The organism is Bacillus stratosphericus (assembly GCF_020524495.1).
GTDB classification, from domain to species: Bacteria; Bacillota; Bacilli; order Bacillales; family Bacillaceae; genus Bacillus; species Bacillus stratosphericus_B.
In genome coordinates, this window is sequence record NZ_JAIVLB010000027.1 from 1 (window position 1) to 44,308 (window position 44,308).

Sequence of the window (44,308 nt, forward strand, 5' to 3'; positions counted from 1 at the left end):
TGGATAACTCACTCTTGTCCCCATAGAAAAAACACCTCCATGTTTTATTTCGGATCACAACGGTCCGTGTTCAAACTTGAAGGTGTTTTTTATTTGTCTCATCTTAGGGGGTCAGTCCCCTTTATGTTGTGGATTTTTTTTCAGATTTCTCATATTTGATCGCATAAATCCCTTCATTTTCAATCCATTCACAGAATAGGACGTCTTTATAGGAAGAAATATGCTGCTTTCTTAATTGCTTTCGCAGCCATGCATCGTCAAATCCTGCTTCCTGTAAGTCTTTTCTTAAGATTTCCCCGTCAATAATAAACGTTCTAGGCAATTTGACTTCTTTTCCTTTCACGTTCACATCCTCTGCTGTAGCTGGTGTGTATTTCATTTTTGGAAGGACACTGACAGAGCCATCCGTTTCTAAAATCGCAAATTCTATTTCATTAAGAGCAAAATGACCTTTTGCTCGAATGAGCGTCTGCAATTGATTCAGATCAAGCTTATTCTTTTTCAAACGATTGTAGCGAATATTCCCCTTATCAATGATAAGTGTAGGTCTTCCTTCTAAAAAGGCACGTAATGATTTAAATTTTTGTGAAAGCCATTCAATTGTGTAAATTAAAACGCCCCAAACCCCAACGGCAAAGAGAATATGTAAGATGCTGACTTCTTGATCAAAGATCGCATTCCCGACCATTTCACCTAAAATCAGTGCAGAAATAAAATCAAACGGAGTGATTTGTGCAAATTGTGTTTTACCTAAAAGTTTTATAATAAAAAACAAGGCTAAAAATCCGATCATTAGTTCAATAAAAATATTAAAAAATGACACAGAGGTCCCTTCCTTTCTTACTGCATTTATCTACATACAGTATGTACATGAAAGGAAGGTTCTAAAACATGTACGAAGGTAGTAAATTATTAGATACAAGTTGAATGTTTAGCCACATGCCAGTAAATCATGACACCTCTACCCCCTATACCGAAACAATCTCAGCAATAGCATTACGCAAATTATCTTTATCAATATATTTTCGCCGTATGTATAATAGTACTTTGTATTTTTCTCCATGTTCTCCGTATGAAATTCGCTTTAACCCAGCATTTGTCCCCAAACCGTATAAGCATAAGATATTCTTCTGTAACAAATCTTTACTAATGACCTCTCTCGATGCAGCTGTTTTAAAAAGTTCTGTAAAGTCTACACGCAAATCATCTTCCTTGAGGATATCTAGTAAACTCGTCATAGGCCAGCGTTTCATAATTTCACCTTTGAGTCGTGACAGGTTTATCGGCTCCGGCACAGGGTCAAAAGGAGAAATGGATATTCGGCCGTTACTGTTTCCCTTTCCTTTTGTTAAAATACGAACCTTTGTATTTTTAGGGATTCCTTGTTCTAATTTATTTAATGCCTTTGTCAATCAGCTCTTGTTCAACAGGCATGAGGATGAAATGATCAATTAGCTCATCTAATTCCCAATTCCTTTTCAACTGTTATCCTCCTTTTGTAGCATACGATATAGAGTTATACGGGAAATACCAACCTTTTCAGCAGCATCTGTCCGGCTCATCCCCTGATCTATGAGGGGTGATCTTTTCCTCATCTGCTTTTGGCCTTCCGGGAAACTTTCCTCGTTGGCAGCTAAGATGCCTTCCTTTGTACTCTGAAGTAAGATCTCTCTCAAATTGTGCAATTCCCAGCATAGTATACAACATTTTTCAGTGAGCTGTTGTTGTATCCAGTCAAGACCCCTTTAAACTTTTTAAATGCGCCCCTTATTGGGCAATGAGTTCTGTAATCTCAATCAGATCATTGGTCTAGAAAAATTCCCAAGCTGTATCTCTTCTGGGATCCGAGTGAATTTCGATGGATTAATTGAAATATGTAGTTCATCCTCTGTTCATATTCATTTCCTATAATGGTTCAAGATAAAATATTGGGGGTTGATATGATGCTTAAACCATTTCGTAGACTAGCCAGATTCTCCAGCAGTTCAATGGGAGCAAAAATTGTTTTAATTGCATGGATTGTCGTGGTAGCTGTATTCAGCTTCGTTGCGCCATCATCTAAGGATTATTCCAAAAACAGTACGGAAGGCAGTGTAAAAGGAAACACAGCTTCCGAAATTGCGGAGCAAGTACTAAATAAAGAATTCCCCACCGACAACGGGCTAACCGCCTTGCTTGTATTTCATCATGAAGGAAAAATAACCGACCAAGATCGGGAAAGGATTACGGAACTCAGTGAATGGTTTGCTTCGGCTAATAAACCAAAACATATAGCAAGTGCACTTCCGTATCATAAGTTTCCGAAAAAGGTTCAAGATCAAATGTTTTCTGATGATGGAACGACATTAATTTTTAACTTGGCGTTAAAAGATGGGATTGACTCGGATGAAGCTAATGCAACATTAGATGCTATCAGGGATAAGGTAACTGCTATCGGTTTGGATGATCTCCAATTCGAAATTACGGGTCCTGCCGGCATATCGGCTGATACCATTGCTTTATTCAAAAACGCTGATCTCGTCTTAATGTTAGCTACAGTAGCTTTAATCTTTGTTATTTTAATTATCATCTATCGTTCACCAATACTTGCCATTACACCATTGATTATTGCTGGGATTGTATATGGCCTTGTAGATCGAATCATAGGTTTGGCTGGAAAGAATGATTGGTTTCCTGTTGATAGCTCTGCCGTTTCAATTATGCTTGTCCTGTTATTCGCGGTTATAACCGATTACAGTTTGTTTGTGTTCTCACGGTACCGTGAGGAATTAAGAAAAAAGGAATCGAAATATGATTCAATGAGCGAAGCGATGTACCATGTTTCTGAGCCAATTTTTTTTAGTGGCGGGACGGTATTCCTAGCAATGCTGACACTGTTTACAACAGTTTTTGAGCCTTATAACCATTTTGCTCCTGTGTTTTCAGTAGCCGTTGTCGTTATATTATTAGCAGGGTTAACACTTATCCCAAGTATATTTGCACTAATGGGCCGGAAAGCATTTTGGCCGTTTATTCCAAAGTTTAATCCACAACATAAAGATAAAGAAAGCATTTGGTCAAAGGTAAGTAAACTTGTGTTAAAACGTCCTGCGTTATATGCGGGTATCTTGTTGATCATTCTGCTTTCCGGTGTTTTCAATGCGACACAAATGAAGTTCTCTTTTAATTTAATGAATTCATTTCCGGAGGATATTTCTTCCCGTCAAGGATTTGAACTTCTTGCGGACCATTATCCGGCAGGGCAATTGGCCCCTGTAACAGTGATATTACTGGCGGATAAGAAAATTGATGTTAATGAAGAATTTTTACAAAAGGTGAAAGGACTTAAAGAGGAACTAGCCAATCAAAAAGGAATTAGTTCAGTTAGTCCCGATATTACTGATGAGGTAATAAAAGGTAACGCAGATTTGCCTCCGAACTTTTTAGCTGATAATGGGAAGGCCGTGAAATTACAGCTTGTTTTGAAGAATAACCCTTACGACATTGAGGCACTAAATACCGTTGAACAGCTTCGAGATCATACGGAAACCTTCCTTAAAGATAATGGATTTACCAAGAATGAATATCAACTGCATTATGCAGGACAAACAGCTGGGCAGCTTGATGTGAAGCAAATGAATGTACGTGACATGATTATCCTATTTTCACTTGTGACGGTGTTGCTGACCCTTGTAATAGGATTTCAAACAAAATCAGTTCTGATGCCAATTTTAATGATGGCAACCATTCTTTTATCCTATTTCGCAACGCTCGGATTTGGCTGGTGGATATTCAAACACTTTATGGGTTATGAAGCAATCAGTTACCGTTTGCCGGTGTACACATTTGTTTTCATGGTTGCATTAGGGATTGATTACAATATCATGCTCGTTTCACGGATTAAGGAAAAAGCAAAGGAACTTCCATGGAAAAAGGCGGTTGGCGAAGGAATTGCATTAACCGGTGGCGTTATTTCTTCAGCAGGGATTATTTTGGCTGCAACTTTTGCCGTCTTAATGACACAGCCGTTGCAAGAACTTTTCTTATTCGGCTTTACAATGGCGATGGGAATTTTAATAGACACGTTTTTAATAAGAGCCATTTTACTTCCCTCCCTTTTGATATTGACACATAAAAAATAAAGAAGTTGTTTATGTTTATATAAGTTTGATTTACTGCTCTACTAAGGTTTCATTCACTTCAATGGCGGCCATAAGATAGATTGTTTCATACGCATTATGGGGTAGTACCGACAAATGCGGATATACGCTAAGGAAATTTAAAAATAAAGTAGCCGTTTTCACCTCTATTTTTAAGGAATCGGCTGTTGTATATGAAGAAGTACAATCAGAAATGGTGTATTTTTAATTTAATTCCTTATCGAGGGTAGTGATAGCTTCGCTAATACTACCCCTATACGAGAAAAATTACTTGATGAGGAAATCAGAGAAGAGCTTTGTGAGCAATTTAACCAAAGCAGACGACCAAAGGGTGTGGAAAAAAAGTGATCATCTACCACTCGATCTCTGAATCATAAAAAGCCATGACCAAAAGAGTGGTCATGGCTTTTCTCTATATTTGATAAACATCCTTTGTTTGACCTACCTTGGCAGAACCGAACTCCCCATTAAATAACGGTCTACCTCGTGTGCCACTTGTCTGCCTTCGTTAATCGCCCAGACAATCAAGCTTTGGCCGCGTCTTGCATCTCCCGCTGCAAATACGCCTTCTACATTTGTTGTATACTCCCCATACTTTGCGTCAATTCGATTGTTTTTGCTGTCCACGCCAAAGTGCTTCACTAGTGGCTGTTCAGTTCCCTCAAAACCAATCGCAATCAAGACTAACTGAGCAGGCCATACCTTCTCTGTTCCTGGAATTTCATGAAATTCAAACTTCCCATGCTCGTTTTTCACCTTTTCCATTTGAATGGTATGAAGCTCTTTTAATTTTCCGTTTTTATCTGCCACAAACTTTGTGGTTTGTATCGAATATTGACGTGGATCTTCTCCCAATTTTGCTTGTGCTTCTTCATAAGCATAATCTAATGAGTAGATATAGGGCTGTTCTGGCCACATGTTATCCCCTATACGTGTATCTGGAAGCTTTGGATGCTTTCCGAATTGAACAACACTTTTTGCTTTTTGACGAAGTGCAGTTGCTACGCAGTCAGCACCTGTATCTCCTCCGCCAATGACGATCACGTCTGTTTCTTTTGCATCAATGAAATTTTTGTCTTTAAATTCTGAATCGAGCATGCTTTTTGTTGCGAGCGTTAAATAATCCATTGCTAAGTAAATCCCTTTTGCTTCCCGACCTTCAATTAATAGGTCACGCTGTTTTTGTGCACCTGTGCAAAGGATGACCGCATCAAATTGCTCTTTCAGTTCATCGGCAGTGATATCAACACCGATTTCTGTGTTCGTCACAAAGTCAATGCCTTCTTGTCTCAGAAGTTTGACTCTGCGCTCAACGATTTCTTTATCTAGCTTCATATTTGGAATACCATAGGTGAGCAGGCCGCCGAGACGATCAGATCGTTCGAACACTGTGACTGCGTGCCCTGCTTGGTTTAATTGATCAGCACTGGCAAGTCCTGCTGGCCCTGAACCGACAATGGCGATTTTTTTCCCTGTACGACTTGAAGGAATTCTTGGTGTAATCCATCCATTTTCAAATCCTTTGTCAATGATCGTGCGTTCAATATTTTTAATCGATACAGCTGAATCATTGATCGCAACTGTACATGAGCCTTCGCAAGGTGCTGGGCATACTCTGCCAGTAAATTCAGGAAAATTGTTCGTTTTTTGCAGTCTTTCGAGCGCATCTTTCCATCTCCCACGATAGACAAGGTCATTCCACTCTGGAATTAAATTGTATATCGGGCAGCCAGAAACGTCGCCCCTGATTTCCATCCCCATTTGACAAAACGGTGTTCCGCAATCCATACATCTAGCGCCCTGCTTCTTCAATACCTCATCTGTATAAAGAGCTGAATATTCTTTCCAGTCATTTTGACGAGTGAGAGGGTCACGTTCATTTGGCTTTTCTCTTTTATATTCCATAAAACCTGTTGCTTTGCCCATTGTCCTCTCCCCTTTCTTAATGAGCGAGGGCTGCTTTTTGCCCGTTTGCCGTTTCTTTATTTTTCGGTTTTGTGTTTGCTTCAAAGGCGAACATGACAGCTTCTTCATGACTGAGGCCCGCTTGTTTTTGTTCTTCAATGCATTGAAGCATCATTTTGTAATTTCTCGGAATGATCTTAATGAATTGATCCTTTTCTTGCGCCCAGTTTTTTAGAAGTGCTACTGCTTTTGAGCTATTTGTATAATCAAGATGCTCTTTGATCATTTGTTTCACTTCTTGTTCTTCTTCATGATCTGTGAGCTTTTCAAACATGATCATTTCCATGTTACACATTCTTTTGAACTGCTTCGCATCAGATGTATGCACGTAAGCCACACCGCCAGACATGCCTGCGCCAAAGTTTTTCCCGACGCCCCCTAAAATAACGACACGTCCACCAGTCATGTACTCACAGCCGTGATCACCGATTCCTTCAACGACCACATTAACACCTGAATTACGAACAGCAAATCGTTCACCTGCACGCCCGTTAACATAAGCTCTCCCGCTTGTCGCACCGTAAAATGCGACGTTTCCGACAATCACGTTTTGATGTCCATTTTGCACAAAGTGATCAGATGTCTTGACAGCAATTTTGCCTCCAGAGAGTCCTTTGCCGATATAGTCATTTGCATCACCTGTTAAATATAAAGACATGCCTTTTGGAACGAATGCGCCGAAGCTTTGTCCAGCTGAACCAGTGAAACGAAGTGTGATCGTATCCTCTGGCAATCCTTCTTCTCCGTAGCGCTTAGACACTTCACTACCAGTAATCGTTCCGGCCACACGGTTGACGTTGCGAATGTTCAGTGATAGATCAACCGGTGTTTGGTGATTCAACGCTTCCTGTACATAAGGAAGGATCTCATTTATATCTAGTGATTCATCCGTTTTATGATGTTGCGGCGTTCTGAATGTGCGCACCCCTTCTGGCTGATAAAGCAATGTTTCAAGATCCAGCTGCCCTGCTTTCCAGTGTGCTTTTGCTCTTTCACTAACTGATAGAACGTCTGTGCGTCCAATCAATTCATCCATTGATGTAAAGCCAAGTTCAGCTAGGATTTCTCTTACTTCCTCGGCAATAAACATCATGAAGTTCACAATGTGATCAGGATCACCCATGAATTTTTTCCGAAGCTCTGGATTTTGTGTCGCAACACCGACTGGACAAGTATCTAAATGACATGCTCTCATCATCACGCAGCCTAAAACGACAAGTGGAGCTGTCGCAAAACCGTATTCTTCTGCTCCTAAAATCGCAGCCATGACAACGTCGCGCCCTGTCATTAACTTTCCATCTGTTTCAAGAACTACTCGCTCACGAAGTCCGTTTAAAACAAGAGTTTGATGTGCCTCTGCCAAACCGAGCTCCCAAGGAAGTCCTGTATGTTTAATACTTGTTTTCGGAGAAGCCCCAGTGCCACCGTCATACCCGCTGATGACAATGACATCCGCCGTCCCTTTCGCTACACCTGCTGCAATCGTTCCAACGCCAGCTTTAGACACAAGCTTGACACTGATGCGCGCATCACGGTTAGCGTTTTTCAAATCATGGATCAACTGAGCCAAATCCTCGATTGAATAAATATCATGATGAGGTGGTGGTGAAATGAGGCCTACACCTGGTGTGGAACCACGTACATCTGCTACCCAAGGATACACTTTATTTCCTGGCAGTTGGCCGCCTTCGCCAGGCTTTGCGCCTTGCGCCATTTTAATTTGCAATTCATCGGCATTGACCAAGTAATGACTCTTGACGCCAAAGCGGCCCGAAGCAATCTGTTTAATCGCACTTCTGCGATCATCACCGCGCTCATCTACTGTAAAGCGTGCAGGATCTTCCCCGCCTTCTCCGCTGTTGCTTTTGCCGCCAATTCGGTTCATGGCAATAGCAAGTACCTCATGCGCTTCTTTACTTAAAGATCCAAATGACATCGCACCTGTCTTAAATCGGCGCACAATCGATTCAGCAGATTCAACCTCTTCAAGACGAACTGGCTTTTGTTTTGGATGAAAAGCAAATAGATTTCTAAGGAAGCCGATTCTTTCTTCGTTCGCTGCCTTTGTGTATTGCTTAAATAGGTCATAATCTTCGTTGCGGCATGCCCACTGAAGGGTATGAATTGTTTTTGGATTAAAGGCATGATGCTCTCCATTTTTTCTCCACTGGAACTCACTGCCTGATTCTAGCGTTTGATCAGTAGATGCCTGATACCCTGCTTGATGACGAAGCTTCGCCTCACTTGCAATGGTGTCAAGATCAATTCCGCCAAGCTGCGAAGCTGTTCCTGTGAAATACGCCTGAATGACGTCTTCACTAATGCCAACTGCTTCAAAGATTTGCGCCCCTCTATAACTTTGCACAGTGGAAATACCCACTTTTGACATGACTTTGACAACACCCTCGGTCACGCTTTTGCCAAACTTCGTAACAGCTTCATCAAAGCCAATGGAGATCGCTTCTTCAGCAATAAGCTGTTTGTATGTTTCGTAGACGAGATAAGGGTGGATTGCATCTGCTCCGTAGCCAATCAGTGCTGCAAAATGATGGACTTCTCTTACTTCGCCAGATTCGACAATCAAGCTCACCTTTGTTCGTAAGCCTTGGCGTACAAGGTGATGATGAAGTGCACTTAGTGCAAGAAGTGGTGGAATCGGCACTTTTTCTTCCGTCATTTCTCGATCTGAAAGGATTAATAAAGATACACCTTGGCGAATGGCTTTTTCCGCCTCTTCAAACATTGCATCTAGCCCGCGTTTTAGATCATCTGAGAAAAGTGTATGAATCGTTTTGCTTTTAAAGGCATTGTGAACAATCGTTTTCAAGCCGTTAAATTGCCCGCTTGTTAAGACCGGTGTATATAGTTTAATTCTTCGGCATGAATATTCATTTGGATGTAAAATATCTCCTTCAGCACCTAACCAAGTCATGGTCGATGTGACGAGCTGCTCACGAATGGCATCAATCGGCGGATTCGTGACTTGTGCAAACAGCTGCTTGAAATAAGAAAACAGAGACTGTGCACGATCTGATAACACAGCAAGCGGTGTGTCACTACCCATTGAACCGATCGGGTCCTTGCCTTCCTCTAGTAAAGGAATTAAATACTTTTGAATGTCTTCGTACGTATAATGGAAAGCACGCTGACGGGTTAATAAGTCACTCATTATACTAGAATTTTCTGAATTTTCTTCAGAGCGATTGACATGAACCATTTCTTCATCGAGCCATTTTTGATAAGGAAGTTCATTCGCAATTGAAGACTTCACTTCTTTATCAGAAATAATTCTTCCTTCTTCTAAATCGATTAACAGCATTTTACCTGGTTCAAGGCGATCTTTATACTTCACATCTTCTTCATTTGTGTCGATCACACCGACTTCAGATGAGAAAATAATATGATCGTCATTTGTGACGTAGTATCTCGCCGGTCTAAGTCCGTTTCGATCTAAAATGGCACCGACTTGTTTACCGTCCGTAAAGGAAATGGCTGTTGGTCCATCCCATGGCTCCATTAAAGAACTATGGTATTCATAAAATGCCCGTTTCTCTTTCGACATGTGTGTATTCTCAGTCCAAGGCTCAGGAATGAGCATCATAGCTGTATGAGCAGGTGTACGGCCTGCAAGCACGAAAAATTCAAAGGCATTGTCTAAAATGGATGAATCACTTCCGTCTGCATTCAGCACTGGCAAAATCTTGTCTAGATCTTCTCCGAAGGCTTCAGACACGAATTGTTGTTCTCTTGCTCTCATCCAATTGATGTTTCCTCTTAATGTGTTGATTTCTCCGTTGTGAATTAAGTAACGGTTTGGATGAGCTCTTTCCCATGTAGGGAATGTATTTGTACTAAATCTTGAATGAACAAGTGAAAATGCAGAAACAAATGTTTCATCCTGCAAGTCAAGGTAAAAAGAATCAACTTGATCTGAGGTTAAAAGTCCCTTATATACAATGGATTGACTTGATAGGCTGACAAAGTAAAATTGTTTTTCCTCTTCTGCTCCCCAATTTTCAGCCTGCTTACGAATGACATATAATTTTCTTTCAAATGACAAACGATCTGTTATGTTTTCGTTCGCGCCAATAAAAACTTGCCTGACAACCGGACAGCTCTTGGCCGCGACAGTACCAATTTTCCCAGCATCAACAGGCACCGTTCTCCAGCCAATTAATGTTTGACCTTCTTGTTTAATGAACCCATTGATTTTCTGTTCGATGGCTTGACGCGTTTTGTCATCATCATCTTTTGAAAAGAAGACCATTCCTACCCCGTAACGGCCCTTTTCAGGAAGTGCAAATTCTTTGCAGTTCTTTCTAAAAAAAGCGTCTGGCAGTTGTACCATTAAGCCGGCACCATCACCTGTATACGGATCACTGCCTTGCCCGCCGCGATGATCAAGCTGGCACAGCATTTGTAATCCCTTTTTGACGATGCTATGTGTCGCCTCCCCTTTTAAATGGGCGTACAGTCCGATTCCACATGCATCATGTTCAAATTCAGGACGGTAGAGACCTTGTGGTTGTGGTAGTTGATTATAAGTCATCGTTTCTTTCCCCCGTTTAAAAGATCCGTTTTTCACAGTAATAAAATCTCACAAACTCTGTAACTTATTTTAAGTTTTCAAATTAATATAAACAATATATAATTTAGATTAAAACAATCTCTTTTTGAGATAGATGGGTGTGAGTGCAAAAATGGAGCTTCGTCAGTTACGTTATTTTGTAGAAGTTGCTGGCCGTGAACACGTGTCAGAGGCGGCAGAAAACTTACATGTTGCCCAATCTGCCATCAGCCGGCAGATTGCAAATTTAGAAGAAGAACTTGGAGTAGCCTTATTCGAACGAGAAGGACGAAATATTAAATTAACAAAGATCGGCAGACAATTTTTAGATCATGTCAGAACTGCACTAAAGGCCATTGATTATGCGAAAGAGCAAATTGATGAATACTTAGATCCGCACAAAGGAACGGTGACCATTGGATTTCCTACAAGTCTCGCAAGCCAAGTGCTCCCTTCTGTCATTTCTGCCTTTAAGCAGGAATATCCAGAGGTTGATTTTTTACTTCGTCAAGGATCTTATAAATTTCTCATTGACACTGTTAAAAATCGTGATATTGATCTTGCCTTTTTAGGACCCTTACCGACAAATGATCCTCAAATAGAAGGGAATATTTTGTTTTCAGAAAGCATTTATGCCCTTTTGCCTATTAGTCACCCTTTTAGTGGTCAAAGAAGTATTCATTTAAGTGATTTGAGAAAGGATCATTTCGTTTTATTTCCAGAAGGATATGTGCTCAGACAAATTGCGGTTGATGCTTGCAAGCAGGCAGGCTATGAGCCAACCATTTCATCTGAAGGAGAAGATTTGGATGCCATTAAAGGTCTCGTGTCAGCGGGTATGGGCGTCACCTTATTACCAGAAAGTGCCTTTTATGAAACGACACCTCGATTTACAGTGAAAATTCCAATTGATTTCCCGCAAGTCCGAAGAACCGTCGGAATAATTGCGTCTAAGTCAAGAGAGATGTCTCCTTCTGCACATGATTTTTATGCGTTTGTAAAGGATTTCTTCTCAAAAATTGAACAATATAAATAATTCATTAAAACAAGACCTTTCATTTGTAGAAATAATCCCTCTTTGTATATGATAGATTACAGAACAACAGATTATATGGAAGAAAGGTATTCGTATGAAATCAATTTTATGGTTTTTAAAGCCATATCGGCTATCCGTTGTGTCCATTGTCATTCTGACCTTTTTAAGCAGTATGCTCCAGCTGTACTTACCGACTCTAACGGCAGATATCGTAGACGTTGGAATCGTTCAAGGAGATATCGCTTATATATGGAAGGTTGGTGGCTGGATGGTCGCTTGTTCTTTACTGGCCATCCTGCTCACGATCTGGAAGTCCTACCTGTCTTCAAAGACTGCACTTGGCTTCGGGCGTGATATGAGAAGACAACTGTTTGTGCATATCGAACAATTTTCACTAGAAGAATTTCAAAAGATCGGGACGTCTTCATTTATTACAAGGTCAACAAATGATGTGAAGCAAGTTCAAGATGTAACAATCATGATCTTACAAATGATGACGAGGGCCCCTCTCATGCTCGTGGGTGGAATTATTTTGGCTGTCTCTAGAGATGCTCTGTTATCTCTTATCTTTTTAGCAGCTCTTCCCCTTCTTGGCGGGTTTATCTATTTGGTTTCAAGAAAAGCCATCCCTCTATTCGGCCAGCTTCAGAAAAAAACAGACCGGCTGAATTTAATTATGAGAGAGTCTCTTTCAGGCATCCGGGTGATTCGTGCATTTAACCGCGTTGATGATGAAAAGATGCGCTTTCAAGAAGCCAACACATCCTATAAGGATACGGGCCTCAAGGTGAATCGATTAATGGCATATTTATTTCCATTTATGCTCATCATTATGAACTTCACGAATATTGGCATTGTCTGGATTGGTGCTAACCGGATTGATGCAGGACAGATGGAAGTTGGGAATCTCATCGCCTTCATTCAATACGCCATGATGATTTTAATGGCACTGATTATGCTATCGATGAGCTTTATTATGGTCCCAAGAGCACAGGCATCAGCTAAACGGATGAATGAAGTGTTAAACCTCCAACCAAAGATAAAAGACAAAGATGAACCGCTCTCTGAGCTTCAGCAGCCCGCAAAATCAATTCGCTTTGATGATGTGACACTCTATTACTCAAATGCTGAAAAACCAGTGGTACAAGACATTACATTTGAAGCCAAAACTGGCGAGACGACTGCGATTATTGGCAGTACGGGTTCAGGGAAAACGACCCTCCTTCAGCTAATGATGCGCTTTTACGAAGCGACAGAAGGACGGATTACACTAGATGGTGTAGATATTAGAGAGCTTCCTCAGGAGAAACTGAGAAGTCAAATGGGCTATGTCCCACAAAAAGCTGTTTTATTCAGCGGAACCATTGCAGATAATGTGCGTTTTGGTCGGCAGGATGCGAGCGATGAAGACATTTGGCAGGCGCTTCGAACAGCGCAGGCTGAGGAACTTGTTTTGCAAAAACATGGCGGGATCGATGCAGAGATTGATCAAGGTGGATCGAATCTCTCTGGTGGCCAAAAGCAGCGGCTTTCCATTGCAAGAGCACTAGTCAGAAAGCCCGCCTTTTACCTGTTTGACGATAGCTTCTCTGCACTTGATTACAAAACAGATGCGAAGCTCCGGGCATCATTAGAAGTTGAAAAAGAGCATGCAGCTCTCATCATTGTGGCCCAAAGAATTAACACAGTGAAGCATAGTGATAAAATCATTTTACTAGATGAAGGGAAAATCGCAGGCATTGGAACGCATGAACAATTACTTGAAGACAATCTTGTATATCAAGAAATTGTCGCATCACAGGAAGGTCAGGAGGTGGAACAAGGATGAGTAAGAAAATGTCTTCTGGAATGGGCCATAAAGGCGGTCACCCAAGAGGGCCGGTTGCAAAACCGAAGGAATTCAAAAAAACACTTCTTCGTTTGACTGGCTATTTAAAACCGAGGAAGTTTCAGTTGATCATTGTACTGATCTCAGCAATCGGTTCAACCGTCTTTAACGTGATTAGTCCAAAACTACTCGGAGATGCCACCTCTTCCCTATTTGAAAGCTTTACACAAGGAACAGGCGTTCAATTTGACGTCATTTCACGCATTTTATTGCTGCTCGTCCTATTATATGTCGTTGCCTCTCTTTTTTCATTTGTTCAGCAATACGTGATGGCGGGTGTCTCCCAGCAGACCATTGCTGAATTACGCCAAGAAGCAAATGACAAACTCACACGTCTCCCCCTTCGGTATTTTGATAAAACAACACATGGGGACACGCTGAGCCGTGTGATGAACGATATCGACAATATTAATACATCGCTTCAGCAGGCACTCACCCAGGTGATCACCTCTGTGATTACGGTCATTGGAATTGTCGTTATGATGCTATTCATCAGTCCGTTATTAACTTTGCTTGTTTGTTTGACGCTGCCTCTCAGTCTGTTTTCCATACGAGGTATTACGTCATTTTCTCAAAAGCATTTTAAGGCGCAGCAAAAAGAGCTCGGTATGATGAATGGACATATTAATGAAATGTTCACAGGACATCAGACGGTTCGCGCGTATGGCTATGAAAAGAAAGCGATCGATACATTTGATCAATTAAACGAACAGCTATATGAATCATCAAGAAAGGCTCAGTTTATTTCCAGTTTAATGATGCCAATGATGACCTTTATTGGGAACCTTGGTTATGTTGCAGTAAGTGTAGCCGGCGGCATTCTTGTTATTAACGGGAATATTCGTGTTGGGGATGTACAGGCATTTATCCAATACACGCAGCAAATGTCTCAGCCGCTTATACAAGCATCCAGTGTCGCAAACTTAGTTCAATCTGCGATCGCTTCTGCTGAAAGGGTCTTTGAAATCCTGGATGAGGAAGAAGAAAGTACCGAAGAGGATGCGGCGGTTGATCTTGAATCACTTTCAGGGGATGTGACCTTTGAACAAGTTCAATTCGGATATGAGAAAGATCATCCGATTATTAAAGATTTGGATTTACAAGTAAAAGAAGGACAAACGGTTGCTATTGTCGGGCCAACAGGCGCTGGAAAAACAACGATCATTAATCTGTTAATGCGCTTTTATGAACTAGATCAAGGCTCCATTCGCATTGGCGGCGTAAAAACGACCGATCTCAGCCGAAAAGAAGTACGTGACTTATTTGCGATGGTCCTTCAGGATACGTGGCTTTTTGAAGGCACAATATATGACAACATTGCATATGGCAGGCAGCATGTTTCAAAAGAGGATGTCATGAAAGCTGCCAAACATGCCTATGCCGACGATTTCATCCGCACGCTTCCAGACGGATATGACACTCTCTTAACAGAAGATGCCGGCAACCTTTCGCAAGGCCAGCGTCAACTGTTAACGATCGCCCGTGCGATTTTATCTGATCCAAAAATGTTGATATTAGATGAAGCGACGAGCAGTGTCGATACGCGGACAGAGATGCATATTCAAAAAGCGATGAATGAATTAATGAAAGGCAGAACAAGCTTCGTCATTGCACACAGACTTTCGACGATTAAAGATGCCGACCTCATTTTAGTCATGAAAAATGGCACCATTATTGAAAAAGGAACTCACAGTAAACTTTTGAAAGAAAAGGGCTTTTATGCTGACCTCTATATGAGTCAATTTGCTGAGCATCAAGTTGGTTAAAAACAAAAAGAGGATAGACACGCATTTTTCCATGCTGTTTATTCTCTTTTATCATTTCTTGATCTGACCTCTTTCTCACCTTTACACTGAGTTTTGTCATGTATTCTGCTTCATTTTTAGAGACCAGCGAATGGAGCACATACTCCTCAAATACATCTCCATCCAGCACCATTTCCCCTGCCTCAATCTCATCTAATCACCGTGAATAGGCTGATTCAACTTCTTTATAACGAGAGAGTTTTTATCTTGATATGACACTTGGTCGTTCATCATTGGAAAGAATGGCAAACAAATAATGATCTTTCCACTCTCCATTGATCTTTACATTTTGTCTAGACAGACCCTCTTTTTGAAATCCAGCTTTTTCAAGAACTCGTATCGACCCGAGATTGTGAGGCTGAACACCTGCCTCAATTCTGTGAAGATCCAGCACTTGAAATCCTTCATTCAGCATGAGTGCAATTGCTTCAGTCGTGTAGCCTTTTCCATTTTGTTTTTGAGATCAAGGCCGTATCCGAGCCAGGCACTTTGAAGGACGTCTCTGACAACACCAGACAGAAGCAGCTTTGTTGGAAGAAATAGCGGAGGAACCGCCTTTTAAAATCACTGAGTTGCTGCCTTTAGGGCAAGTCCTGCTGCATCGACAGTGACATTCGGTCTCGCTTCATAGATCATACCGATTACTCCGAGCGGTACTCTTCGGCTTTTCACATGTAAGCCGTTTTCAAGAGTCCATTCATCCAATATTTCTCCAACAGGATCTGTTAATCTCTTCACAAGCCGTAAACTTTCAGAGAACTCATGAATTCGCTCTTCATTTAACATAAAACGATCCATAAGGCATCTGAGAAGCCCTTTTCTTTTCCTGAATCTAAATCTTTTTGATATTCCTGTAAAATGAAGCTACTTCTTTGTTCTAAAGCTTCTGTTATTTTAAGCAGCGCCTCATTCTTTTCCTCTGTTTGAAGTAAACCTCGTTTTTTTGATACGTGCTTTGCTTTTTTCGCTTTTTCTTTGACCGATGTAATAACTTCAACTGTCAGTGTCATGTCCCTTATGGTTAGCAAACTGGTATTGATAAATCTAAATGACAAACAAATGCTTCAAGATCGACGACATGAACGACTTCACCGTGCGAGTTCGTCAGACGCAAAATTGACAATGCCGAGCCCTATTTCTCTTCCATCTGGATCTAAAATACAAGACAACATCGCCTTTTTTAAACGAACCCTTTACATCTACAATGCCATCAGAATAAAGACTTTTCTCACGATGCATGAGGTGCTCCTTTGTTTTCTCTTGCACAACGATCTCACCTTTTGATCCAGAAAGAAAAGCAATCCACTGCTTCTTATAATTCAGCGGAGCCAAGTTTTCATCAGCTGTAAAATAAGTGCCGTCCTCTGTGCCGCTGCTTCAATCTCTTTTGTGATATCTGTGACTTCGCAGATTCTCTTTGCGTCCGGGTTGGTATGCGGGTTATCCTTCATACAAACCATCAATATCAGATAAGTTCGCAAGGAAATCAGCATCTATCAATCCATCTACTTTTGCAGAAAATGTATCATTATCTCAGAACTTCAAGCGATTAATTGTCACTGTATCATTTTCATTAATAATTGGGATAATGCCTCGATCTAATAACACATTCATGGTATTTCGAACATTTTGATAGCGTGTTTCATCTGAAAAATCACTTCGTTTCCTTCACCTTTAAGTTTCACAATTTGATTGACGAGGTTTTCTAGTTTTTTTAAACTAATCTCACCTTGAAAGCTAGTAAGAGAGCTGCTGCCGATTTTGACAACAATTCGTTTTCTCTCTTTATCTGCGAACACCTTATCACTCCTGTATTAAGGCTCTATTTATATAGATACTTTTTGTTTTTGCTCGTCGCTAATCTCTTTTGATCGATTGGCGGCATGTTTGACGGCTTGCTTCATCGCTTCTCCCCCACCAAAATCATCTAATGCATTCAGCCCTGCAGCAGTTGTTCCATTCGGTGACGTGATTTTTTCTCTTAGGACAGAAGGGTTTTCAGCTGTTTCTTGAAGCATTTTGGCTGCACCAAGAAGGGTCTGTGTACCAATTTGGCGAGACAGTTCTTTTGATAAACCTGCTTCTTCTCCTGCTTCTTCAATTCTTTCTATTAAGAAATAAAAATAGGCTGGCCCACTTCCAGCAATTCCTGTGAAAATGTCCATTTGCTCTTCCTGAATGGTATAGACTTCTCCCATTTCAGATAGAAGGGCCTGACTCATGCTCACGTCTTCGGTTTTTACATAACGTCCAGCAGATAGAGCCGTTGCTGATGCCCCGATGGTACTTGACGTATTTGGCATCACCCTTATGACGGGCTGCCCTTCATGCAGCATGTCTTCAATATACGATGCTTTCACACCTGCAAGTACAGACAGGATGAGATGATCTCTCTGAATATGAGGTTTTAATGATTCAAGTGCTGTTTCAGCATCCTTTGGTTTCATTGCCAAGATCAAGATATCCATTTCTTCAAAAGGAAATGAATCCATTGCTGTTGTTTGTATTCCGTATCGCTTCGTTAGTTCATTTAATCGCTGCCTATTTTGCCTGTTTGTTGCGTAAATATGGTTGAGCGGCACCTGTCCTGATCGCACAATACCTGCAATCATTCCTTCCGCCATAGAACCTGCTCCAATGAAAGCAACTTTCTTTTGATCAATGATATTGATCCTCTCCCTTGTTCGGTTTTTGTTCGTGTTTTTCGCTCGTTAGTTATCGTAACATGATGAGAAATGGTGTCAAGAAAGACCTGTCGCTTTTCAAAAGTCCCGAATGCACAGGGGATAGCTTGCTGTATATATGTTAGTCACGCTTTTCTCATCATTAAATTTGGGTAAAAAGAACTATCATTATTTGAATCATAGTACCCTTTCGTTCGACTGAATTCATCATTTTATTTTTGGTGACTTTCTATTCTCCTATACGATGATTGTGTGTGAATATTTCGGTTAGACTATTGACATATTTTAGAAAAAATGTCCGTTGAAATGAAATTTGACTGGTGATACCGTCAAGGAGAAATCATGTGAAAAAGGAGTGTTCATAATGAAAGTGAAAGAAAACTATGTCAATGTCATTCCAATGAAAGAAATCCGATCTACTGATGATCTTCTTTTCCCGTTCCCTATCTACAATGAGTTACGTTCACAAGGTGATATTAGATACGATGAGACGAGAAAGTGCTGGGATCTCTTTCGATATGCTGATATTCAGTCCGTTCTGAGGAAGCCTAAAGTGTTCTCATCACAGCGAGGAAGAAGCACGTCTAAAACGAGTATTTTAACAATGGACCCTCCAAAACATACAAAGATGAGAGCACTCGTCAATAAAGCATTCACGCCAAAAGCGATCAAACAATTAGAAGATAAGATCAAAGACCTGACACATGATCTATTAAAGCAAGTAAGGGATCAACGTACATTTGATATTGTGCAAGATTTAGCAGCTCCCCTGCCTGTGTTGATCATCGCCGAGCTTCTCGGTGCAGAGGTGAAAGACAGAGAGGTGATTAAGAAGCTTTCAGATGCTCTTGTAGCAGGTGCTAAAGATGAATCAAAGGAAGCCATTCAAGCCGTTGTAGACTTGCAAAAACAAGCAGAAGAAGAGCTTTCAGATTACTTTGCTCGTTTGATCGAAAAACGAAAAGAAACGCCTGCTGATGATTTGATTTCTCTCCTCATTCAAGCAGAAATCGACGGTGAGCGATTAACTGAGAATGAACTGCTTGGCTTTTGTATTCTATTACTTGTTGCTGGTAATGAGACAACGACCAATTTAATCACAAATGCAGTACGGCTGCTCATAGAGAAGCCAGATATTGCCGAATCAGTGCGACAAGATCCTTCTCTCATTCCTCAGTTGACGGAGGAAACGTTACGCTATTATCCACCTGTTCAAGCGATTGGGCGAATTGCAGCAGAGGATGTTGAGATCGCCGGCTCACACATTGAAAAAGGAGACTATCTCATTAGCTGGATTGCATCTGCGAATCGTGATGAACGGACATTCGAGGACCCAGATACGTTTCGACTAGATCGAAAATCAAATCCTCATATGAGCTTTGGTTTTGGTATTCATTTCTGCCTTGGTGCCCCTCTTGCCAGACTTGAAAGCAATATTGCGCTTGAGATTTTACTCCATACGTTTCAAGAAATCACCTCTGCGGCAGATAGGCTAAAACCAATTCAAAGCACGTTTGTTTTTGGGGTAAAAGAATTCCCTGTACAGGTCACCCGTTTTTAAAAGTCCCTTCAAGGGGCTTTTTTTCATTTTTCTTCAATTCATCATCTCTTTCTTACTTCTTACCTTCTACCTCCGAACATGCTAAAATAAAATCCATATCAAGTGATCACGGAATTCGGAAAGGAAGCTAAAACTCATGACCGATTATATAGCAATGAAAGACGGAATATTCAAATCAGTTTGTTCGTTAGATTGTCCAGATCAGTGCGGTCTTTTGATACATAAAGAAAACGGAAAGATCGTCAAAGTTCAAGGAGACCCAGACCACCCTGTGACACAAGGAAACATCTGCAATAAAGTGCGGAATGTGACAGCCCGTTTATATGATGAAAAACGGCTGACAACTCCTTTAAAACGTTTTGGACGAAAAGGAGACGGCCAGTTTGCGCCCATTACGTGGGAAGAGGCCATTGAGACCATTCGTCAAAAATGGACAAAACTGATTGAAGAAAAAGGTCCAGAAAGTATTTTGCCTTACAGTTTCTACGGGAACATGGGTAATCTCAATGCAGAGGGAATGGACCGCCGCTTTTTCTATCGTCTTGGTTCAAGTCAGTTAGATCGAACCATCTGCCAATCAGCAGGAACAACTGGCTATAAATATACAATGGGCGCAAGCATAGGAACAGATCCTGAAGATACCATCTATACAAAACTATTTATCTTTTGGGGCATCAATGCTGTGTCGACCAATATGCACCAAATCACCTTGGCACAAAAAGCTAGAAAGCAAGGAGCCAAGATTGTCGTCATTGACGTTCACAAAAACCAAACTGGCCGGATGGCTGATTGGTTCATTCCGCTTCGACCCGGCACTGACAGTGCGCTTGCCCTTGGCATCATGCATGTTCTTTTTGAAGAAGATCGAACAGATACGTCATTTTTAGAGACTTACACGATCGGTCACAAAGAACTTTGCGAGCATGTCAAGCAGTATGATCCAGAAACCGTTGAACACATTACGGGTGTCCCTAAAGAAGACATCCTCACACTTGCGAGACTGTATGCAGAGACATCGCCATCACTCATTCGCATTGGTAATGGTTTGCAGCATCATGATAATGGCGGGATGAGTATTAGAACCATCTCCTGCCTCCCTGCTCTAACTGGTCAATGGCTGTACAAGGGTGGCGGTGCGATAAAATCGAACTCTTCTTTTCTTAGTTATAATGAAGCAGCTCTTCAACGTCCAGATCTACTAAAGGAACGTGCACCTAGAACATTTAATATGAATCAGCTAGGTTGCGTGCTTATGAACAGAGAGCCTTCCATTGATTCACTCTTTGTCTACTCTTGCAATCCAGCTGTTGTGACACCTGAAGCGAATAAAGTAAGAGAGGGTTTGCTGAGAGAGGACTTATTTACGGTTGTTCATGACCTGTTCCTTACAGAAACAGCCGCCTATGCAGATATTGTTCTGCCTGCGACATCTGCCTTTGAAAACGAGGATTTCTATACATCTTACTGGCATCATTATATTCAAATTCAAGAGCTTGTCATTGAACGCTACGGAGAAAGCAAATCAAACACAGAAGTATTTCGCCTTTTAGCTCATGCCATGGGCTTTGAAGATGAAGCCTTCCGGGAGACAGATGCTGAACTGATGGAACAAGCCCTTTATCACCCGGAAAACCCTCATTATGAAGACATTTCATATAAGGCGTTAAAAGAAAAAAAATGGATCAAAGCAAAACGTGGTCCTTTCCAAGCTTTAAAGCTCCCTACCCCAAGCGGGAAAATTGAGCTTTATTCTGAACAAATGAAAGAAGATGGATATCCAGCGCTTCCAACCTATGTACCACTTTATCAGGAAAGTGATTATCCGCTTACGTTTATACCGGGACCGAACCATAATTTTCTCAATTCCACCTTCTCACTTCATGAAAAGCATCAAAAGCTTGAGAAATATCCGAAGCTTTATATGAATGAACAAGATGCAAAAGAGAGGAAGATTGAAGATGGTGATATGGTGCGTGTGCTGAATGATCGAGGAGAATGCGAGCTTGTCGTTGCGGTCGGTCACAATGTGTTATCTGGCGTTGTGGTCAGTCAAGGATTATGGGCAGATCAAAAAGGCAGAAAGCATTTGGTCAATGGGCTAACACCTGATCGTTTGGCAGATATGGGCGGCGGTGCCACATTCTTTTCTGGCAGAGTTGAGGTTGAAAAACTCATAGAAAGAGAAGAAGCCAGCAATGAGGGGAATGACCCCCATTTTTGAGACAGGAATCAAAACACCTTTATGAATCAGCCAGTTGTTGAAACTCTTTCGGTGACTGGCTGTTTCATTTCAAATTAGGATATTGTTACAGCTTGACAGCGTTGTCTTTTTTTTCGCCCGTTTCTTCATAGCGAAAGTATTTGAAATCTAGGCAAACACATTCCGCTTGTGTCTTGACACTGCATACCCGTAAAGTTTCCTGTAAAGAATCCGACTCAGCGAATGAAATCATCGGATAAATGGCTTTATTCAAACAGCACATCCACCTTCTCCCACTCTTGTTGACAAAAGAATAAGAATACGTGTATGTCTCCCGGTGAACGGTCACTTTTAAAGACACATACGTGACCACGTCTGGAATGACGATTTTTTTGTCAACGGCTGAGAAAAGGTCGGTTTTGACAGACAGATAATTCAAGGATACGGTCAAGTGTCTCGTCATATGTCACATGAAGAGCTGTCCAATTTTCCGTATTATAATAATTCACAAGACCAGCAACTTGCTGAAAGTTTTCTGGAAAGAATATAGCTCTTAAATATGAAGCAATAGAAATAGCGAATTTCAAAAACCCCGGCATGTTTTGGAGAGCCAGGGTTTTGGATCGCTTATTTTCTTTGTTTGCACCAAAACCCGCTGATTCACAAATCGGTTTTCCAAACAGATCAAGAAAAGTCCAGGCTTTATTTGTTCACTAGATCAACATCAATCACTTGATAGAAAGCGTTTTCAGTATCAGCCACATCCCAAACGGCAAGTATGACATGATACCCGAGGCGGTCTTTAGGAATATAAATGTGGTGAGATAAATTGTGAGATGCAGGGGAACCGTCATGCGGAACGGCACCAATCAGTTCAAAGTCTGCGCGCTTAAGCGGTTTGTCAGGATCCCAGCCTTTTTTGGTGATATAGTAGTGCCATTGGCTCGTATTGTGGGGAGCGGTATATGTCCAGGTAAAGGTGTGTTCTCCGCCGGTCATGATATGTTTAAACCAGCGATTTTCCGACTGCTGATCAAGAATTCCGGCGAACAGTCCGCCCGCGGATGCGATTTGTCCATCTGCCGGGCCGCTATGCGGAAACCCTTTTTTCGCTTCCAGGCTTTGCGGCTCATACATCACACTCCCACAATTCAGATTGAGAAATCCGAAAGCCTCACTGCACAGAGCCGCTCTGCTCCCCGGTTTTTTGATAAAACCATGAGCGAAGGCCTGCTGAGGAACAATGGACAACCACAGCAATCCGGCTGCTAAAATGAAAGCAGTGCTAAAGGTGGTTTTTGGCAAACGATACACGTTACAATCCCCTCTCTTTTCAAAGTGTTGAGACGGGTATTGATGCAAAGAGAAAACATACGCGACCATTCCAATATTACCTATTTAATTTTAACATCTGACCGTTATAAAGCCAAGGGACATTCTCATGACTTTTTCGACTTCTTTTCCGTAGCGCTCCTGAAGAAACGCCAAATTCGATTGAAAAAATGCCTTTTTGCGCTTTACGAAAGCCCCTCAAAAAATTCGGGGCTGGCTGAAATCATGAACGAACAGCACCGGACGGAATCTTTCCGAATCGCACGCTTTGTTTCACGTTTTTTGAAATGTGCTCATTGATGATGGACTTATAATCAATCATCTGTTGGGGCAATAATGAATTTGTAGACCCTTCAAATCCGCATTTTTGAACTTCATACTATTTTCAATAAAACAACTGTTTTAAAGAAAGATTTGTATGGAAAGTTGAAACAAATTATGCTTGAATCAGGATGGCAAAACATTTCAAGTAGAACATCCACTGATTATGATGTAATGTTTTCAAACGGCGAGGATGGAAAGAAGGAAATTTATTTTCAGATAAGGGACATTGCGAGTGTAAGCACTAACTCAATAGCATCCTTTTCAAATTCTAACTCAAGATTTTTTTCAATGAGATTATCAGGAAAATACTTACCGGGGTCTTCCGGGGTCTCTGGCACATTTGCAAAAAACAATGATACTTGGAAAGCTGTTATAGTAACTTATCAATCGGAAATTCTCCCGAATCAGCCCATTGAACTTTACTATATTTGCAATAAGGATAGGCTTATCTTTTTGACTCATTATTCTCTCTCACTTGCTCTGCCATCTACATTAAATTATATAGGTGTCCCAATTACTTTTGCAGATGAACATGAGTGGAGTGCTTTTGTCTTTGCATCAAGTAGCATTGGAAATAGTAGAAGATTGTATGTAACTGATATCAAAAATGATTATTCTGTAACTGTTCCAATCACTTGCTTAACTTATTTAGGATTAGGCGGTAAGAATAAAATTAGTGAAAACATATTGATGAGCAATATTATTTACGGAAGTGTGAGCGAAGGATTAAGAGGTATGATACCTGAAGTTTTCTCATTCGGTTCTACGGATGGACTTGTCCATGGTGACATGCTTAAAGATGAGGGTAAGGTTTACAAAGTTTTTGACACAACACCTGGAACATCGAGTGTCTATTCATCATTTATTTCAAAGTTTATCTCTATTAGAATTCGATGAACAACAAAGCCCCTTCTCATTTGAGTAGGTTTTTTTTCAACAGCTGACTAATATTTTCATATAAAAAAGACTCCTTTTATGAAATATTCTTTACTAGAATACCATAAGGAGTCTTATACTTTAATCCATTTTATCTATTTTTAACCATTCAACCTACAGGGCTGATCTGTAGCGGTCGATTAAAACCATATTGATACCTTTTATGATCCTGCACCTCTTGAGGAAAGTAAAACTGTCTCACTTTTGGCATCTGCCTGGGTATGTTGTAGAACAGGGATTCCAAGAATTGCACCTATCAGCAAAGCAGTAGAAATAATCATCATTATTTTTTTCATGATCATATGACCTCCTTTCCTATAAGCGTACAAGATTTTAAAGCCAATTCCAAGAAGTAGTTACTTTCTTCATAAAGATTTAACTTTTTATATATGGAGGCAACATCAGGAGCTAAAGCCTCAATATCAACATATGCCTTTCTTTCTTCCAAAAAACATAGCTCTTTCTTAATGTCCTCATAATTTTCCTGTGGTGCTGTATAACATTTCTCAAGGACATTGAATTTCAGAATAAAATTTGTGTTCTGCTGTTCTTTAGAAAAGGTTTTCCCCTCAATTACCCAACTGATTGCCTGATCCACTTGATCTGACTTATAACTTGATCTTGCAAATTTCACTGTAAGTAAGAAACAGGAGATGACTGTTTTAGATCATGTGTGGAAATTGCTTTGTTAAAGTATTCAATTGCTTCTATATGTTGATTATCCTGAATTTTGAGGAATCCTAGATCATAATAAGCCAAAGCTATCAATCTCTTATCATTCTTCTCAATCAGCCTATCAACGCATTCCAAAAGGATTCTTTCAGCTTTGTCTAGTCTACCATCATCAATCAAATTCAGTGCCAACAACATATTACAGTTTATTGTCTGTATACGGTATCCATCATGTGCCTTATAGATGTCCTTTGCTGTTTGTAAATGATGGTGAGAAAGGAGCGTGACCTTATTGAAATAGTAGAGTGTGCCAATTTTATAATGGAACTCAGCCTTTTCAATCTCATCATAAACCTTGTCCAATTGTCTCTCAGCTACTCTGAACAGGGCTAGAGCTTCTGAATAGTTATTCTTTGCACTCTCATACATTCCTTTGAACAGATAAAAGTAGAACCTCAACATGTCATCTGTTTTGACTCTTTCACTTTCTGTTATTGTTGGTTGCCCTACTAAATCTTCCATAAGCACCTTAAATCTGTAATCGAGAATATTAAAATAGAGTAAAACATCTTGATTTTCTTCCATTTTCCCTATCTTGAATCTCATCCCTCAACTCTACCGCTTGCGAAACTTCCCTCTTTTTTATATGTAAATACCATTTGTTGAGAGTGTTGGCTACATCTACAGAGGCAATTATCCCGACATCCCTTTACCCCCTTCTAAATAAATCTCTTGTATAATTTTAACATGTTTTTTACATATGATGTAAAAGAATTGATCTCACAAATCAAATTTTCGGCATCCCGCAATAAAAAATATTTTTTTATGTAGAGTGTATAGCCATATGCTACACCCGTTAACCTCAATTCTAAATATGGCTATACATTTTAATTTAATCTAACTTATGTTTAGTTTAGTGTTTCATTTGTTGAGGTTTAATCATGCCTTTTGAAAACGAGTATCAAAAAACAATTATGATTGCTTTCTTTACGCTGAGGGAGTTTACTGAATCAGACGCATAGAGCGAATGTCAAAGAGATATTGGATCAAAACCATTTTAATGAGAACAACGGGATCCACACTTGGTCTACCGTTGTCAGAACTATAATGATCTTCAGGCACTAATTCATCTAAAGCCACTACTTTTAATTGATTTCTTCTCTCTTCTTCACGTTTCGATAACATGTTCATCCCCCGCAGAATTGTGTTATTACCCTTATTATACAAAAAAGCTTGTAGACTTTGTCTACAAGCTTTATGCTCGATATTTTATTGCGCTATCGCATAGTTTACAAATTCTACAAAGGCTTCTGTAGCTTTTGGACCGCCATTAATCGTCTCGTTTGAATAACCCCCATTATGAACCCCTACGATTTGTTGGTTTTGATCTAGCATCGCAGAGCCAGAATTGCCGCTATACGTATCAATCGTATAGTATGCTAGATTGGTATCTTCTTTTGTCACACGACCTGACATTTCCCATTGTGACACTTTACCAGTTGATCTCATTTTATCAGCTGGATATCCAGAGATTTTAATCGTTGTTCCAGTCAGATTTGTCACCTGTCGGATTGAGCTGTATCCGACCATATTTCCGATATTCGTATCTGTTTTAATGACGGCAAAATCATATTGGCTCGCGCCTGTATTGATATATCCGCTTGGTACATAGAATTCGGTCATATTTGCTGAGCCGTTCACGGCAGTGCTATCATTCATGCCTGGATATACAGACCCTTTTTCACTATAACTTCTTGTCGACGTAGTGTACACACAGTGTCCATTTGTCAAAATTTTGTTAGGGGCAATGAGTGTCCCAGTACAGCTAGATTCGCCAAATGTTATATAAGCAATAGAATTGTATGGCGCAACTCTTGTGTTCTCTACTTTTGTTCTATCATCGTCTCCAATGACTACTTTTGTTTGATAGTCTTTTAAATATTTAGTTAGTGGTTTTACTTTTTCGCCAACAGTTGAAGAAAGATCATCCACTTGATCAAAGGATAAGGGGGCTTTCGTATCTTTGTGGAAGTCTGCTGAAGAGATCACCTTTCCGTCAGAAGTCACCATGTCATAATCAGACGTTCCTACTGAATCCGATGTGGCTTGGGCAAAACTAGGCACACTTAAAGCACCAAAAACGAGTAGAGAAGGGATTAACTTTTTCAAATTTTTCATCATATTCCTCCTTTTTATTCTATAATTAAAATCATATAATTGTTTCATATTGGAGTAAATGAGAGAATATTCTCATTTTTTACAAAATATATAATTTTGAAATTAGTTGTTTTGTCTCTTTAAACATCCATTCTATCTATGAACAAAGAAAAAACCGCCAGATCGACGGTTTTCTCTGTGAGTTAGCTCCACACATCTTTTACATATCTATTGTCATTAGAAAGTGAAATCAGCCAATTTTCAGATGTTTCTTTCGAACACTGTTTCACGGTTTGATACAGATCGACAAGCGTAGCCTCTACATCTGGTGCCATGACTTTTCCATCCCCGCAAATATACAGATAAGCACCTTGGTCAAGTAATTCAATGAGCATGGCGCCATCCTTTTTAATCAAGTGCTGGACATACACTTTATGCTCATCATAACGAGAGTAGGCCCGGTGAATGGTGACAACTCCTTTTTGCGTTGCAAGCTGCATGTCGTCAAAATACAGGTCGTCTTCATGAGGATGACGACAGCCAAAATATAGATGAGCCTCACCTAGTTGTTTTCCTTCATTCTGCCACTCTTCCCTTGCCTGAACAAACCCTCTGAATGGGGCGATTCCTGTTCCTGGTCCGATCATGATCATTGGGGTTTCAGGGGAAGGAGGCAACTCGAATCCTGTCTGTGCTTCATGCAGGAAACAAGCCACTTCTTCTCCTTCTTGTAGACCACATAAGTAGTTTGATGCGACACCGGCGTATACTCCACGGCCATTCCATGCCTCGCCTTTCACAACAGCTACTGTGATACTGAGCCGTTTTTCATCTACCTTTGGTGAGCTAGAAATCGAGTAATAACGCGGCTTCAAAGCGGATAATAGAGCCAAAAAGTGAACAAAGGGCAGCTCACACGCTTCATATTGTTCTAATAAATCCAGAATGTTCACTCGTTTCTTTAATATGGCCTCTTGATAGGCTTCACCTGCCATTTGTTCAAGCTCAATGCGGTGAGGCGGACATACCGTATATTTTGCGAGCTCTCTTAGCTGCGTACGGGTCGCAAGCTCTTGAATCTCAACATGGGACGCCAATAATTCTCTGATTTGAATCGGCTGATCTAATGGTAAATGACTGGTGTCTTTTTCAGAAGAGAGCTTAATGTGCTGCTGAGGATCTAGTTTAAAGCGATTGGTCACCCGCTGTACGAGCACATCACTATTTTTCGGTACGATCCCGATATGATCCCCTTCTTTGTATTGTTTCCCTTCAGGCAATTTGAGTTCAATATGTCTTGTTTGGCGCTGACTTTTTTCAGATTGTAATTCTTGATTCCTCAATACAAAAGCTGAAAAGGCACCATATGTTTTCGCCACAGGACGTTCCACTAACTCATTCGTAAAATCAATTGATAGATTTGGCTTTTCCTGACTTTTCTCCTGCAAGGTTAAATTAAATGCTTTTGCAAGCTCTTCGAAGACAGTCTTCTGGAATGTTTCTTTATCCTCATCCATATCACCGCCTGCATCGCCTTCGCCTAAATCAGCAACACGTTTCGCTCCTTTTCTTTCAAGTGATTCATCGATGAGACGAGGGATACGCTGATATGTGCTCGCCCAATTTCGATCTCCACACCCAAACACTGCAAATGTCACGTTTAATAAATCCTGCTCCTCATCCTGCGTCACCCATTCCACAAATTGTTTCGCATGGTCAGGCGGATGCCCATTGTATGAAGACGTCACGATCAATACAGCGCCTGACTCAGGTAATTGGCGGGTATAGTCATCAAGTGGTGCAGTTGTCACGTCAAACCCTTTTGATTTTCCATCTTCAGCAAATTCGTTGGCCATCTGCTGTGCAGTGCCAAGATTTGATCCATACAAGACAAGCAGAGGCGTACCGTGACTGGCCACTTTTGACTCATTAGTGGCATTGCTTTTTTTCGATTCCTCTTTCGTTGGTGGCATAAAGAATTGCTGCTTTCTTGGCTGCACTTTGATTTTAAAATCGTTTGGCTTGATCGTTAGGGATTCTTTTAAATCCAGCTCATATGAAGTGTGATCAATCAATTCCAGATTGTGCAGCACCATAGCCAGAACCATGGTGGCTTCATGAAGTGCAAATTGCATACCAATACATGCACGCTGGCCATTTCCAAATGGCTTATAGGCATGCTGCGGAATCTTTTCAGGGTACGTAAAACGTTCAGGTTTAAATTCTTCTGCATCTTCTCCCCAAACCGCTTGATCCCGATGTAATTTAGGAAGCAGGACGCTGACACTTTGGTTTTTTTTAATCGGATATTCCCCTCCGATGACTGTATCTTCTTTCGCATAAAGTGAGAAAGAAGGTGCTGTGGGCCAGAGGCGAAGTGCCTCATTTAGGACCATACGGGTGTAGCTTAGCTTTTGCACCTGCTTATATGTCGGCAGTCCGCCTTGCAGCACATCATCCGCTTCTTGAACGGCTTTCTTTAATTTGTCTGGGTTTTTTAGTAAGAAATAAATTGCAAATGATAGCAGTCCGCTTGTTGTTTCATGACCAGCTATTAAGAAAGTAATGATCTGATAACGGATATTTTCATCCGACAATCTCTCACCTGTTTCAGGATCCTTTGCATGCAGCATGAGAGACAGTAAATCCTCGCCTGTATGATCTTGGTTTTTCCGTTCCCTAATAATGGCATCTACTAACTGCTTCATAAAATCGACATTTTGCTCAAATTCTTTTTTTCTTTTAATCATTAGTTTATCTGCAAACGGCCATCTGCTCGTTTGATCCATTGCTTCAATTAAACCTTTCAGCATGCTTTCGATAAAAGGGTGCTGATTTTCCTTATAAAAGCTGTTAAACCGAAAATCAAACCCGCATAGTCCGATCGTATCTAAAGTGAGCTTTGTCATATCTTCTGCTACTTCAATTTCTTCATCTCGGCCTGACCTTTGCCATTTTTGCACAAGCTGTGTTGCAATATCGAGCATCATTTCGTGATAGCCCTTCATTGCTTTCTGGCTAAAGGCAGGCATCAAAATTTGATGGGCTTTTTTCCAGTTCGGCTCTGCTGTCCAGCTAGTAAATAGCCCATCCCCTGCAAATGCCCTGGCTTTGTCGAGACTAACCCCAATGTATTTATCAAAACGGCTCTCATCACACACTTCGCTAACAAGTTCATGGCTTGAAACAAAAATACTTGTTTGACCTGTAAATTCAAACTGAAAAATTGGCCCTAAATCATCTGCTAAACGCCAAAAAGTTTGAGCAAGCTCTCCCTTCTTTAAAAGGGGGATGTTTTTTAAAGGTCCGTATGTTTTTGGTTTTGGAATGATTGATGTTTGTTTCATGTGTCCACTCCCTTTATTTCATGATGAGGCAACGCTAATGGCGCGCCATAAGCATTGCTCAATTTCCTCTAAAAATTCAATCGTTGGCTCTATTTCCTCTGCAAGAATCTGTTTATGAAGCTGTACAAAAGCACCAAATACAATCGATAAAATGGTTCTTCCCGAGAGATTTGGATGAATCCCATCCTTCTTCCCTTCTTCAAAGATGAGAAATAGCTCATTTAACAAATGCTGCATTTTTTCTTTACTCGTATCATCTAAGTAATGTGACCGTTTATCAATTTCTAAGAAATAAAGACCACTTGGATTCTCCTTTGTAAACAGAACCAAGCAATAAAAGATATGCTTGAAATAAGCCCTGATACTTGCTTTTGGATCTGGACTGTTTGTATTCATTTTGTCGATAAATGCTGTAAGGCTTCGCTGGTACAATATATTCACGAGCGCTTCTTTGCTATCGAAATACCGGTAAATGGTTCCCGCTCCAACATTGGCATTTTTTGAAATCATTGGCATCGTAGTGCCATCAAATCCTCGTTCAATAAATAAATCAAGTGAAGCCTTCATGATCTGCTCCTGTTTATCATTAGCTAATGGCATTTCATCCTCTCCTCTTAATGATTAGGAATGAATGTTCATTCCGCATGAGACATATTATATTAATATTTTAGTTTCTTCTATTTTACTTAAACATACTTATTTTGCTCCGTCACTACATTTTCTAAAAATAATAATAATTGAGAAATGATACTTAGTCAGTATGCATCCAAAAGGCTTATAAATATTGTCAAATTCGTGACGCGGGGGTGACATGGGCCCTACACATTCATTCCTGATCGATTGGAGAATGAATGTCATCGTCATATGTATCAATATATAAGCTCCCATTACTGGCACGCACGGCGTATACAATGTCTTGTAAGGTCAGCTGCCTTTTTTGAAGTTCTTCATGTACCCATTGCTCCGATAATTGGTTTTCATGGATGTTCTTCAAAATGAGCTTTCCGTCCATGATGACTTCAATTGGCATGTAACGCTCTGCCTTCATCCACAAATTAATATCCTTTCGCGTTACATTTTCAAATGAAGGATATTTTTTCACTGACATATGCCCATCTGTTTCAATCATCGCAAATTCAACTTCACTAATATCAAACACACCTTTTTCTCTGAGCTGCTGGTTTAAATAATCAAGTGTATATCTCATGCCCTTCATATTGTCTTCAAGAATTTTGCCACTTTGTATCACAAGCGTTGGTTTACCGGCCATAAATCCTCTCATCTTCCGGCTTCTTAAAGCAAGCAAAGAAATGACATAAATAATGATAACAAGTGACAGAAAAGAGATCGTCGTGTGATGAAGCGGAAGCGTGGTATTAAACGCAAGGTTCGCCGCAATTGAACCTAAGCTGATAGCTGCAATAAAATCAAAAATATTCATTTGCGCAATGGTTTGCTTTCCAAGAAGACGAGCTCCGCCAAATAAAATAGCAAAAGCAAACATCGTCCGAACAATCACTTCGATATAATCAGGCATTTAAGATTCCACCTTTCCATTTCATGAAAAAAAGCCTTTTCTTAGAAAAGACTCTTTTTTAGACTATGCATTTATTCCATCATTATGCAATTGAGTAGCTTCGCTTTACTCGAATGTAATCGCAGCTCAATAATGACATATCCCTCTTCTTTGATCGAGTCATCATGAGATACGGACTGATACCATTTATCGAAAGATGTCCAACCATGAAACGCAGCTACTTTCTGCTTGCATGGCATTTCGATTTGTTCACTTAGTCTTTTCACTTCAGAAAATGGCGCTTTTTCATAGGTCAGCCGACGCTTTATACTATTTTTTGTAATAAAGCTGTGTCAAGTGGCACTTGCGTGAAATATATACCCTGTAACAATACGTAGTGGCTAATGATTTCTATTGAGAAATCGACTTACTTGTAACATGTGTTGCATTAATCACAGTAAAGGTCCCGCATCTATTCGGGCTGTGAGTAAATCAAATAATAAAGACCAGACTTTATGACCTGTTTGCTTGTAATTTCCGGTTTTCCATTGATTGATAACTGCGGGGGCTGGGTCAACAGATGGATTTAAAGGAAATGGCTCTAAGCCTTGCTATGATCCACGTTGACTTACCTACACCTGGGAGACCTCGTAAATAGACTAAAGTTCTCATATTGGTTCTCCTATAATGAATAATATTTTTACCATTACAAATAAATTATGGATAAATATCAACCTTTTGTTTATTATGGTAATATATATATATAAAGGGAGGACTATCTCGTGTCTAATGGAGAAAATGTAGCATTCAACATTGGAGATATCATATTTCAAGTGTTTTCGCTTCTATTCATTGCTTTTATTGTGACATTCATTGTTATTGCGTTTCGAATGCTCAAAAGAAAACGATTGGAATTGAAGAAAGTCGAAGCTAGATTAAACGAAGTGATTAAAAAAAACAATTTAAAAGAGTAAAAAATCCGGGGATTAACCGGATTTTTTTGTTGCCATCACTTAAAATAGCGACAGGAGCACTCGACCATTTGACAATAATAGAAGAAAACGAAATGGCCATAATTGAAATCACAAGCGGCAAGATGATTTTTAAAACTTATGAAAGCCCTGATTCATTATCTATTAGTAGATAAACGGCCCGAAACGGACCATGAACACCAACCACTAAATTCATTTCAATATCGGCAGAATTACTCGGACCTGATATAAAATGAATGGCTCCTTTTGGCTGCTCCCTCTCTTCTACCGACCGATTGAAAGCCGAAACGGCCTGAATCATTCGTGGAACAATCGTGCTCTTTTCTATACACACAATATACATCATTGGTAAAAAATGAAGTGCTCTTCCTTGACCTTGATGGGATGAAACAACAACCGTTCCTGATTCTGCAAGTGTGTAATCACTGAACACAACTGCATATTTCGCTTTTTCTGCCTGCCTTATATTTTCGTACCTTGAAGCATCTGCTTCCCAGCTAGTGACTGCGATGCCTTCTTTTTGCAAGCCGACAAACATAGGATGAAATCCATATTGACCAAAACGGCTATCGCTTGAAGTCATCACTTCACCCTCTCCATACTCTGCCATTATTGAGCGTAATGCAGACGGCGCTTCCTGCGGCGTTGTTTCAATCACTCTTGTGTGAATTTGTTGACATTGCTTCTTTAATTGCTCCACCAATTCTTCTTTAGACAGAAGCCCGTTTGTTTCCCAATGTACTTGATGTTTCCATACCGGACGCTGGATAGATAGAGAGGGACCTTTGCCTAATTGATGCTGGATATGAGCTAAAAACGAATCTCGATGAGAAATGCTTCCTTTCATTCCCGCTCCTCCTTTTGTTTCTTTTTAAACCAATCTCGAAATCTCTCTTTACTTGGAGCTGGCAGGTCGCGAATATCTGTCCAATTCTTTAAAGGACCCATTCCTTTTGAAATCCGTCCATTTGAGGCCATACGATTCATCAAAGCAGGGGCTACCTTTGTTCCAAATTGATACACGCTGGGAGTCGATGCCCCCATTCCAAACATTTTCATGGCCATCATTTCAGCTTTGGGCGCTATCCCCTCTTTTTCAACGATGACTTGTCTATGTTTGACTAATAATTCATGAAGTGGAATTTTCACGGGACAAGCTTCCGTACAGGCTGCACACAAGCTTGATGCAAAGGGAAGCTCTTTGTAGTCATCATAGCCGCCAAGAAGTGGCGAGAGAACAGCGCCAATCGGACCCGGATAAATCGATCCGTACGCATGTCCGCCAACATGCCGATAAACTGGGCATACATTAATACAAGCTGCACACCGAATACATTGCAGAACAGGCTGAAAAGGTGTACCTAATATATTTGACCTCCCGTTATCAACAATGACCAAATGAAACTCTTCTGGCCCATCGACCTCTCCTTCTCCTTTTGGCCCCACGACGGAGATATAACTTGTTAATTTTTGACCGACTGCGCTTTTGCACAAAAGTCCAACAAGGACATCAAGCTCCTCCATCGTTGGAACAAGCCGCTCCATCCCCATGACTGCTATATGTGTCTTTGGTATAGCAGTGACGAAATCCGCATTCCCTTCATTTGTCACAAGACAAATTGAGCCTGTGTTCGCCACAGCAAAATTACAGCCGGTCACGCCAATATCGGCTTCGAGGAATTTTTCTCGTAATATCGCTCTCACAAAGCTCGTCATATCTTCAGGGGTGTCTGACATGTCATATCCAAGCTTTTCGTGAAACACTTCCCGTATTTGCTCTTTTGTCATATGAAGAGCAGGTGCCACGATATGCGAAGGCGATTCATGATCGTCTACTTGCAGAATATATTCACCAAGATCGCTTTCAACTACCTCACAGCCGATCTCTTCAAGTGCTTGATTCATTTCAATTTCTTCTGTGACCATAGATTTTGATTTGACGATCTTTTTGGCCGCTTTTTTTTGTGCCACCTCTTGAATATACGCTGATGCCTCTTCCTTTGTTTTTGCAAAAAAGACATGGCCTCCGCGTTCACTCACGCTCTCGCTTAATTGATATAAGTAGTCATCAAGATGGGCCAGTGTATGCTGCCTGATCTCCTCGCCAAGTTCACGCCATTTTTCCCAGTTGCCAAGCTCTTCGCTTGCAGCCAACCGCCTTTTATACAGGCGCTCCTGTGCCGAAGAAACAGCTCCTCTCATGACAGCGTCTTCTAAGCCTTCCCCGATTCGCTCTTTAAAGGCCTTCTCTCCAATTTTCATACTCATGTGCCGTTCCCCCTCTTAGCGTCAGCGGCTATTTAATACTTCTGCGATATGCATCACTTTGATTGGTTTTTCAAGACGGTTCAGCCTTCCACCAATATTCAGCAGGCATCCACAGTCAGCACCAATGATATATTCAGCGCCTGCTTCCTCTATACTTTGTACTTTTTCGTCGACCATTTGCTCAGAAATGGGTGTCATTTTCACTGAAAAGGTTCCTCCAAATCCGCAGCAATTTTCTGAACGAGGCAATGGTTCAATCGTCAAATCTTTGACATTTGACAACAATGTGAATGGCGCTTCCTTAATTCTTAGCAGTCTCGTCATATGGCAGGAGGTATGGTAGGTTGCTATTCCTTTCAGACTCGCACCTACATCTGTCACGTGTAAAATATCAACAATAAATTCCGTTAATTCATAGGTTTTCGCAGCAAGCCCCTCAGCCTGGGCTGACCACACTGGATCTTCTTTCAAAAGATGAGGATACTCTAAAAACATCGCCTTACAAGAACCTGATGGTGTCACGACATATTCAGCTGATTCAAAGGCTTTGATCATGTTTTTCGCTGCTTTGATCGTTTCTTTTGTATAGCCGCTGTTAAAGGCTGGCTGCCCGCAGCACACTTGTGCTTCTGGAAATTCCACTTCAACACCGAGGCGCTCTAACACCTCGACTGTCGCCCTTCCTACATTTGGCTGCATTGTGTCAATTAAACAGGTGACGAATAAACTGACTTTCATCCGCGAACTTCCTTTCTTTTGTTCCACTTTGATTCATATCTGGTCATCTGATGACTAAATGATAAGTCTTCATTTCATTTTAACCCCAAATTTGTGAAATTTCAACGAAGTGATTTGTCTAAAATTTGGACATATTCCACTTATTGCTTCATCAAAAGAAGCTAGCACCATAATAGGTGCTAGCTTCTTATTTTAATCATTATCCTTCAAGCAATAGCTGCTCAGGATCTTCAAGTAGGCTTTTAATGGTGACAAGGAATCCAACTGCTTCTTTTCCATCAACAATACGGTGGTCGTAAGAAAGAGCTAAATACATCATTGGACGGTTTTCAAAACGTTCTTCATCAATCGCAACAGGACGAAGTTGAATTTTATGCATCCCTAAAATACCAACTTGAGGGCTGTTTAGAATCGGTGTTGAAAGAAGAGAACCAAATGTTCCTCCGTTTGTGATCGTGAATGATCCACCTTGTAACTCATTGAGAGACAACTTGTTATCTCTTGCTTTTTTCGCAAGATGACCAATTTCTTTTTCAATCCCTGCAAATGACAATCTGTCTGCATCACGGACAACCGGTACAACGAGTCCTTCATTGGCAGCGACAGCGATGCCGATATCATAGAATTTCTTAATGACAAGCTCATCACCTTGGATTTCTGCATTGAGAAGCGGATATTTTTTCAGTGCTGCTACAACTGCTTTTGTGAAGAAGGACATAAAGCCAAGTTTCACATCATTTTGCTCAAAGAAGGCATCTTTACGACGCTTTCTTAGGTCCATCACAGCTGTCATATCGACTTCATTAAATGTCGTCAGCATCGCAGCCGTTTGTTGAACTTCAACTAAGCGTTTAGCAATCGTTTGTCTCCGGCGTGACATTCTTTCACGCTCAACTGGTTTCCCTGCTTGATCATTTTGCACTGAAGCATTTGCTTTTGGCGCGGCTTTCGGTGCACTTGCAGGCGCTTCATTCTTTTGATAAGAAGCCACATCCTGCTTTCGTACCCTGCCCAGCGGATCTACGGTTGGAATCTCAGATAAGTCTAGCCCCTTCTCCCGTGCTAGTTTTCTAGCTGCAGGAGAAGCGATGGTTCTGCCATTACCAGATTTCGGCTCTTCTTTTGCTGCTTCTTCCTTTTGTTCAGCTGCCGGTTCTTCTTTCGAAGCTGGTGCTAAAGCTGCGGACTCGCTTCCGCCAGCTTCACCTGCTACAATGGTTCCGATGACTTCTCCAACTTGTACAGTGTCACCAGAATCTTTTAGCACTTCTTTTAGCACACCAGATTCTTCAGCTGTCAGTTCGACATTGACTTTATCTGTTTCAAGTTCTAACAGATATTCTCCCTGCTCAACATAATCGCCCGGCTGCTTCAGCCATTGAGCAATCGTTCCTTCCGAGATTGATTCCGCTAATTCAGGTACTTTAATTTCCGCCATTTTTCATTTCCCCCTTAGTTTTTGCGAGTCAAGCTATCAGATACAATTCGTTCTTGTTCTTTTTTATGCACAGTTGGATCACCCTCAGCCGTACTTGAACGTCTTCTGCGGCCGATGTAACGTACTTTTACTTTTTCAGGTGCAATTTCACGTAAATATGGCTCAATGTATCCCCAAGCCCCCATATTTTGTGGTTCTTCTTGCACCCATACGATTTCTTCTAAGTTCGTCAGTTTCGTTAAAATTGCTTTAATATCTTTAGCTGGGAATGGATATAGTTGTTCCACTCTAGCAATATGAATCCAATCTTTCGGCTCTTCCATTTGAGTAAAACGATCACTAATATCAATCGATACCTTCCCGCTGGATAGAACGAGGCGTGATACTTTTTCATGATCATGCACAAGTCCTGGCTGTTCAAGAACTGCACGGAACTCTCCATCCGTTAATTCTTTGACTTCAGATAATGTGTTCGGGTTACGAAGCAGGCTCTTCGGTGTCATAATGACAAGCGGACGAATCTCTTCACGAAGCAGCATTTTCGCCTGTCTTCTAAGAATATGGAAGTATTGCGCTGCACTTGTCAGGTTCGCCACTGTCCAGTTATTCTCAGCAGCTGATTGCAGGAAGCGCTCTGTTCTTCCACTTGAATGTTCTGGACCTTGTCCTTCATATCCATGTGGTAAGAGCATCACAAGACCTGATTTTTGTCCCCATTTTGCGCGACCTGCTGAAATAAATTGATCAAAATACACTTGAGCCGCATTTGCGAAGTCTCCAAATTGAGCTTCCCAAATCACCAATGTTTCAGGAGAATAGACATTATAACCATATTCAAATCCAATGACAGAGCCTTCCGAGAGTGGACTGTTATGAACTGTAAATGAAGCATTCGCATCACTCAGTTCATGAAGAGCAATAAATTCATCTCCCGTTTGGCTGTCGTGAAGAACAAGGTTTCTTTGAGCAAATGTGCCTCGCTCTGAATCCTGTCCAGTCATTCGAATTGGCGTACCGTCTTTTAATATAGATGCAAATGCCAGTGCTTCCCCAAGTGACCACTCCACTTTACGGGCATCTGTAAACACCTTTGCACGTTTTTCAAGGATCCGTTTTAGCTTACCAAATACTTGGAAATCTTTCGGCCAGCTAATCAATTCTTCATTCAGCTTTCTCAATACATCAAATTCTACTGATGTGTCAACTGCTGGGAAACCATTAGATACTGGCTCTGGCAGTTCGATTTCTTGAATCGTATGTTCTTTCTTTGAAGGCACTTTTTTATAGGCTTCTTCTATTTTTGCCGTCACAGCCTGCTCGATTTCTTCTCTTTGTTCTTTTGACAGAAGGCCCTCTGTGACAAGCTTATCCGCAAAGATATTCTTAACGGTTTTATGCTTTCGGACCGCATCGTATAGCATTGGCTGAGTCGTAGAAGGCTCATCCATTTCGTTATGACCGTATCTGCGGTAACCAATCAGGTCAATTAAGAAATCCTTCTTGAAGCGTTTACGGTATTCTACAGCTAGCTGAACAGCCGCTAAACATGCTTCTGGATCATCTGCATTGACGTGAACAATTGGAATCTCAAAGCCTTTTGCAAGGTCACTCGCGTATTTCGTTGAACGAGACTCATTGCTTTCAGTGGTAAACCCAATCATATTGTTTGCAATGATATGGATTGTTCCACCCACTTGATAGCCGACCAATTGACTTAAATTTAATGTTTCTGCTACAATTCCTTCTCCAGGAAATGCAGCATCACCATGAATTAAGATGGCTAGCGCCTTTTCAACGTCTTGTACTGGATAGCCTTTTTGAGTACGCGATTCCTGAGCGGCACGTGTGCTTCCTTCAATAATCGGGTCAATAAATTCCAAGTGACTTGGGTTATTGGCAAGGGTGACTCTCGCACTCTTTGTATCTTCATCTTTAATTTGACGGTCAGCCCCAAGATGGTACTTGACATCCCCTGTCCATCCGTAGCTGATCCCAATAGAGCCCTCAGATGGAACAAGCTCTTTATTTGGCGCATGCTGGAATTCTGAGAAAATGATCTCATATGGCTTTCCTAAAACATGTGCTAATACATTTAAACGACCTCTATGTGCCATTCCAATGTTAATATTTGAAGTCCCTTGTGTAACAGACTCTGATATAATTTCATCAAGTACTGGAACAAGTGCGTCTAATCCTTCTATAGAAAAACGCTTTTGTCCAACAAATGTTTTATGAAGGAACTGCTCAAAATTCTCGACTTCTGTTAATCTTTTGAATACAGAAACCAGTTTATCCGCTGGCTTTTTCATAAATAGTTCACCAGATTCGATCGAGTTTAAGAGCCAGTTTCGTTCTTCGAAGTCATGAACATGATCAAACTCAAATGAAATGGTACGCTTATACGTATTTCTCAAATGGTTAATGGCTTCTATGCCGTTTGAAATGTTTTTTGGTGCATTTGCACTAATAATCGATATCGGAATATCCCTGACATCTTTTTCTGTTAAACCGTAATCCTTTAAAGGAAACAGCTCTTGTAATTCCTTTTCTTTACGAAGAGGATTGACGGAAGCATTTAAATGGCCATACGTTCTGATGTCTTCTGCCAGTTTAACGACTGATGCTATCTTTTGGATTTGTTCAGAAGTAACTACGCTATTTTCTTTTTTCCTAATTTCCTCCTTCATTTCACTCGGTGGTGCACCAAGTTCATCAAATATGCCTCTTAGATCTTCATCAACACTAGTAGGATCCTGGACATATTGATCATAGAGCTCGAGCACGTAGCCGAGGTTCGGACCATGAAATTCTTCCCAACTCAACGGTTGTTTCACATCATTTTGAAACATTTTGAACACTACCCCCAACTTTGATCATCAAGTGATTGAACACTATCTCGATATAACTTCCAGAACATAATGACCAAATTTATGTAATAAAACGCTTCCAATAATATTTTACCACTGTTTCGGATTACTTTCTACATTCTTTGTTAAATTAAAGATAAAAAATTCAAAGAAAAACAAAGAATTTAAATCATTCCGAAAAATAATTTGAAGAAAGGGGCAAAACAAAACCTTATGCCCCAATGCTTTTATACAGCAGTTTCTTCAGTAATGGATATAAGACATCTGGTAATGTATCGACATCTGGTACAAAAATGCTGAACTTGCCATACATATCTTGAATGGTTTTCATCTGCGCTTCTTCAATCGGTGAATTGGATAAAAACACATTGATGACCTCAATTCCCTTTTTCCTCGCTTCAAGAACCGCTTCATGCGTATCTACGATCCCATTTTGCTCGTAGCTGAATGCGGCTGGTTCCCCGTCTGAGAACACAATGAGAAATTTTTGTTCTTCTCTTCGTTTCAAAATCATTTTTGTCATTTGGCGAATCGCATAGCCATCTCGGTTGTCCTCTTCTGGCTCAAGTGACATAATGGAAGGCCCTGCATCAAATAAAGAATCTTTGAAAGACACGACTGTGTTGAAATAGTTCGGCTGACTTGTTTCTGTTGCGTCGTTTGTATCTTCCCAGAACCCAACAATTTGGTGCGGTACTTGAACTGATTTTAACGCTTCATGAAAAAGAACAATCCCTTTTTTCGTCTCATCCATCTTGTCAAACATGCTCGCAGAACAGTCAACTAATAAGGTAAAAACAGCATCAATTTGAGAAGATGGTGCCTGTTTTTTATAGAAAAGACGCGGGTTAGACTCTGTAAAATAGCGGACAAGCTTTTTACTGAGACGTCCTGCATGAAGGTCGGTTTTTGGCCATGATTTTTTATGCTCTAGTGTTTTTTGAATCATTTGCTTTAACTGTTTTTGATAAGGTTTTATCGCCTTTGCATACTGCTTGTACACATCTATTTGCTCTGGAACTGGAGGCTCTGGTGAAGTCATCACCGGAAACGCATATTTGTTCTCTTTTCCATTTTCATGAGCATCTACTCCGCTTTCTTCCCCATTAGCCTCTTCTAGTGCTTCAAGCTTTGAATAGTCTTTTCGATGTGTTTGTTTTGCAGAGCCTTGAACAGTTCCAAACGCCTGATCTCCATCATCACCTTCTCTTGCCGCATCCTTACCGAGATCACTTTTACCGCCGTGCTCTAAATCAAATTGAAGAAAGCTTTTTGATGGCGCTTCAGTTTCTCTATGCCAAACTTCCATATATTCTTGGTGGATGTCTTCATCCCCATCTTTTTCCCGGTCAACTTTGATGTCCTCACTTATTTTAGGTTTTCTTTTTAAGTCATGGAACAGCGGTTCTTTTGCCGCTTTTTCATAGTCCAATTCCGGGAAGAAAAAGTATGTATTCAGCATATCTTTTTCAAGAAGCTCATCAAAGCCTTCGGTCAATTCTTTCACAATTGTGGCGATGTCAGATGTTGAGCCTGCTTCATAGACACGTTCAAGGCTCGATTCTATAAACGGTATCATTGGGTTGATCCGTTCGTGAAGGGGTGGAATCTCTTCTAACGGTGAATCAGTTGTCAGCTTCACATAAATCGCACAAAACAATGCGTCTGTTAAAATGCTTCGTTCTTGGTTAATGGTTAATTGCGTCTTAAAGTGACGCCTGTAAAGCTCTCTTCTACGTTTAAATACCTTTTTTGTTCCTGGGCGGTCACGTTTAATCCGTTCTTCAATCCGGATATCTTCAAACAGCATAAACAATTGTTTACATACATCAGGAATTGATAGTGTGTGAGCATAGCGGATGATGTCCTCAAACACAGTAAGATCACTATGCACTGTCCCTACTGCGCGCAAAAAAACATCACTTTTCAGCCCTGCTATCATGTCTTCTTGTTTACGATCATCCCAAAAATGGCTGATGAAAATTTTCTTTTCAAAAGGTTCATAGTAGGATTGCACACCGTATTCAAGTTCTACATCATCACTTTTCGCTAACGTTTTGGCTAAATCCGTTAATTCCATCAATAGAAATGAATCGATTCTGCTGTCATTAAATTTGATGAATTTCAAAAGTCAAAACCTCACTCGAATAATGTTTGGGCGATATTTCTTACCGCTGCTTTTTCCCGGTGATCTTCTAGCTTTTCAACAATCCCTCGTTCAACTGCACGAAGCGGCGGGATATATTGCGCAAGATCACATGTATCTAAGAGCGCACGGATGGAAGCTGCTTCTTCACTAACCTGTCCATTGTGTGCTTGTGTAATGAGATCTGATGAGAGCTGTACGAATTGATCGATTAACCGCTCATCCTTTAAAACCGACTGAGATTGTAGCACGCCTTTTAAAATACCGCCGCCAATGTAAGGAACATCAATGACGACAAAACGGTTTTTCAGCGCTTCATTTAAAGGCACTGTACCAACATACCCTTCATTGATTGCCGCAATAACACCAAAGCCTTCTTTTGCTTTGACGACTTCACCTGTAAATGGGTTTGTCATCATTTTTCGGTAGTCGAGTACACCATTTAAAATAGGTAGTGTTTCCGGTTTGGCCATGTTGATTTCATCAATATATAAAAGGTGGCCTTTTTTCATCGCTTTTGTAACGGGTCCTTCAATGAATTCAATAGAAGCGGCCTGACCATCATTATGGATGGTTTTATAGCCAATTAAGCTTTCTGCATCAAGGTCAACCGAGCAGTTCACACTGTGCATCGGCTGTTTAAAGAAAGCGGACAAGGTTTCTGCTAGTTTTGTTTTACCTGAGCCAGTCGGCCCTTTTAAAAGGACGTTTTTTCCTAGCGCAAGCGCAATCATGGCATCTTGAATGATAGAAGTATCCTGTGATTCATAACCACCTGTTCCGATGAGCGGACGAAATTCTTCTTCTAGAACCTTTGCTTTCGCTTCGATCATTGCTTGAATTTCTTCTGGGAGTGATTGTTTAAACATATATGATTAATTCCTCTCTTCGAACATTTTCCTCAACAAGTATACTAAAAAAACCTTTATGCACTCAATACATAAAGGTTCTTCATCTGTTATTTTCCCATTTCTTTTGTGATCGCTCCGCAAGCAATGCGTTTACCAGAGTTTCCAGAAGGGTTGCTTAAGTAATCATCTGCTTCTGCATGGATGATAAAGCTTCGTCCGTTTTGATCTAACAATTGATTCGGGCCCCCCTTTAAGGTTATATCTGGTACATTGACGACAACATCAATTTGACCATCTGCTCCCACCTCTAAATTAGGCATATCACTAGCATGATGCCCCTTTGGGTTGTCAAAGCCATGCTCCCTATGCGTTGGATTAAAATGGGCACCTGCCGTTTCAAAATCCGGCGTTTCACATATACCTGTCTCATGAATATGGAAACCGTGAGGCCCTGGCGGTAATCCTTTCGCTTTCACATGTAAATCGAGTCCATTTGCAATAGATTCCCTTACTTCGATGCTTCCTATTTTTCGCCCACTTTCATTGATCAATGAAGTGGTGATTGGCGCTTGCTTAGATGCTGCAGCTTCACGGCTCTCTTCTGTCGTTTCTTTTTTCGGCGGTGCATGACATGCTGATACAAGAAAGGTCAAACAAATCATGATCGTCCACACTGACATTTTCATATGACTGCCCCCTTTTGATATCAGTATGGACAATCACATGAGAGGACAAACAAAAAAAACCGAATTTGAAGTGCACCCCCTTAAGTTAGACACGGTATTTATTAGACAGCTTTCGAGGCATGAGTTCGATATTGTATCGGACTCATGCCTTTTAGTTTCGTCTTTATACGTGTGTGATTGTAGTAATCAATAT

The 44,308-nt window shown here is 40.7% G+C and carries 27 protein-coding genes and 8 pseudogenes; 8 read left to right on the forward strand and 27 right to left on the reverse strand.

Features of this window, described 5'->3' with window-relative positions:
• Positions 1-121: 121 nt before the first annotated feature.
• The 3 genes and pseudogenes from LC033_RS11620 to LC033_RS11630 form a co-directional block, all read right to left on the reverse strand.
• The gene (locus LC033_RS11620) at positions 122-823 is read right to left on the reverse strand and encodes a DUF421 domain-containing protein (protein ID WP_226568592.1); all 702 of its coding nucleotides are present in this window, start codon (positions 821-823) and stop codon (positions 122-124) included.
• 145 nt (positions 824-968) lie between these two features.
• Complete coding sequence (locus LC033_RS11625; protein WP_226568594.1) at positions 969-1,412, reverse strand: Tn3 family transposase; 444 nt, start codon at positions 1,410-1,412, stop codon at positions 969-971.
• 66 nt (positions 1,413-1,478) lie between these two features.
• Positions 1,479-1,809 (reverse strand): annotated as a pseudogene (locus LC033_RS11630) (helix-turn-helix domain-containing protein); the annotation flags it as partial.
• 101 nt (positions 1,810-1,910) lie between these two features.
• Between LC033_RS11630 and LC033_RS11635 the strand changes: the two are divergent.
• Complete coding sequence (locus LC033_RS11635) at positions 1,911-4,121, forward strand: MMPL family transporter (RefSeq protein ID WP_226568597.1); 2,211 nt, start codon at positions 1,911-1,913, stop codon at positions 4,119-4,121.
• Positions 4,122-4,580: 459 nt separating this feature from the next.
• Here LC033_RS11635 and gltD read toward each other — a convergent pair whose 3' ends face one another.
• Both gltD and gltB read right to left on the reverse strand, forming a co-directional pair.
• A complete protein-coding gene (gene gltD / locus LC033_RS11640) occupies positions 4,581-6,065 on the reverse strand; it encodes a glutamate synthase small subunit (RefSeq protein ID WP_226568599.1) in 1,485 nt (494 codons plus the stop codon).
• Positions 6,066-6,081: 16 nt separating this feature from the next.
• Positions 6,082-10,653, reverse strand: coding sequence for a glutamate synthase large subunit (gene gltB / locus LC033_RS11645; protein WP_226568601.1), 4,572 nt, complete (start codon positions 10,651-10,653; stop codon positions 6,082-6,084).
• 151 nt (positions 10,654-10,804) lie between these two features.
• On the opposite strand from gltB, the gene gltC reads away from it, so the two are divergent.
• The 3 genes from gltC (at position 10,805) to LC033_RS11660 (ending at position 15,361) form a co-directional block, all read left to right on the forward strand.
• Positions 10,805-11,707 carry a glutamate biosynthesis transcriptional regulator GltC gene (gltC, locus tag LC033_RS11650; RefSeq protein ID WP_226568652.1) on the forward strand — a complete coding sequence of 301 codons (903 nt, stop codon included), beginning with the start codon at positions 10,805-10,807 and terminating at the stop codon, positions 11,705-11,707.
• 94 nt (positions 11,708-11,801) lie between these two features.
• A complete protein-coding gene (locus LC033_RS11655; RefSeq protein ID WP_226568603.1) occupies positions 11,802-13,535 on the forward strand; it encodes an ABC transporter ATP-binding protein in 1,734 nt (577 codons plus the stop codon).
• Positions 13,532-15,361 carry an ABC transporter ATP-binding protein gene (locus tag LC033_RS11660; protein WP_226568605.1) on the forward strand — a complete coding sequence of 610 codons (1,830 nt, stop codon included), beginning with the start codon at positions 13,532-13,534 and terminating at the stop codon, positions 15,359-15,361. Before LC033_RS11655 ends, LC033_RS11660 begins: the two co-directional genes overlap by 4 nt.
• A gap of 241 nt (positions 15,362-15,602) precedes the next feature.
• On the opposite strand, the pseudogene LC033_RS11665 reads toward LC033_RS11660, so the two are convergent.
• From LC033_RS11665 to proC, 4 genes and pseudogenes are all read right to left on the reverse strand, one after another.
• Positions 15,603-15,910, reverse strand: a pseudogene (locus LC033_RS11665) (GNAT family N-acetyltransferase); the annotation flags it as partial.
• 13 nt (positions 15,911-15,923) lie between these two features.
• Positions 15,924-16,410: pseudogene (locus tag LC033_RS17060) on the reverse strand (aldehyde dehydrogenase family protein); the annotation flags it as partial.
• Positions 16,411-16,421: 11 nt separating this feature from the next.
• A pseudogene (locus tag LC033_RS11680) lies at positions 16,422-17,199 on the reverse strand (glutamate 5-kinase).
• Between the two features lie 27 nt (positions 17,200-17,226).
• Positions 17,227-18,024, reverse strand: a complete 798-nt coding sequence (gene proC, locus LC033_RS11685; RefSeq protein ID WP_376776445.1) for a pyrroline-5-carboxylate reductase — start codon at positions 18,022-18,024, stop codon at positions 17,227-17,229.
• Positions 18,025-18,448: 424 nt separating this feature from the next.
• Here proC and LC033_RS11690 point away from each other — a divergent pair, with 424 nt between their 5' ends.
• Both LC033_RS11690 and LC033_RS11695 read left to right on the forward strand, forming a co-directional pair.
• The gene (locus LC033_RS11690; protein WP_226568612.1) at positions 18,449-19,645 is read left to right on the forward strand and encodes a cytochrome P450; all 1,197 of its coding nucleotides are present in this window, start codon (positions 18,449-18,451) and stop codon (positions 19,643-19,645) included.
• A gap of 136 nt (positions 19,646-19,781) precedes the next feature.
• Complete coding sequence (locus LC033_RS11695; protein WP_226568614.1) at positions 19,782-21,866, forward strand: molybdopterin oxidoreductase family protein; 2,085 nt, start codon at positions 19,782-19,784, stop codon at positions 21,864-21,866.
• A gap of 85 nt (positions 21,867-21,951) precedes the next feature.
• Here LC033_RS11695 and LC033_RS11700 read toward each other — a convergent pair.
• Together LC033_RS11700 and LC033_RS11705 are read right to left on the reverse strand one after the other, a co-directional pair.
• A pseudogene (locus LC033_RS11700) lies at positions 21,952-22,390 on the reverse strand (beta-xylosidase family glycoside hydrolase); the annotation flags it as partial.
• A gap of 163 nt (positions 22,391-22,553) precedes the next feature.
• A pseudogene (locus tag LC033_RS11705) lies at positions 22,554-23,120 on the reverse strand (lytic polysaccharide monooxygenase auxiliary activity family 9 protein); the annotation flags it as partial.
• Between the two features lie 483 nt (positions 23,121-23,603).
• On the opposite strand from LC033_RS11705, the gene LC033_RS11710 reads away from it, so the two are divergent.
• The gene (locus LC033_RS11710; protein WP_226568618.1) at positions 23,604-24,398 is read left to right on the forward strand and encodes a hypothetical protein; all 795 of its coding nucleotides are present in this window, start codon (positions 23,604-23,606) and stop codon (positions 24,396-24,398) included.
• Between the two features lie 200 nt (positions 24,399-24,598).
• Here LC033_RS11710 and LC033_RS16860 read toward each other — a convergent pair whose 3' ends face one another.
• The 7 genes and pseudogenes from LC033_RS16860 to LC033_RS11750 all read right to left on the reverse strand — a co-directional run bounded on the left by LC033_RS16860 (position 24,599) and on the right by LC033_RS11750 (position 32,150).
• Positions 24,599-24,733, reverse strand: a complete 135-nt coding sequence (locus LC033_RS16860) for a hypothetical protein (protein ID WP_264188736.1) — start codon at positions 24,731-24,733, stop codon at positions 24,599-24,601.
• Positions 24,734-24,735: 2 nt separating this feature from the next.
• Positions 24,736-25,806: pseudogene (locus LC033_RS17550) on the reverse strand (response regulator aspartate phosphatase).
• Between the two features lie 317 nt (positions 25,807-26,123).
• A pseudogene (locus tag LC033_RS11730) lies at positions 26,124-26,294 on the reverse strand (transposase); the annotation flags it as partial.
• An 84-nt stretch (positions 26,295-26,378) separates the two neighbouring features.
• On the reverse strand, positions 26,379-27,287 hold the full coding sequence (locus tag LC033_RS11735; RefSeq protein WP_226568622.1) for a trypsin-like serine peptidase: 909 nt from the start codon (positions 27,285-27,287) through the stop codon (positions 26,379-26,381).
• Between the two features lie 182 nt (positions 27,288-27,469).
• Entirely contained in the window at positions 27,470-30,613 is a 3,144-nt protein-coding gene (locus LC033_RS11740) for a bifunctional cytochrome P450/NADPH--P450 reductase (protein WP_226568624.1), read from the reverse strand.
• A gap of 18 nt (positions 30,614-30,631) precedes the next feature.
• On the reverse strand, positions 30,632-31,213 hold the full coding sequence (locus LC033_RS11745) for a TetR/AcrR family transcriptional regulator (protein ID WP_226568627.1): 582 nt from the start codon (positions 31,211-31,213) through the stop codon (positions 30,632-30,634).
• Positions 31,214-31,439: 226 nt separating this feature from the next.
• Positions 31,440-32,150, reverse strand: coding sequence for a DUF421 domain-containing protein (locus LC033_RS11750; protein ID WP_226568629.1), 711 nt, complete (start codon positions 32,148-32,150; stop codon positions 31,440-31,442).
• Between the two features lie 761 nt (positions 32,151-32,911).
• Between LC033_RS11750 and LC033_RS11755 the strand changes: the two genes are divergently transcribed.
• A complete protein-coding gene (locus LC033_RS11755; RefSeq protein WP_226568632.1) occupies positions 32,912-33,103 on the forward strand; it encodes a hypothetical protein in 192 nt (63 codons plus the stop codon).
• A 136-nt stretch (positions 33,104-33,239) separates the two neighbouring features.
• Here LC033_RS11755 and LC033_RS11760 read toward each other — a convergent pair whose 3' ends face one another.
• The 9 genes from LC033_RS11760 to LC033_RS11800 all read right to left on the reverse strand — a co-directional run.
• Positions 33,240-33,968, reverse strand: coding sequence for a LutC/YkgG family protein (locus LC033_RS11760; RefSeq protein ID WP_226568635.1), 729 nt, complete (start codon positions 33,966-33,968; stop codon positions 33,240-33,242).
• Positions 33,965-35,389: a LutB/LldF family L-lactate oxidation iron-sulfur protein gene (locus tag LC033_RS11765; protein ID WP_226568637.1), complete on the reverse strand. Its 1,425-nt coding sequence runs from the start codon at positions 35,387-35,389 to the stop codon at positions 33,965-33,967. The genes LC033_RS11760 and LC033_RS11765 overlap by 4 nt, the downstream gene beginning before the upstream one ends.
• Positions 35,390-35,410: 21 nt before the next feature.
• Positions 35,411-36,127 carry a (Fe-S)-binding protein gene (locus LC033_RS11770; protein WP_226568639.1) on the reverse strand — a complete coding sequence of 239 codons (717 nt, stop codon included), beginning with the start codon at positions 36,125-36,127 and terminating at the stop codon, positions 35,411-35,413.
• A gap of 199 nt (positions 36,128-36,326) precedes the next feature.
• The gene (gene odhB / locus LC033_RS11775; RefSeq protein WP_226568641.1) at positions 36,327-37,565 is read right to left on the reverse strand and encodes a 2-oxoglutarate dehydrogenase complex dihydrolipoyllysine-residue succinyltransferase; all 1,239 of its coding nucleotides are present in this window, start codon (positions 37,563-37,565) and stop codon (positions 36,327-36,329) included.
• A gap of 14 nt (positions 37,566-37,579) precedes the next feature.
• Positions 37,580-40,414 (reverse strand): 2-oxoglutarate dehydrogenase E1 component, encoded by a 2,835-nt coding sequence (sucA, locus tag LC033_RS11780; RefSeq protein ID WP_226568643.1) that lies wholly within the window; start codon positions 40,412-40,414, stop codon positions 37,580-37,582.
• 229 nt (positions 40,415-40,643) lie between these two features.
• Complete coding sequence (locus LC033_RS11785) at positions 40,644-42,560, reverse strand: vWA domain-containing protein (protein ID WP_226568645.1); 1,917 nt, start codon at positions 42,558-42,560, stop codon at positions 40,644-40,646.
• A gap of 11 nt (positions 42,561-42,571) precedes the next feature.
• Positions 42,572-43,447 (reverse strand): ATP-binding protein, encoded by an 876-nt coding sequence (locus LC033_RS11790; RefSeq protein ID WP_226568647.1) that lies wholly within the window; start codon positions 43,445-43,447, stop codon positions 42,572-42,574.
• Between the two features lie 89 nt (positions 43,448-43,536).
• Entirely contained in the window at positions 43,537-44,115 is a 579-nt protein-coding gene (locus LC033_RS11795; RefSeq protein ID WP_226568650.1) for a superoxide dismutase family protein, read from the reverse strand.
• 101 nt (positions 44,116-44,216) lie between these two features.
• Positions 44,217-44,308, reverse strand: a 92-nt coding sequence (locus LC033_RS11800) for an IS3 family transposase (protein WP_226568657.1), incomplete at its 5' end; no start/stop codon positions are given.

Excerpts from the sequence above, each read along its gene's own strand:
- LC033_RS11635 (WP_226568597.1), top strand. The coding sequence starts at position 1,911 with ATGGTTCAAGATAAAATATTGGGGGTTGATATGATGCTTAAACCATTT.
- gltD (WP_226568599.1), bottom strand. The coding sequence starts at position 6,065 with ATGGGCAAAGCAACAGGTTTTATGGAATATAAAAGAGAAAAGCCAAAT.
- gltB (WP_226568601.1), bottom strand. The coding sequence starts at position 10,653 with ATGACTTATAATCAACTACCACAACCACAAGGTCTCTACCGTCCTGAA.
- gltC (WP_226568652.1), top strand. The coding sequence starts at position 10,805 with ATGGAGCTTCGTCAGTTACGTTATTTTGTAGAAGTTGCTGGCCGTGAA.
- LC033_RS11655 (WP_226568603.1), top strand. The coding sequence starts at position 11,802 with ATGAAATCAATTTTATGGTTTTTAAAGCCATATCGGCTATCCGTTGTG.
- LC033_RS11660 (WP_226568605.1), top strand. The coding sequence starts at position 13,532 with ATGAGTAAGAAAATGTCTTCTGGAATGGGCCATAAAGGCGGTCACCCA.
- proC (WP_376776445.1), bottom strand. The coding sequence starts at position 18,024 with ATGGCGGAAGGAATGATTGCAGGTATTGTGCGATCAGGACAGGTGCCG.
- LC033_RS11690 (WP_226568612.1), top strand. The coding sequence starts at position 18,449 with ATGAAAGTGAAAGAAAACTATGTCAATGTCATTCCAATGAAAGAAATC.
- LC033_RS11695 (WP_226568614.1), top strand. The coding sequence starts at position 19,782 with ATGACCGATTATATAGCAATGAAAGACGGAATATTCAAATCAGTTTGT.
- LC033_RS16860 (WP_264188736.1), bottom strand. The coding sequence starts at position 24,733 with ATGAAAAAAATAATGATGATTATTTCTACTGCTTTGCTGATAGGTGCA.
- LC033_RS11735 (WP_226568622.1), bottom strand. The coding sequence starts at position 27,287 with ATGAAAAATTTGAAAAAGTTAATCCCTTCTCTACTCGTTTTTGGTGCT.
- LC033_RS11740 (WP_226568624.1), bottom strand. The coding sequence starts at position 30,613 with ATGAAACAAACATCAATCATTCCAAAACCAAAAACATACGGACCTTTA.
- LC033_RS11745 (WP_226568627.1), bottom strand. The coding sequence starts at position 31,213 with ATGCCATTAGCTAATGATAAACAGGAGCAGATCATGAAGGCTTCACTT.
- LC033_RS11750 (WP_226568629.1), bottom strand. The coding sequence starts at position 32,150 with ATGCCTGATTATATCGAAGTGATTGTTCGGACGATGTTTGCTTTTGCT.
- LC033_RS11760 (WP_226568635.1), bottom strand. The coding sequence starts at position 33,968 with ATGAAAGGAAGCATTTCTCATCGAGATTCGTTTTTAGCTCATATCCAG.
- LC033_RS11765 (WP_226568637.1), bottom strand. The coding sequence starts at position 35,389 with ATGAGTATGAAAATTGGAGAGAAGGCCTTTAAAGAGCGAATCGGGGAA.
- LC033_RS11770 (WP_226568639.1), bottom strand. The coding sequence starts at position 36,127 with ATGAAAGTCAGTTTATTCGTCACCTGTTTAATTGACACAATGCAGCCA.
- odhB (WP_226568641.1), bottom strand. The coding sequence starts at position 37,565 with ATGGCGGAAATTAAAGTACCTGAATTAGCGGAATCAATCTCGGAAGGA.
- sucA (WP_226568643.1), bottom strand. The coding sequence starts at position 40,414 with ATGTTTCAAAATGATGTGAAACAACCGTTGAGTTGGGAAGAATTTCAT.
- LC033_RS11790 (WP_226568647.1), bottom strand. The coding sequence starts at position 43,447 with ATGTTTAAACAATCACTCCCAGAAGAAATTCAAGCAATGATCGAAGCG.
- LC033_RS11795 (WP_226568650.1), bottom strand. The coding sequence starts at position 44,115 with ATGAAAATGTCAGTGTGGACGATCATGATTTGTTTGACCTTTCTTGTA.